General features: G+C 52.4%; 58 protein-coding genes and 1 riboswitch (2 of these 59 cut by a window edge). Of the genes, 39 read left to right on the forward strand and 19 right to left on the reverse strand.

Features of this window, described 5'->3' with window-relative positions:
- The 7 genes from DL346_RS07980 to DL346_RS08010 all read left to right on the forward strand — a co-directional run.
- Nucleotides 1-828 carry the 3' portion of an AraC family transcriptional regulator gene (locus tag DL346_RS07980; RefSeq protein ID WP_112881475.1) on the forward strand. It extends 54 nt beyond the left edge of the window, so 828 of the gene's 882 nt are visible here — the last part of the coding sequence; its start codon lies beyond the left edge, outside the window; its stop codon occupies nt 826-828.
- A gap of 25 nt (nt 829-853) precedes the next feature.
- The gene (locus DL346_RS07985; RefSeq protein ID WP_165822408.1) at nt 854-2,281 is read left to right on the forward strand and encodes a sulfatase family protein; all 1,428 of its coding nucleotides are present in this window, start codon (nt 854-856) and stop codon (nt 2,279-2,281) included.
- Nucleotides 2,282-2,389: 108 nt separating this feature from the next.
- Nucleotides 2,390-3,400 (forward strand): HoxN/HupN/NixA family nickel/cobalt transporter, encoded by a 1,011-nt coding sequence (locus tag DL346_RS07990; protein WP_112881477.1) that lies wholly within the window; start codon nt 2,390-2,392, stop codon nt 3,398-3,400.
- A gap of 48 nt (nt 3,401-3,448) precedes the next feature.
- Nucleotides 3,449-3,721, forward strand: coding sequence for a YqkE family protein (locus DL346_RS07995; protein WP_112881478.1), 273 nt, complete (start codon nt 3,449-3,451; stop codon nt 3,719-3,721).
- A 438-nt stretch (nt 3,722-4,159) separates the two neighbouring features.
- Complete coding sequence (gene abc-f / locus DL346_RS08000; protein WP_112881844.1) at nt 4,160-5,923, forward strand: ribosomal protection-like ABC-F family protein; 1,764 nt, start codon at nt 4,160-4,162, stop codon at nt 5,921-5,923.
- Between the two features lie 174 nt (nt 5,924-6,097).
- Nucleotides 6,098-6,817 carry an alpha/beta hydrolase family protein gene (locus tag DL346_RS08005; protein WP_133257495.1) on the forward strand — a complete coding sequence of 240 codons (720 nt, stop codon included), beginning with the start codon at nt 6,098-6,100 and terminating at the stop codon, nt 6,815-6,817.
- Between the two features lie 45 nt (nt 6,818-6,862).
- Nucleotides 6,863-7,312, forward strand: a complete 450-nt coding sequence (locus DL346_RS08010) for a GNAT family N-acetyltransferase (protein ID WP_206098499.1) — start codon at nt 6,863-6,865, stop codon at nt 7,310-7,312.
- 59 nt (nt 7,313-7,371) lie between these two features.
- Here DL346_RS08010 and DL346_RS08015 read toward each other — a convergent pair whose 3' ends face one another.
- Nucleotides 7,372-8,184 (reverse strand): 3'-5' exonuclease, encoded by an 813-nt coding sequence (locus DL346_RS08015; RefSeq protein ID WP_112881481.1) that lies wholly within the window; start codon nt 8,182-8,184, stop codon nt 7,372-7,374.
- 173 nt (nt 8,185-8,357) lie between these two features.
- On the opposite strand from DL346_RS08015, the gene DL346_RS08020 reads away from it, so the two are divergent.
- Both DL346_RS08020 and DL346_RS08025 read left to right on the forward strand, forming a co-directional pair.
- A complete protein-coding gene (locus tag DL346_RS08020; RefSeq protein ID WP_112881482.1) occupies nt 8,358-9,266 on the forward strand; it encodes a permease in 909 nt (302 codons plus the stop codon).
- Complete coding sequence (locus DL346_RS08025) at nt 9,263-10,189, forward strand: TIGR03943 family putative permease subunit (RefSeq protein WP_112881483.1); 927 nt, start codon at nt 9,263-9,265, stop codon at nt 10,187-10,189. The genes DL346_RS08020 and DL346_RS08025 overlap by 4 nt, the downstream gene beginning before the upstream one ends.
- A 59-nt stretch (nt 10,190-10,248) precedes the next feature.
- On the opposite strand, the gene DL346_RS08030 is transcribed toward DL346_RS08025, so the two are convergent.
- The 3 genes from DL346_RS08030 to DL346_RS08040 all read right to left on the reverse strand — a co-directional run bounded on the left by DL346_RS08030 (nt 10,249) and on the right by DL346_RS08040 (nt 12,135).
- The gene (locus DL346_RS08030) at nt 10,249-10,749 is read right to left on the reverse strand and encodes a C40 family peptidase (protein WP_112881484.1); all 501 of its coding nucleotides are present in this window, start codon (nt 10,747-10,749) and stop codon (nt 10,249-10,251) included.
- A gap of 240 nt (nt 10,750-10,989) precedes the next feature.
- Complete coding sequence (locus DL346_RS08035) at nt 10,990-11,445, reverse strand: cupin domain-containing protein (RefSeq protein WP_112881845.1); 456 nt, start codon at nt 11,443-11,445, stop codon at nt 10,990-10,992.
- Between the two features lie 138 nt (nt 11,446-11,583).
- Nucleotides 11,584-12,135 carry a superoxide dismutase family protein gene (locus DL346_RS08040; RefSeq protein WP_112881485.1) on the reverse strand — a complete coding sequence of 184 codons (552 nt, stop codon included), beginning with the start codon at nt 12,133-12,135 and terminating at the stop codon, nt 11,584-11,586.
- 197 nt (nt 12,136-12,332) lie between these two features.
- On the opposite strand from DL346_RS08040, the gene DL346_RS08045 reads away from it, so the two are divergent.
- The 5 genes from DL346_RS08045 to DL346_RS08065 all read left to right on the forward strand — a co-directional run bounded on the left by DL346_RS08045 (nt 12,333) and on the right by DL346_RS08065 (nt 17,252).
- Nucleotides 12,333-13,328: a Gfo/Idh/MocA family protein gene (locus DL346_RS08045; RefSeq protein ID WP_112881486.1), complete on the forward strand. Its 996-nt coding sequence runs from the start codon at nt 12,333-12,335 to the stop codon at nt 13,326-13,328.
- On the forward strand, nt 13,325-14,194 hold the full coding sequence (locus DL346_RS08050) for a sugar phosphate isomerase/epimerase family protein (protein WP_112881487.1): 870 nt from the start codon (nt 13,325-13,327) through the stop codon (nt 14,192-14,194). The genes DL346_RS08045 and DL346_RS08050 overlap by 4 nt, the downstream gene beginning before the upstream one ends.
- Nucleotides 14,195-14,295: 101 nt before the next feature.
- Complete coding sequence (locus DL346_RS08055) at nt 14,296-14,706, forward strand: DUF2203 domain-containing protein (protein WP_112881488.1); 411 nt, start codon at nt 14,296-14,298, stop codon at nt 14,704-14,706.
- Between the two features lie 191 nt (nt 14,707-14,897).
- Entirely contained in the window at nt 14,898-16,046 is a 1,149-nt protein-coding gene (locus tag DL346_RS08060; RefSeq protein WP_112881489.1) for a glucosaminidase domain-containing protein, read from the forward strand.
- A 70-nt stretch (nt 16,047-16,116) separates the two neighbouring features.
- A riboswitch (purine riboswitch) is annotated at nt 16,117-16,216 on the forward strand.
- Nucleotides 16,217-16,301: 85 nt separating this feature from the next.
- A complete protein-coding gene (locus tag DL346_RS08065; protein WP_112881490.1) occupies nt 16,302-17,252 on the forward strand; it encodes an EamA family transporter in 951 nt (316 codons plus the stop codon).
- Nucleotides 17,253-17,310: 58 nt separating this feature from the next.
- On the opposite strand, the gene DL346_RS08070 is transcribed toward DL346_RS08065, so the two are convergent.
- Nucleotides 17,311-17,514, reverse strand: a complete 204-nt coding sequence (locus tag DL346_RS08070) for a hypothetical protein (RefSeq protein ID WP_112881491.1) — start codon at nt 17,512-17,514, stop codon at nt 17,311-17,313.
- Nucleotides 17,515-17,714: 200 nt separating this feature from the next.
- Between DL346_RS08070 and DL346_RS08075 the strand changes: the two genes are divergently transcribed.
- On the forward strand, nt 17,715-18,419 hold the full coding sequence (locus tag DL346_RS08075) for an N-acetylmuramoyl-L-alanine amidase family protein (protein WP_112881492.1): 705 nt from the start codon (nt 17,715-17,717) through the stop codon (nt 18,417-18,419).
- A gap of 52 nt (nt 18,420-18,471) precedes the next feature.
- Here DL346_RS08075 and DL346_RS08080 read toward each other — a convergent pair whose 3' ends face one another.
- From DL346_RS08080 to DL346_RS08100, 5 genes are read right to left on the reverse strand one after another with little or no spacing between them, the layout of a single operon-like run.
- Nucleotides 18,472-18,876, reverse strand: a complete 405-nt coding sequence (locus DL346_RS08080) for a DUF350 domain-containing protein (RefSeq protein WP_112881493.1) — start codon at nt 18,874-18,876, stop codon at nt 18,472-18,474.
- A gap of 21 nt (nt 18,877-18,897) precedes the next feature.
- A complete protein-coding gene (locus DL346_RS08085; protein WP_240633063.1) occupies nt 18,898-20,202 on the reverse strand; it encodes a glutathionylspermidine synthase family protein in 1,305 nt (434 codons plus the stop codon).
- Between the two features lie 3 nt (nt 20,203-20,205).
- The gene (locus tag DL346_RS08090; protein ID WP_240633064.1) at nt 20,206-20,517 is read right to left on the reverse strand and encodes a hypothetical protein; all 312 of its coding nucleotides are present in this window, start codon (nt 20,515-20,517) and stop codon (nt 20,206-20,208) included.
- Nucleotides 20,518-20,994: a hypothetical protein gene (locus tag DL346_RS08095; protein WP_112881495.1), complete on the reverse strand. Its 477-nt coding sequence runs from the start codon at nt 20,992-20,994 to the stop codon at nt 20,518-20,520.
- Between the two features lie 6 nt (nt 20,995-21,000).
- Nucleotides 21,001-22,020 (reverse strand): potassium channel family protein, encoded by a 1,020-nt coding sequence (locus tag DL346_RS08100; RefSeq protein ID WP_112881496.1) that lies wholly within the window; start codon nt 22,018-22,020, stop codon nt 21,001-21,003.
- Between the two features lie 353 nt (nt 22,021-22,373).
- On the opposite strand from DL346_RS08100, the gene pyrH reads away from it, so the two are divergent.
- Nucleotides 22,374-23,111 (forward strand): UMP kinase, encoded by a 738-nt coding sequence (gene pyrH, locus DL346_RS08105; RefSeq protein ID WP_112881497.1) that lies wholly within the window; start codon nt 22,374-22,376, stop codon nt 23,109-23,111.
- Nucleotides 23,112-23,208: 97 nt separating this feature from the next.
- On the opposite strand, the gene DL346_RS29725 is transcribed toward pyrH, so the two are convergent.
- From DL346_RS29725 to DL346_RS08120, 4 genes are all read right to left on the reverse strand, one after another.
- A complete protein-coding gene (locus DL346_RS29725; protein WP_276311522.1) occupies nt 23,209-23,337 on the reverse strand; it encodes a hypothetical protein in 129 nt (42 codons plus the stop codon).
- Nucleotides 23,338-23,412: 75 nt separating this feature from the next.
- Nucleotides 23,413-24,876, reverse strand: a complete 1,464-nt coding sequence (locus DL346_RS08110) for a DHA2 family efflux MFS transporter permease subunit (RefSeq protein ID WP_112881498.1) — start codon at nt 24,874-24,876, stop codon at nt 23,413-23,415.
- 118 nt (nt 24,877-24,994) lie between these two features.
- Nucleotides 24,995-25,600, reverse strand: coding sequence for a thymidine kinase (locus DL346_RS08115; protein WP_112881499.1), 606 nt, complete (start codon nt 25,598-25,600; stop codon nt 24,995-24,997).
- Between the two features lie 154 nt (nt 25,601-25,754).
- Nucleotides 25,755-26,042: a hypothetical protein gene (locus DL346_RS08120; RefSeq protein ID WP_112881500.1), complete on the reverse strand. Its 288-nt coding sequence runs from the start codon at nt 26,040-26,042 to the stop codon at nt 25,755-25,757.
- Nucleotides 26,043-26,221: 179 nt separating this feature from the next.
- Between DL346_RS08120 and DL346_RS08125 the strand changes: the two genes are divergently transcribed.
- The 5 genes from DL346_RS08125 (at nt 26,222) to DL346_RS08145 (ending at nt 32,914) form a co-directional block, all read left to right on the forward strand.
- Nucleotides 26,222-27,316: a threonine aldolase family protein gene (locus tag DL346_RS08125; RefSeq protein ID WP_112881501.1), complete on the forward strand. Its 1,095-nt coding sequence runs from the start codon at nt 26,222-26,224 to the stop codon at nt 27,314-27,316.
- 145 nt (nt 27,317-27,461) lie between these two features.
- A complete protein-coding gene (locus DL346_RS08130; protein ID WP_112881502.1) occupies nt 27,462-29,048 on the forward strand; it encodes a spore germination protein in 1,587 nt (528 codons plus the stop codon).
- Nucleotides 29,045-30,157, forward strand: coding sequence for a GerAB/ArcD/ProY family transporter (locus DL346_RS08135; protein ID WP_112881503.1), 1,113 nt, complete (start codon nt 29,045-29,047; stop codon nt 30,155-30,157). The genes DL346_RS08130 and DL346_RS08135 overlap by 4 nt, the downstream gene beginning before the upstream one ends.
- Nucleotides 30,154-31,287, forward strand: a complete 1,134-nt coding sequence (locus DL346_RS08140; RefSeq protein ID WP_112881504.1) for a Ger(x)C family spore germination protein — start codon at nt 30,154-30,156, stop codon at nt 31,285-31,287. The genes DL346_RS08135 and DL346_RS08140 overlap by 4 nt, the downstream gene beginning before the upstream one ends.
- A 70-nt stretch (nt 31,288-31,357) precedes the next feature.
- Entirely contained in the window at nt 31,358-32,914 is a 1,557-nt protein-coding gene (locus DL346_RS08145; protein WP_112881505.1) for an ABC-F family ATP-binding cassette domain-containing protein, read from the forward strand.
- A 23-nt stretch (nt 32,915-32,937) separates the two neighbouring features.
- Here DL346_RS08145 and DL346_RS08150 read toward each other — a convergent pair whose 3' ends face one another.
- Nucleotides 32,938-34,803: an ABC transporter substrate-binding protein gene (locus tag DL346_RS08150; protein ID WP_112881506.1), complete on the reverse strand. Its 1,866-nt coding sequence runs from the start codon at nt 34,801-34,803 to the stop codon at nt 32,938-32,940.
- Between the two features lie 134 nt (nt 34,804-34,937).
- Between DL346_RS08150 and DL346_RS08155 the strand changes: the two genes are divergently transcribed.
- From DL346_RS08155 to DL346_RS08175, 5 genes are all read left to right on the forward strand, one after another.
- Complete coding sequence (locus tag DL346_RS08155) at nt 34,938-36,461, forward strand: DUF4153 domain-containing protein (RefSeq protein ID WP_112881507.1); 1,524 nt, start codon at nt 34,938-34,940, stop codon at nt 36,459-36,461.
- Nucleotides 36,462-36,710: 249 nt separating this feature from the next.
- Complete coding sequence (locus DL346_RS08160; RefSeq protein WP_112881508.1) at nt 36,711-37,757, forward strand: multicopper oxidase domain-containing protein; 1,047 nt, start codon at nt 36,711-36,713, stop codon at nt 37,755-37,757.
- A gap of 17 nt (nt 37,758-37,774) precedes the next feature.
- Nucleotides 37,775-38,977: a ZIP family metal transporter gene (locus DL346_RS08165; protein ID WP_112881509.1), complete on the forward strand. Its 1,203-nt coding sequence runs from the start codon at nt 37,775-37,777 to the stop codon at nt 38,975-38,977.
- Between the two features lie 441 nt (nt 38,978-39,418).
- The gene (locus DL346_RS08170; RefSeq protein ID WP_112881510.1) at nt 39,419-41,164 is read left to right on the forward strand and encodes a proline--tRNA ligase; all 1,746 of its coding nucleotides are present in this window, start codon (nt 39,419-39,421) and stop codon (nt 41,162-41,164) included.
- Between the two features lie 30 nt (nt 41,165-41,194).
- Nucleotides 41,195-41,647, forward strand: a complete 453-nt coding sequence (locus tag DL346_RS08175) for a GyrI-like domain-containing protein (RefSeq protein ID WP_112881511.1) — start codon at nt 41,195-41,197, stop codon at nt 41,645-41,647.
- A gap of 60 nt (nt 41,648-41,707) precedes the next feature.
- Here DL346_RS08175 and xerS read toward each other — a convergent pair whose 3' ends face one another.
- Nucleotides 41,708-42,790 (reverse strand): tyrosine recombinase XerS, encoded by a 1,083-nt coding sequence (gene xerS / locus DL346_RS08180; protein WP_112881512.1) that lies wholly within the window; start codon nt 42,788-42,790, stop codon nt 41,708-41,710.
- A gap of 157 nt (nt 42,791-42,947) precedes the next feature.
- On the opposite strand from xerS, the gene DL346_RS08185 reads away from it, so the two are divergent.
- The 4 genes from DL346_RS08185 to DL346_RS08200 all read left to right on the forward strand — a co-directional run bounded on the left by DL346_RS08185 (nt 42,948) and on the right by DL346_RS08200 (nt 46,998).
- Nucleotides 42,948-44,435 carry a stalk domain-containing protein gene (locus tag DL346_RS08185; RefSeq protein ID WP_112881513.1) on the forward strand — a complete coding sequence of 496 codons (1,488 nt, stop codon included), beginning with the start codon at nt 42,948-42,950 and terminating at the stop codon, nt 44,433-44,435.
- 233 nt (nt 44,436-44,668) lie between these two features.
- Nucleotides 44,669-45,232: a TetR/AcrR family transcriptional regulator gene (locus DL346_RS08190; RefSeq protein ID WP_112881847.1), complete on the forward strand. Its 564-nt coding sequence runs from the start codon at nt 44,669-44,671 to the stop codon at nt 45,230-45,232.
- Nucleotides 45,233-45,302: 70 nt separating this feature from the next.
- Nucleotides 45,303-46,481, forward strand: coding sequence for an MFS transporter (locus DL346_RS08195; protein ID WP_112881514.1), 1,179 nt, complete (start codon nt 45,303-45,305; stop codon nt 46,479-46,481).
- A gap of 43 nt (nt 46,482-46,524) precedes the next feature.
- Complete coding sequence (locus DL346_RS08200; protein ID WP_165822409.1) at nt 46,525-46,998, forward strand: DinB family protein; 474 nt, start codon at nt 46,525-46,527, stop codon at nt 46,996-46,998.
- Nucleotides 46,999-47,101: 103 nt separating this feature from the next.
- Here DL346_RS08200 and DL346_RS08205 read toward each other — a convergent pair whose 3' ends face one another.
- On the reverse strand, nt 47,102-47,521 hold the full coding sequence (locus DL346_RS08205) for a hypothetical protein (protein WP_112881516.1): 420 nt from the start codon (nt 47,519-47,521) through the stop codon (nt 47,102-47,104).
- Between the two features lie 117 nt (nt 47,522-47,638).
- Here DL346_RS08205 and DL346_RS08210 point away from each other — a divergent pair, with 117 nt between their 5' ends.
- The 6 genes from DL346_RS08210 to DL346_RS08235 all read left to right on the forward strand — a co-directional run bounded on the left by DL346_RS08210 (nt 47,639) and on the right by DL346_RS08235 (nt 52,715).
- The gene (locus tag DL346_RS08210; protein WP_112881517.1) at nt 47,639-48,001 is read left to right on the forward strand and encodes a GntR family transcriptional regulator; all 363 of its coding nucleotides are present in this window, start codon (nt 47,639-47,641) and stop codon (nt 47,999-48,001) included.
- Nucleotides 48,002-48,006: 5 nt separating this feature from the next.
- Nucleotides 48,007-48,900 carry an ABC transporter ATP-binding protein gene (locus DL346_RS08215; protein ID WP_112881518.1) on the forward strand — a complete coding sequence of 298 codons (894 nt, stop codon included), beginning with the start codon at nt 48,007-48,009 and terminating at the stop codon, nt 48,898-48,900.
- Nucleotides 48,897-49,586 carry a hypothetical protein gene (locus DL346_RS08220; protein WP_112881519.1) on the forward strand — a complete coding sequence of 230 codons (690 nt, stop codon included), beginning with the start codon at nt 48,897-48,899 and terminating at the stop codon, nt 49,584-49,586. The genes DL346_RS08215 and DL346_RS08220 overlap by 4 nt, the downstream gene beginning before the upstream one ends.
- Before the next feature lie 126 nt (nt 49,587-49,712).
- A complete protein-coding gene (locus tag DL346_RS08225) occupies nt 49,713-50,369 on the forward strand; it encodes a cell wall hydrolase (RefSeq protein WP_112881520.1) in 657 nt (218 codons plus the stop codon).
- A gap of 234 nt (nt 50,370-50,603) precedes the next feature.
- Entirely contained in the window at nt 50,604-52,019 is a 1,416-nt protein-coding gene (locus DL346_RS08230) for an immunoglobulin-like domain-containing protein (protein WP_112881521.1), read from the forward strand.
- Between the two features lie 132 nt (nt 52,020-52,151).
- A complete protein-coding gene (locus DL346_RS08235) occupies nt 52,152-52,715 on the forward strand; it encodes an NUDIX domain-containing protein (RefSeq protein WP_112881522.1) in 564 nt (187 codons plus the stop codon).
- Between the two features lie 81 nt (nt 52,716-52,796).
- Here the strand turns inward: DL346_RS08235 and DL346_RS08240 are convergent, their stop codons facing one another.
- Nucleotides 52,797-53,282 carry a C40 family peptidase gene (locus DL346_RS08240; protein ID WP_112881523.1) on the reverse strand — a complete coding sequence of 162 codons (486 nt, stop codon included), beginning with the start codon at nt 53,280-53,282 and terminating at the stop codon, nt 52,797-52,799.
- Nucleotides 53,283-53,542: 260 nt separating this feature from the next.
- Here DL346_RS08240 and msrA point away from each other — a divergent pair, with 260 nt between their 5' ends.
- On the forward strand, nt 53,543-54,499 hold the full coding sequence (gene msrA, locus DL346_RS08245; protein ID WP_112881524.1) for a peptide-methionine (S)-S-oxide reductase MsrA: 957 nt from the start codon (nt 53,543-53,545) through the stop codon (nt 54,497-54,499).
- A gap of 287 nt (nt 54,500-54,786) precedes the next feature.
- On the opposite strand, the gene DL346_RS08250 is transcribed toward msrA, so the two are convergent.
- On the reverse strand, nt 54,787-55,383 hold the full coding sequence (locus DL346_RS08250) for a YjgB family protein (protein ID WP_112881525.1): 597 nt from the start codon (nt 55,381-55,383) through the stop codon (nt 54,787-54,789).
- Nucleotides 55,384-55,951: 568 nt separating this feature from the next.
- Here DL346_RS08250 and DL346_RS29730 point away from each other — a divergent pair.
- Both DL346_RS29730 and DL346_RS29865 read left to right on the forward strand, forming a co-directional pair.
- On the forward strand, nt 55,952-56,356 hold the full coding sequence (locus DL346_RS29730) for a Ger(x)C family spore germination C-terminal domain-containing protein (RefSeq protein ID WP_165822410.1): 405 nt from the start codon (nt 55,952-55,954) through the stop codon (nt 56,354-56,356).
- A gap of 97 nt (nt 56,357-56,453) precedes the next feature.
- Nucleotides 56,454-56,590 carry the 5' portion of a Ger(x)C family spore germination C-terminal domain-containing protein gene (locus tag DL346_RS29865; protein ID WP_420849538.1) on the forward strand. Its footprint extends 85 nt past the window's final position, so only the first 137 of its 222 coding nucleotides appear in the window; it begins with the start codon at nt 56,454-56,456; the stop codon falls past the right edge of the window.

Genomic DNA, 56,590 nt, shown 5'->3' on the forward strand with positions numbered 1-56,590 from the left:
ATTACACGAACGGTTCAAGGCTCCATTAGGGAGCACGGCCATGAATTCGTTGAACTCGTCTACGTTGTTCGCGGGAAAGGGATGCATGTCTTCGAAGGCACCCATTATGAAGTGCATGCCGGCGATGTCTTCATCATCAATCCCGGTGAAACGCATGCCTATGAAGTGGAGAAGGACGAGCAGATGGAAATCATCAACTGCTTGTTCATGCCGTCCTTCATTCCGGATGCGCTCTTGGCCGAGCTCGAAATTACCGGCTCCATGGATTATTTCTATGTGCATCCGTTCTTGAAGCAAGAGGTGCGGTTCAATCATCGGCTGAATCTGCACGGCCAAGACGCAGCGCATGTCCTGCTGCTGCTCGAGAATATGATCCGCGAGATGAACGGGCGCTCCATCGGCCATACAACGCTCATTCGCTTGCAGCTGATCGAGCTGCTCGTGCTGCTCTCGCGGTATTACACGCTGATGCATCAGCAGCGCGTCCACCCTTCGCCGCGCCAAATGGAACGCGAAATGACCGTGAAGCGGATCTATGGCTATCTGGAGCGCAATTATGAGAAGCAGATTACCCTGCAATCGCTATCGTCCTTGTTCAATGTCAGCATCCGGCAGCTGAACCGGCTCATGCAGGAGGAATATAACCGAAGCGTATTCGAAGCGCTTCACGAGGTGCGGATCGAGCGGGCCAAGCATTTGCTGCTGGATACGGACGAAAAGGTGATCGTCATCGCGACGATGGTCGGCTATGAGGACCAGTCCTTCTTTAACCGTCTGTTTCTGCGGCATGTCGGCTGTTCACCGAGCCAATACCGCGCGAGCGGCTAACCCGGAGAGGAGACAACAATCGCCTATGGCACAGAGCCCTCCTAATATTTTGCTGATTACAGCCGACCAATTGCGTTACGATTGCGTCGGCTACAGCCGCATCTATCCAGTGCAAACGCCGAATCTGGATAAGCTCGCGGCACGGAGCACCGTGTTTCACCATGCGTACTCCCATATTCCCGTATGCAGTCCGGCTCGGCAGTCGATGCTGCATGGCAGAAGGGCCGAAACGATCGGCGCTTTGTGGAACTACAATGCGTTTCTGCCAGTCGGCTGCCTGCAGCCCGATCAATATTCCTGGAGCGCTGAACTGGCGGAGAACGGATACGCATCGGCTTTCCTCGGCAAATGGGGCGTCAATCCGGATTTCGATCCGACCGCCTTCGGCTACGGCTCCTATGTGAGCGAGTCGGACTACAGCGCGTTCCGGAAAAGCAGCTACCCTGACGTGGCCTATTCGAACGGCTACTTCGGCGAAAATAATCCGATTCCGCTGGAGGACGCGGAGACGCAATGGTTTGCGGCCCGGGCGATCGAGGCGATGGAAAGGCTTCAGGGAGGGGGGAGCCCGTGGCACATGGCGCTTCATTTCTCTGAGCCGCATTTGCCTTGCCGCCCGGCAGGTCCGTTCGCGGATATGTATGATCCGAACGATATTCCGGAGTGGCTGGGCTTTCCGGAGACGTTTGACGGCAAGCCCTACATTCAACGACAGCAGCTTCTAAGCTGGGGCGTTGAGGACTTCGCGTGGGCAGATTGGGCGCCTATCGTGGCAAGGTATTATGGAGCAATCAGTCAGCTTGACGACGCAATCGGCCGGGTGCTGACCGCTTTGGATCGAATAGGAGCGTTTGATAACACGATCGTCATTTTTACGGCGGATCATGGCGATATGTGCGGGTCGCACCGAATGATGGATAAGCACTACATCCTTTATGACGATGTTGTTCGCGTGCCGCTCATGATAACGTGGCCGGGCGGTCAGATTGAAGCTGGCGCGGCTCGCAAAGAGTTCGTCTATAATTTGCTGGATTTAGCCCCGACGTTGTTTGAGCTGACCGGAATCGAGTCGAAAGCGCGCGCGAGTTTCCAAGGCCGGTCGCTTGTCCCGTTATTGATTGCGCAGAATGCGGAGCCTTCTTCTCAGCAATGGCGCGAAGCGGTCTTCGCCTCCTACAATGGCCAGCAATTCGGATTGTATACGCAGCGCATGGTTCGTACGCAAGAATGGAAGTATATCTGGAATTTAACCGATATTGACGAGCTGTATGAGCTTCATGCCGATCCGGGCGAGCTGACGAATGTCATAGGCGAGAAGAAACACGCAGAGACGGTTGCTGCGCTAAGAAAGCTACTGTTTGACCAACTATCGGCGGATGAAGATCCGGTCATTGCGAATGAATGGACGCGCAGACAATTGTTAACCGGAGCGAAAGCTTTGCATCGTGTATAGAATCGAAGTAGGACCGGTCTGGCGATCGGTCTTTTTTATAGCTTTTTCCCGTAAGATCCGCTTATAATGTTAAATAATATGACATGGAATGCAGGGGAGGAGGGGGCGATGAATACCCTTTGGAAATCTCGAAAATCTTGGGCGGGCTACGTCTTTGCCGTTATCGGCTTGCATCTGGCAGGTCTTTTCGGCCTCATGATAGCGGTTCGTGCGGATGCCGGCTTTTGGAGTCTTGGGCTGCTGGCCTATTCGCTCGGGATGAGGCACGCGTTCGATGCCGATCATATCGCGGCCATCGACAATACGGTTCGGAAGCTGGTGCAGCAGAAGCGCAATCCGCTCGGCGTAGGCTTCTATTTCTCGCTCGGACATTCCTCGGTCGTTTTCTTGATGGTGCTAGCGATCGCATTCTCGGTCAAATGGATTCAGGCTGAGATGCCGATGATGCAGCATACGGGCAAACTGATCGGCACGTCCGTGTCCGGCCTCTTTCTCTTGCTGATCGGCATCATCAATCTTGTCATTCTGATTCAATTGTTTCAACTCTTTCGCGCCATGCGCGCAGGCAGTCATAATCATGACGAGCTGGAACGGCTCATGGAGGCCAGAGGCTTCTTCTCGCGTTTGTTCAAGCCGCTGTTCCGTCTCATTAATCGCAGCTGGCATGTGTATCCGCTAGGCTTTCTGTTCGGACTCGGCTTCGACACCGCCACGGAAGTGGGACTCATGGCGATCTCCGCCGGGGCCGCGCAAAGCTCCGTCTCCATGCTGGGTATCCTCGCGCTGCCGCTGCTGTTCGCTGCGGGGATGAGCCTGCTTGACACGGCTGACGGCATGTTTATGACGGAAGCTTATCGATGGGCCTTCCATACGCCTCTTCGCAAAATGTTTTACAACGTTACCGTAACCAGCGTCTCCGTCGTCTCGGCTCTTCTGATCGGCATCGTCGAGCTGCTGCAGATCCTGACCGAGCGGCTGAACCTTCAAGGGCCGTTTCTGCAATGGGTCAGCGCTCTGGACCTCGGCGACCTCGGCTATTTTCTGGTCGCGCTCTTCGTTGTCGCCTGGGTTGTCTCCGTTACCGTCTGGAAGACAATGAAACTGGAGCAGCGGCACTAGTAACCGTTAAGCGTTGCTTGCTATAATGATGGCAGGCAGGTGATACAGATGGCAAAGAAGAACAAATTCAAGCCTTCTCAGGCGGGGCAGAAGCAGGCGGGCGAGGAGAAACCGGCGACGCTCAAGGATTTGCTTCGTCCGGACGTGCTGGATAAGCTGAAGGGCGCCGCGCAAGAGCTGAAAGACGCGGAGGAGAAGCGCAAGGCGGAACTGCGAAAGCAGGAAGAAGAAGCGCGAGCGGCCGAGAAGAAACGGCTTGAAAATGATTTTGAATACTTGCTGAATAACAGCAAGATGGATTGGCGGGCCAACAAGAGCTGACCGCCGAAGCATCAAACATGGCCGGCGGGCATTCGCCGGTCTTTGTTAGGATTGCGCGGCGTTTTCGTCCTTTTTTCTTAGGGAGGGGTGCATTTCCAGAAAAGGCATGCTATAATGGGGTAACTTTAACGGTGGGAGGTATCCAATTAGACATCATGTGGACCTAATTTTCTTTCGATCATGATTTTCGAATATGACGATAAGAAATGAGATGCTCAGCCTGTGCGCGGAGCGGATTAGGTTACGTGTGTCTATAGGAGACGACTCCTTTGCGTTGATGCATGCCGATGAATGGATTTCGGCATTCGTATCAAGGTGTATTCACGCTATCCGTATGTCCGTATTTCCAAGCCGCAGGCGATGTCTGCGGTTTTTTTGTTGTCTTCGACAATCATCGCCCTTGTCAGTTGTTCAACTAAACTAAAAGTGGTGATTGGTATGACATTATTAACATTACGAGGCATCAAGAAAAGCTTCGGCGATATGCTGGTGCTTGAGAACGTGGACGCCGATTTCGCAATGCGCGAACGGATCGGCCTGGTCGGCATGAACGGGGCCGGCAAAACGACGTTGGCGAACTTAATTTTCGGGTCGATTCAGCCCGATGAAGGCAAGCTGACGTTTCACAAAAATCAGCTGCGCATCGGTTACCTGCTGCAATCGACCTCCTATACGGTCCACGCGTTCAGCACGATGATGGAGCAGGAGCCGGACTCCCGCGAAACCGCTCAGTTTCTGGAGGCCGCGAGCCATCTAGGCTTGCACAAGGTAATGGAGTGGGATGGCGAGCGGCTTGCCGGGCTCAGCGGCGGGGAGAAAACGAAGCTGGCGATTGCGCATATATGGTCTTCCAAGCCGGATATTTTGCTGCTGGACGAACCGACGAATCATTTGGACTTCGAAGGCGTCGACTGGCTCGTGCAGGAGCTAAAGCGGTACAACGGAACGACGATCATGATTTCCCATGACCGCTATTTCCTCGATCAAACGGTTGACCGCATCATCGAGCTGGAGAACGGCAAATCTGCGCCATACCCAGGTAACTATACGTTCTACCGGGATGAGAAGGCACGCCGCTACCAGAGCCAGCTGCACCAATACGAAGAGCAGCAGAAATACGAGCAGAAGATCGAGGCGGAGATTAACCGGCTGAAGAATTGGTCGGATAAGGCGCACCGAGAAGCCGGCAAGGTCGGCAAAATGGCCGAGATGCGCGGTACGAAGGAATTTTACCGCAGCAAAGCCAAGAACATGGATAAGCAGATCAAATCGCGTCTGCACCGGCTCGAGAAAATCGACCTCGAAGGCGTGAAGAAGCCGAAGGAGGAAGCCAAGGTCTATTTCGGCTGGGACCAGCCGGATAAGCGGGGCCGCCGGCTCGTGGAAGCGCAGCGGATCGGAAAGGCATATGGCGAGAGATCGCTCTTCAATGACAGCTCCTTCTATTTGCAGCGCGGCGAGAAGATCGGGCTGCTCGGCCCGAACGGAAGCGGCAAGACAACCTTGATTCAGATGCTCCTTGGCCAAAGGGCCGTCGATTCCGGCCGGTTATGGATCAGTCCGACAGCGAATGTCGCTTATCTGACACAGGATGTCACGGATCTGGATCAGCAGCGCACCGTACTTGAGCTGCTGCAGGACAGTTACGAAATTCGAAGCGATGTGGGTAAAGCGCGCACGATGCTGGCGAATATGGGTTTCGATGCCGCCATGCTGCAGAAGCCGATCCATCAATTAAGCCTTGGCGAGCGAACTAGGATCAAGCTTTCGCAGCTCATGATGAAAGAACAGGATTTGCTCATTTTGGATGAACCGACGAACCATCTCGATTTAGCCAGCCGCGAGCAGCTGGAGGAAACGTTGTCCGAGTATAACGGCACCTTGATTATCGTCTCCCATGACCGGTACCTGATCGACAAGATTTGCGATAAGCTGCTTGTCATTGAAGGTGGAGCCATTCGCCGGGTTGAATCCGGTTATAAAGAATATCGCGAGCGTCCGAGAGCGGCGACTGGCTCGGACGCTGCGCCGGCAGACAAGAGCAAGCAGCAGCTGGAAGAAGAGATGCTGGTGATCTCGAACCGAATCGTGACCCTGCTTAGTGAAATCAGCCTGCTGAAACCGACGGACAGCCAGTATGCGGTGTTGGATGAAGAGTATAAGCGGCTGCTTGCGCAAAAGAAACAGCTAAGCATTCGCTGAATCTTTACAGAATCTTTACTGAATCTGAAACGGAGGGAAAGGGTCCCGAATATAATAAGGTAACGTTTGCAGCAGTGAATGAGAGCGTATGGCAACGTATTCACCGCCGCATACTAACTGCAGAGGCCGCATGGCATGTCCCTGCGGCGTAAACAACAGGGCGGTGACAACAGCATGCAGGCAGATGTTACCTTAGATTGGGATGTTTATCTATTGGCGGGTGTCGGTTCGACCCGAGCGATTTTTACCGAATGCGTCAAGGAGCTGCAGCGGCGGTATAAAGAAGCCGGTCGCTCATCAAGCATTCGCGAATTGTTTCCGTACGGCGACCATACCCAAAACTTCTTCCATCAGCTGCTGCGGGTGCGCAAGGATCTCTACCGGTTCCGCCGGGCCGTACAGTCGGGCGCACGCGCCGTAGCCGGGCAGGTGCGCGAGTTCTCAGCTGGCAAGCCCGTGTTGTTTATCGGCCACAGCGGCGGAGGCGTTGCGGCGTACCAGGCTGCGGTTATGCTTCATAAAGAAGGCATCATTCCGGATTGGCGGGTCATTCAAGTCGGATCGCCCAAAATGCCGATTGAAACGGAATATATGAGCAAGGTGCATTATGTCGTAGCCGTCAACGATAAGGGCGATTGCGCCGACTTCATTACCAGAATCGGCAGCTGGGGCGGCATCAGCCGAAACCGGTATGGCATTTGGTACTGGAATCGTGTAAAATATGCTCCTAGGCATATTATTCCAATTCCGCTTATGGGCGGGCATCAGCATTATTTTCGCAAAGAAGCGCCCTACATTCATCCGGAGCGCGGCTCGAACCTTATTGTGATGATTGATACGATCTGGGAACGAGTGGCGCGCGAGTTGTGCCTTGCGGCTTCGACCATGATGTAAGCCTTCGTTTGCAGTAAAGAGGGGCATACCGCTATGACGCACGCAATTCGGACTTACCTAGCAACGATCCAGGACCTTGAGGAATTATCTGTACTTTTCGATCAGTACCGGCAGTTTTATGATCAACCCTCCGATTTGGATGGCGCTAAGCGCTTTCTGAAGGAAAGGTTCATTCACCGGCAATCGGTCATTTTCGCCGCAGTTACCTGCGACGAGGATAAGCGAATGATCGGCTTCACGCAGCTATACCCGACCTTCTCCTCGATATCCATGCAGCGTTCATGGATTCTCAACGATCTATACGTTGCGGAGGCCTATCGGAGCGCCGGCGCAGGTCAGCTGCTGCTCGATGCCGCGAAGCAATACGGAGAGCTGACGGAATCGAAAGGAATAGAGCTCTCGACCGCGCAGGATAATCGGGTTGCCCAGCGGTTGTACGAACGGAATGGGTACGAGAAGGACGAAACGTACTTGCACTATTTTCGCAAATTATAAGTCATTTTGGATCGGCTAAAAAAGCTTGGTGCGCGTAGGCACCAAGCTTTTTTTATTATTTATGGATTCGTAGGCTCGTTTCCGTTCTCTGCCGGCGGCTTCGGGTTACGTACCCTGCGAGGCGCTTTGGCCAATTCTACTTCGAAATAAGCTTCGAGCTCGGCGGCTTTACGCGGATCCTCAAGTGAAACCTTTCCGGTAAGCACATGCTCCACGATCATCGCCCAAGTCGGCGTTACCTTCTGTGCCGCGATAATTCGGATCGCATTCTTGACGAGCTTGCGTTCCTTCGCATTGGAAAAAACGTCTTTGTACTTCTGAATGCGTTCGAAATCCATCTGCTCGAATACCGCTCTAAAGATAGCGGCAGTCATGCGGGCATCCTCCAGGGCGCGGTGGGCGTTGTTGTCTTCGCCGCCGAGCCCGAGCTCGTTCAATGCGGTCTCGACGCTCACGTCATTAGGAACGCCCTTATAACGGATATATCCCTTCAGCAAATCGAAATAGTTGACGGCAAGCCAGTATGCATCATCCATGTTGTGCATGCGGGTATCGAATACGATCCGCTTCAAATCCTCGCCGCCCCAAGTGATCATGAGGTACTTGTCATTCGGGCCAAGGAAGCTCATAAAGTCGCGGATCACGGCCGGGAAGCCTTCCGCGGCATCGATGCCTTCCTGAGGAATGCCTGTTTTCTGCTTGATAAACTCGTTCAGCTTGGCGAAATAAACCGGCTTAACGAGGGAGGAGAACTCGTCAATCGGCTCCAACGCGGCGTTTAGCCTAACCGCTCCGATTTCGATGACTTCCATGGGGAGGTCGCTTGCAAATTTACGTCCGTTAAACTCGATGTCTAAAATAATGTAGTCCAATGATGAAACCTCCGCTGCAAAGTTGTCGTCCTTCATTGTAACAGAATTAGGCCTTGCTGTCTTGAAGGGCCGTTAAGCTTGCGAAGCCAGTGAAAGTAGCTATTTCGGCCATGTTGCTCCATAATAAATTCATAAATTTATGAGGATACGTAAAGACATACAGGAGGTGCCCCATGGTTACTTTTCTTCAATTGAATACGATTTTTCTCAGCATGATCATGGAAGCGATTCCGTTTATTTTACTCGGGGTCATGATTTCCGGCCTTATTCAAACCTTTCTGTCGGAGCGGTGGATTGCACGCATGCTGCCCCAAAACCGCTATGTATCCTCGCTGCTGGGCTGCGGCGTCGGTCTGTTCTTTCCGGCATGCGAATGCGGCATTGTGCCGATTACGAAGCGGCTGCTGCGAAAGGGAGTTCCGCTCCATGCGGGCATTGCCTTTATGCTGACAGGTCCGATCATCAATCCGATTGTGCTGTTCTCCACCTATATTGCGTTCGGGAACGATTGGAGAATGGTGCTTGTCCGCGCCGGGATGGCTATCGTTGTCGCCTATGCGACGGCCATCGCCGTATCGTTCCTTTATCCGAAGCTGCCACTCCGGCAGGCGGAGCTTGCGAGCGCTGAAATCGCGGCGGCTTCGGATCTCTCCGTCCCGGCACAGGCTTCGCTTAAGCGCCGGTTGTATGACGTAATGCTGCACGCGATTGACGAGTTCTTCTCGGTGGGCAAATATTTGGTGCTTGGCGCCTTCATTGCAGCTTCGATGCAGACATTCATCCCGACTTCCGCGCTAATGAATCTCGGTCATACACCTGTAACGGCTTCGCTCGTTATGATCGGACTCGCTTTTATCATGTCGCTTTGCTCGGAGGCCGACGCTTTCATAGCTTCCTCGTTTCGGGGGACGTTCTCGATCGGCTCGCTGTCAGCGTTTCTCGTCTTCGGTCCGATGATCGACATCAAAAACACGCTGATGCTCCTGGCCGTCTTCCGCGGCAAATTCGTCATCGTCTTGATAACGCTGGTTGCAGGTATCACGCTTGTATCTTCGCTCATCGTGGGGAGGCTACTTGGATGATTCGTCTCTATATTTTGGCGGGCTTCGCGTGTCTGTTTATTATGATGCACCTCGGCGGCAATTTGAATAAATACATTAACGTTAAATATGCGTATCTATCCGAGAGCGCAATCGTACTGCTCATCGTGTTGTTCATCTTTGAGTTTGTGCGGCTGTATGTAAAAGAGAGGGAAGAGAGCAGGCGCAAATCGCATTTGCTTCCTCGGGATGCGAAGCATATGGAGCATCCGCATGATCGATGCGAACATGGCCATCATGGGGACCATGATCACGATGACCATGGCCATTTCGGCCATTCTCACGAGCAGCCTGTCCGCTGGAAAAGGGTCGTCTCGTACGGCATTTTGATTTTTCCGCTGCTTACCGGTTTCTTCTTGCCCGTGCAAACGCTCGATTCGAGCTTTGTGAAAGCGAAAGGCTTCTCATTTCCCGGTTTCGGCGCATCGGCTGATAATCCCGGGAATCATCAGTTTTTAAAGCCGGACTCCAGCATTTTCTACGGCAAGCAAGGCTACGCGAAGGTTTCGGAGCAGGAGCTGCGGGAATTTCTGCCGCTGAAGGAAGTGAAACTGACGGATGCCAATTATTTGAAAGGGCTGGAGGCGATCTACAATTTCCCGGATGCGTTCGCCACGAGGAAGCTGAGCTTTGAAGGGTTCGTCTATCGGGGCGAACAGACGGAAGACAACCAGTTCTTCGTCTTCCGCTTCGGGTTTATCCACTGCGTCGCGGACTCCGGCGTCTTCGGGATGCTGGCCGATTTTCCGAAAGGGACGGCATTTCGCGACGATCAATGGGTTCGCGTAACGGGAACGCTGGCTTGGTCATTCTATCAGCCGTTCAAACAAACGATTCCAATGCTGAAGGTGACGGAGTGGACAATCATTCCGAAGCCGAAGGATCCATACGTCTACCGTGCCTAGAAGCTTGCCCCCGAAACGAAAAACGTGCAGAGCACCGAAGTGCCCTGCACGATTGATGATTAGATAACGTCGCGAGCGGTTACGTACGTACGGTCCCAAACGCTGCCCTTAAAGTTCGAGATCGTCACGCCGATGCCGACGCGGTACGTGTGCAATAATTTGCCGTTACCGATGTAGATGCTGACATGATTGATTTTGCCATCGCGATTCGTATCGGAGAAAACGAGATCGCCCCGCTTCAGGTTCGACTTCAGAACCTTTCTGCCCATGCGAGCTTGATCCCTTGAGCCCCGAGGCAATTTGACGCCGTATTTCTTATATACGTACTGAACGAACGAAGAGCAGTCAAAAGAGCTTGTAATGCCGCTTCTAGCGCCGAATCGGTAAGGAGTGCCCAAATATTGCTTGCCTTTACTGATGATTCGAGCCGCAGTCTCTGCATCGGTCGCCGCATGTGTCGTCTTAGGTGCAAGAAGCATGCTTCCGGCAAAAGCAACGGATAGGCTTAGTACGACTCCAAGCAATTTCTTACCTACGCGTTTATTTGTTGTGTTATTCATGACTTCCTCCTGTATGATGAGTTTATGGTGTAATTACTGGTCGGCGTGATCACCTTGGAACACTATAGCACAGTAAAAAATGCCACAACTTACCAATGTGGAGGGAAGCCCTTCAAAACTAACGGATTCGCGCTGATTGTTAGAATCCGATGAGAAAAGCTTCATAAAAGCTCCGTTGACAATAAGAAAAGGCCAATCAGGATTTGCCTGATTGGCCTAAAAACGGTATTAAGTGAAATTTTAAGTGCGGTTAATCAATTTAAAATCATCATAATGAAAGCCAGGCGCTACAACGCAGGATACGAAAACGGGTTTATCGCCGATTGGCTTCGCCATCTGCCAAACGTTTGCCGGCACTAGCGCTTGCGGACGCTGTCCCTTCGCGATATCCGGTCCGATTATAATCTCCTCGGTTGTCTCCGGTCTATCGCCCGTGCCTCCAAGGCGAAGCAGAAGCGGGCTGCCGGAATGCCATAGCCACAGCTCATCGGATAGTACGGTGTGCCAGTCCGACGTTTCATCCGGGTGAAGGACAAAGTAAATGGAAGTAGCCGCTGCCCGGGCTCCGGAATAGCGTTCGCCCAGAACGGCTTGCGGAATTTCAAATGAAGCCTTCCATAGCTCTTTGTACCAGCCGCCCTCGGGATGAGGCTTGAGGTCAAGCGCCTTCACGAGAGGCGATAATTCTGTTGTCAGCATGTGTTTACGAATTCTCCTTTAATCAATCTCGATTTGTTCGATATCTCCAGCTCCATGTACCAATTTAGCCCAAACAGGCGAGGTTGTAAATGGCCATGGCATCCCAATGAACCAGCGGATGCCATGGCTTCAATGCTATTGTCCGATAACGCCGCAAGCAATACGATCGCCGGAGTTGCCGGCCGGGTCGGTGACGTAATCGTCCGCCTGCGCGTGGATGACGAGCGCGGTCCCGCCGGATTTGAGAAGCGAATTCGGCTGGTTCGGAGCGAGCGTCACGATGCGAGACTCGATGTCCACTTTAACCGTGCCGTCCGCAGCAACCGTAATATTCGGCAAATCGCCGACGTGGAAGCCTTTCGGATTGTTAAATCCATGCTGCTTCGTCTGTGGATTCAGATGCGCGCCTGACGATTTGAAATCAGGCACCTCGCATTTGCCGGTCTCGTGGAAATGGATGCCATGAACGCCGGGCGGCAAGTTTTTGGCCTCCACATGAAGCACGACGGCATCGCCCTTCTGCGTGAGCGTAGCGAATCCTACATCAGCGCCGGAAGTATTCATAAGCTTCACCTGTACGGGCTTAGCTTCAGGCATAGGATGCGCGCCGGCTGTTCCGCCGATCGCAGCTGCCAGAAACGCGAAGCATAGCGCTGTCCGGCCGGTGCGTAGAACGAATTTTCTCATGCTGTAAGTTAATCCTCCTGTACTTGAATTTCATTTTCCTGCTTATCATTGCCTAGTTTTACGCCGGACAAACAATACGTATTTTTTTACATAGCTTGTCGTATATTTGGATTGGTGGATCCCTTTATTTATGGTAGGTTATTGGTTGACTGGCTTTATTGACCAAAATGGATGACATGGGAGGCTAACAAAAGAAGATGAGCAAAGTTCGCGTAGGCTTTATTGGTACGGGTGGAATCGCCAATTGGCACGCCCGCCAGCTGCTTGAGTTGGAAGACGCCCAGATCGCAGCGGTCGCTGATCCGAACGCGGCCGGCAGAGATAAGTTTATCGCCCATCACCAGCTTGCCGATATTCCGGCATATTCGGATTACAATGAAATGCTGAACGAGGCCGAACTGGATGCGGTTATCATTTGTTCGCCGCATACGCTGCATTTCGAGCAAGCAAGCGCCGTTCTTCGCAAGGGACTTCATGTAATGATCGAGAAACCGATGACTTGTTCGTCCGCTGAGGCGGAAGCGTTGATCAAGCTTGCCAATGAAGCGGGCAAAGTCATGCAAGTATCGTATCAGCGCCATTTTCAGCCTGAGTTCCTCTATATTCGCGATGCCATCGCAAGAGGGGAAATCGGCAAGATTACGTCCGTCACGGCCTCCCTCTATCAAGAATGGAGACAAGGTACCCCAGGCTCCTGGCGGGCGAATCCTAAGCTATCCGGCGGCGGCTTCCTCATGGATTCCGGCAGCCACATCATCGACGTGCTTCTCTGGGCAACGGGCCTAACGCCGGTTGATGTAAAAACGCAAATGCATATGCACGGTGCGCCGGTCGAGATCGATACGTTCACGTCCATCCGATTCGCTGAAGGGGCTGTTGCCGGCCTTAATCTGGTGGGCTATGCCCCTTGCTGGCATGAGACGTTTGCGTTTTGCGGTGAAAATGGCGGTATCTTCTATGAGAACGGCCGGATTACGCTCCGCCGCTTGAAGCAGGAACCGATCGTGCCGGAGCTGCCAAGCCAGACGACAAACCAAGATAAGAGCTTCATCGATGCGATTTTGGGGCGGCATGAAGTGCTTGTGCCGGGTGAATTCGCGCTCAAGGTTGTGAAGCTTTCCGAAATGATTTATGAAGCCGCGGGCTACTCACCGATGGATTATGCGAAAGAAGAAGAGGTGAAGCGTGCATGACGTTTCAAATAGGCATGCGGATTCCGCCGATCATCGGCAGAGCCGGCATCCAGCGAACCGCGGCATGGGCTGCGGAAGTGGGGCTCGATGTACTGGACGTACCGGATTTAACGCCTGAAATCAAACAAGCATGCCGGGATGCCGGTCTAGGCATCGGCTCGGTCGATGTGCGGCATACTGCAAAGCTCCTTAGCCGGAATGATGCCGTTCGGGCAGAGGCGGCTGCTGCAATGAAGTCCCAACTGGACGCGATCGCGGAGCTAGGCGGCAAAGTGTTGTTTATGTGTCTCGTACCGGAGGACATAACGCTCCCGCGCAAAGAAGGCTTCGCCATCTGGAAAGATTCGTTTCCCGAGATCGTTCGTCATGCGGAGCAGCGCGGCCTTTATATCGCCATCGAAGGCTGGCCGGGGCCGGCTCCGCATTATCCGACGCTCGGCTGCACGCCGGAGATGTGGCGCGCGATGTTCGAAGCGATCCCTTCGAAGCACTTTGGCCTCAATTACGATCCGTCGCACCTCGTACGGCTCGGTATCGACTATCTGCGCGCCTTGGATGAGTTCGGTGAACGCATCAACCATTGCCACGGCAAGGATACGGAGCTGCTGCCGGAGGAGCTCTATGAATCCGGCACGCTGGCAGCTACATTCGGTCCAAAATACGGTTTCTCGGAGGGCTCGTGGCGGTATACAATTCCCGGCCATGGCGCAGTCGAATGGGGCAAGGTTGCAGTTCGGTTGGAGCGGATCGGGTATCAAGGCGCTATCGGCATTGAGCTGGAGGATCATCGGTTTTGGGGCACGCTTGAAAGGGAACAGCAAGGGATTGTGAAGGCAGCGCAGCACTTGCGGACTTATTTCAATTAATAAGAGGGCGGGGACCGGTGTCCGTTTGCGGACGGACACCAGGTTCCCGTTTTTATTTTCACGCGAATTCTAGTACACTTGTAGCAAGGAGTGATACGAACTTGCAACCGAACTTATTTACGTTAAGCGAAGCGAACGCCATACTGCCGCAGCTGCAGGAAGACCTGCTGAAGCTGCAGCTGCTCACGCAGCAATTCGAAGAGAAATTCGAGGAGCTGCAAATGCTGAAGGGAAAGCATCAAATGAGCGGCGGAGCGGATGTCGGCCATGATCCGTACTTTGAACTGGAGAGCCAGCTCGAGTTCATGCGGATAGAAATCGACATGCAAATCGGTAATTTTGACAGAAAAGGCGTCCTGCTCAAGATGATTAATCCCGGATTGATCGATTTTCCCTCGATTTTTAATGGTGAGGAAATTCTAATCTGTTGGAAGCAAGGCGAAGAGCGCGCTACCCACTATCATGGCTGGAATGACGGTTTTATGGGACGCAAAGCGTTTCCGGAAGCGTGAAAAAAGATTAAAAAACACTCATAAAGGAGCCTGTATGACACAGGCTTCTTTTTTGTTCGCCAAATGAGTCATGTCCCTCGACAAAAGTACATATTTTTCTTGCAGAAGGTTTGACACGCTTTTCAGAAGTTAGCATTTACAATCTAACCTATATCGGAAAGGCTCTTAAATTCATTGGAAGAGGTGTATCAATGACTAGATCCATTGGGTGGAATGTAGTAGCATATATGCTCTTCGCGGCGCTAGTAACGTCGCTCATCCTAACGTTTACGATTTCGAACGCCTTGTGGGATTCCCGCACATCCGGATTGTCGTTCCTTTCATCCGAGGCAAGCAAAACCGTTTCTGCGTTGACGATTACCGAAGCAAACCGAGGCCCGTTGTTCCAGCCGGCAACAGTTATCCCGAAAACGCCTTCGATTAAACAAGAAGATCCGACGATTACAATCCCCGTTCCTGCCGTCGTTCCGAAGGCAGCCTCCACTCCTACATATACGAATAAAAATACATATACATATAAAGTAACCTCGTTCTTCCTCAATGTTCGCTCCAAGCCGGATGCGAGCTCCGAAATCGTAGATTTAGTAAAGCAGGGAGCGCTGCTTCAGGTCAAAGCGGTGACCCCGGAAGGATGGCTGGCTCTTAAAGGCGGCGGTTACGTCCATGGCGGCTATGCCGAACTGATATCTGCGAGCGCTGACTCCAAGCCATCTGATGAAGCAGCACCTGTCCAAATTGCCGCATCCGCCGCCAGCCAAGTGAAGGACGCGAAGTCGGAGGTAGCTGCAGCTTCCGTATCCATCGTACCCGTTCGCAAAGCCGTACCGGCGAAAATAAACGATTATTTGACTAGAAAGCCAAAGGCGGGCGCTCAGACCGCCATAAATCCGTCTAAACCGGTAAGACCTACCACTAAAGTTAGCTCGGACTCCGGGCTAACCGCCAAGCATATCGAAAAGATTCTGGCCGGGACGAAGCTTTCAGGCCATGGGCTTGAAAATGCCATTCTTGCCGTTGAAGATAAATACGGAATTAACGCTTTCTTTACGATCGCCGTCATGAAGCTTGAAAGCGGTAACGGGAAGAGCAAGTTGGCGATAAATAAAAACAATCTATTCGGCTTAAACGCCGTTACGGGCAAAAGTGCTTACAGAAAGGCATTTACCTTCGCCACCAAGGGGGATAGCGTCCGAAAATTCGGACAACTACTTTCGGACAATTACGTTGAACGCGGCTTGACGACCATCGAGAAGGTGGCAAAGAAATATTGTCCGGCGAACGGGCGCTGGCCAGGACTTGTCCGTAGTATCATGAAAAGCGATTACAATAAGCTGGTATAGTCAGAGTGGCGCAAAACACCTGTTGACAATCGCAAGCCGGTCGTGTAACATTTCGAAGAGTGATTACGGAATAATTAAATAATTTTTGATTCGTATAACCTCACGACGACAGGGTGAGGGTTTCTACGGGAAGCCTTAACTTCCTAACTACGAATGCGAAATGATCGATTGGCGATTATTTCGTATTCGCGGTTAGGAAGTTTTTTGCGTTATCCAAGTAAAAAATGAGTCATGTTCGAAAGGGGCATCATAGATATGAAATACATGCTTTCTGTTTTTCTGGGAGCGGTCAGCTACGGCATTTTGTCGACGATCGTCGTCCATGCTTACGGCGACGGATATTGCCTGGGCGAAGTAGTCGGCACGCAGTTGCTGACCGGTTTTATTTTGTCTTGGCTGCTTGTCCTGGGTTTGCAGCTACGAAATAAACGCGCGGCTGCGAAGGCGAAAGCGGCAGGCGAGATCGTAAAGACTGCGCCGAAGCTCACTTGGAAGCAGCGCTTCATGCTGATGGCTGCAGGGATTCCGACGGCGATGACAGGCTTGTTGTACTATCAGTCGCTGAAATTTATTCCGAACTCGCTTGCCATCATCCTGCTGTTTCAATTTACATGGATGGGCGTTCTCATCCATGCCGTTAGTACGCGCACGCGTCCAAACGGGATTATGCTGCTGACGCTGTCGGTGCTACTCGGCGGTACTGTGCTTGCCGCTGGCATTTTGGAGCAAGGCATTGCGGAGTTTAACGTAACCGGCGTCTTGCTGGGCTTGCTTGCAGCGATCAGCTACTCGCTGTTTGTTCTATTCAGCGGCAAAGCCGTATCTTCCGCCCATCCGGCGTACCGGAGCGTATGGATGATAACAGGCGGGCTGATCTTCGTCTTCATTTTATTCCCGCCGGTGTATTTGTTTAATGGCGTGATTTGGAGCAGCCTGCTGCTGTTCGGCTTCCTGCTAGGTTTGTTCGGCGCCTTTATCCCGCCGGTCCTGTTCGCGGCGGGCGTTCCGCATATCGGCGAAGGCATGGCGGGCATCCTCGGAGCATCCGAACTTCCGGTAGCGGTCATGCTGTCCGCGGTCGTGCTTCATGAGCATGTGAGCATGCTGCAATGGGCGGGAGTCGCCTTGGTTCTGCTCGGCGTCACGCTGCCGGAGCTGCTCAAAGGCATGCTGAACGATTCCAAGAAGCTGACTGCAACTTCATAAATAAGACGAAGCCCGATTCCGGTAAGGAACGGGCTTCGTGTCGTACAGTCGCGATTAACTACTCAAGGTCCTCGTTTTCGGCTTCGTTTGCTGCAGCATTAGCAGCTCTTTGGTTCACTGCCGCGTTGTTTTGAAACGCCTCTGCCGCTTGCTCAGCGGAGAATTCCGTGTCGGCAGCACCTGCTACCGGCAGTTTGTTCTGCTCGGTCGATTGAACATCAGCTTTGGATACTTGGTTCTGTTGGTTCTGTTGGTTAGCCATGTATATGCCTCCTTCATAGATTTTGAACGACAACAAACTATATACTGCCCCTCAACCAGACTTTTATGCATGAAGAATTTGGAAATTAAACTTTTTACCGGTTTTAGCCGTTATTAAGATTAGCTTCATCTAATATTCATTTTCGGCATTTAGGGTAATAAGAAGTAGCATGCTGTCATACGAGGAGGAAATGCAACGTTATGAATCGGAAGCGGAGGAAGCGCAGCCATCTGTCCGGTACGGCTGTCATCGCGCTCATTGTTTTTGCTGCCGCTTCCTTTATCCTGCAGGCGCAGGATCGGGCGGCCAGCTCCGGAGAAGACAAGCCGCCAGTCGAAACCGCGGCTGCCGTAAAAAGCAACCCGCTGCTAGCAGGCAAGACCATTGTGCTGGATGCGGGACATGGCGGGGAGGATGCCGGCTCCATCGGGCAAAAGGGGACGTTCGAGAAGGAAGTTACGCTTGATACGGTTCATCATATTCGCGATGAGCTAAAGGAGAGAACAGGAGCGGATGTAGTCCTAACGAGGCAAGAGGATGAATTCGTACCATTGGAACAGCGGGCCGCTATGGCCGGAGAGAACAACGCGGATCTATTTATTAGCATCCACTACGATGCGTTTGAATCCAAGGACGTCGCCGGAATGACGACCTATTATTATCATAATTCGGATCTTACGCTCGCAGAGGTCATGCATGACGCGCTTCTTGGCGGCGTCGATGTGAAGGACAGGGGAGTAAAGGAAGGCAATTATCAGGTACTCCGAGAGAATGTCAAGCCTGCGCTGCTGCTGGAGCTCGGGTATATTTCAAACAAAGCCGAGGAAGAACGGATGAATTCAGAGGCGTTCCAGACGGCGGTTTCCCACGCGATCGTAAATGGAATTATCGATTATTTATCGTAGTCCAGCCGACAAAAAGCCCCCGAATCTACTAACGATTCAGGGGCTTTACATGTTACATCAAGAAAGTGCCGATGACGATGGATGAGCCAAGAATGATGGCTCGCAGCAGCTGAGCGACGGCTTTGTTGCCTTTGGCTATTTCATCGCAAACATTCAGCTTAGGCGTCAGGAAGTCGAACAGGACATACACGATGCAGAGCAGCACGATCCCGACTCCGGACCAGATCAGCATCGCCCACCAGTCATGGGAGCTGTAAGAGACCATCGCGACAATAATGCCAAGCCCGAGCAGCTTGCTGCCCATATACATGCCGGCCGCCTCATTGCCTTTTCTGATTTCCTCCCAATCGTTGAATCGAGTCAGTCTGCTGAACACGAAAGAACCGATGACTAGAGCGGCGAGCAAGATGATAATGCCAATACCTACATTCAACAAATCATTTCCAAAATGATTCACACCAAGATCCTCCTTTAAGAATTATGAAATAGCTGCGGGACAATAATACGCCATATCTCCGGTAATTTTGCCGCCAATGCGGGGCAGCAGTCCGGCGTGGCGTCCTCCAATTACATAAGCGCCTGCTAGCAGGCAGCCCTCATAGGGCCCATCCTCTGTATCAACGGTGAGCGTTTGCAGAGGGAATAATTGCTGATACACCTTCGGCTGGCGGTCATAATAGTCTTGGACCTCTTGAAGCTCCGCTTCGTCATGTCCCCATTCCGCCTCTATGAAACGTCCTTCGCCGTCGTACAGGGAAGTGCCTTTGCCTTCGCGGCCCCAGTATCCCTTGGCAACGAACGGTAGGCCCGCTTGGGTGAAAGGAGCCGAATCATAATAGGTCGGAAGCAGATAACGTTCGATATTCTCGAAGTCCTCCCGATCGAAAAGCATGCGTCCGACGAAGTCTTCGATCTGATCCCGACGCTCATAGAGCGACCATATAAGCGCCATGAATCCTTTGCTCTGGGTGATGATGCTTTGAGCGGGATTAATCAGGCCCAGTCTTCCGTCGACGACGAGCTGAAGCAGCTCTTCGCCGATCGGTTCGGTGCCCTGTTCATCCGTGTCATGCACCAAATATTCCAGCGGATAAAGCCGATAAAGCAAGGCAATGCGCTGGCCGTTCGCAAAAAGCCCGTCTCCGGGCACGATTTCAAGCTCTTCCAGCGGCACGTACATCGTGTCGCAGCCGAGCTCTTGCACCGCTTGCATCAAATATTCCGTATTGGTACGGTCTTCGAGATGCCAGCCGTAGCTGGAGAAAGCAATCGGTCCATCCAAGCCTTGCTCGGAATAATAACCGATCAATTGGCCGAAAGCGGCTTGAATGGCACTGCGCATCCCGGAAGATGCAGACGAGAAGTCGGTATAGTCGCCAATCAGCTTGGCTGCAAGGTAAGCCGTTTCCGGTATGCCTGTCGGCGTATCGGTGTTGTTCTCGATGCATTTCAAGCCGCTCTCGTTCAGAATCCAATCCTGTCTCGATACCCCATGGTAGGGGACCTCGATTCTGGCGGCCGGGAGAAGGGCAGGATGAATCCCGAGCCGATGCACCAGGAAACTATCGGGCAGATCGCGCTGGACAAAACTCAGCGTTTTCCAGTAGATGCGGTCAACCGCTTCTGAAGCCTCTCTAAATGCAGCTGCTTCTTCCGGCTCGAACAACGTCAGCGCCGGGAGACAATACTGCTTCCCGTTCATGCGGTGATAGGGGATGCTGCGTGCGATATCACCCTTGAACACGTCGTCATGCGCAGCATCGAGCTGCATTATCCTTACCACGGCTTAGCCTCCGCTGCTGTGGCTGCCGCTGCTGCCAAAGCCTTTGTAGGAGCCGGAACTGCTGCTGCCGGATGAGCTGTAGGTTTTCTTCGAAGATCCGCTGCCGGAGTAGTAAACGCCGCTGGAGCCGCCATCATCATCGCAGTCTTCGTAATACGGATCGCAGCCATAATTAGTCGTATTGCAGCCGCTTAGCGCAACCGGCACCGCGAGCAGCAGGGCGAACTTGAGCAATTTTGCCTGACGGCCGGACGGGTGCGATGCCATACCGGCAACGTTTGCGCGAGGTGCAGCGGAATCGTGATCCTCTTTCATCTAAACGTGAACCTCCTTCAGGTAAAATAGAACTTTGTTGCGGTCGTCATCAAGCACGGTATAGAGCGATTCATAAGTGCGTTCTTGCTTTACAAGATAATGATCCAGCAGCAGCCGGGCAATCGCGAGCGCGTCCGGCGTATGCATCAACGGCTCTCCGAGCTCGAACCGGCTGCCGTTCCAATAGAGAAATTCCGTTTCCAGAAAGACGGACCGGTCACAACGCTCCAGCAGCGCGGGCTTGATTTCGGAACCGTACCGATCCAGACAGCTGCTTTGAAACGGCGCCGCATAGATGAGATGATTGCCGCCGGCTTCCGATTCGTGCGAGCTGTGGTGCAGCAGCAAATTTTGAATCACCGTTGCGTTGACGAGCTTGCGTACGAACAATTCATCGGTTCCGATCGTGTATTGCTTGAGCGTCCGCTGAACGCGCTGACCGGCTTCATCCCAGTCCTGATAGTAAATCGTGTGCATGAGCGGTTATGCTCCTTTCGTTATTTGCTTGTAAGTTGCGATATCGCAGACCATGTAGAGCTTGGCGTCCGCAGGTATCGGCTCTTGCAGCTTCGTATTTATGGACATGTCGCCCCGATCCGAAATGAGCGTAGCGCCTTGCTTCAAGAGAGAAAGAAAGGCGTCCTCATACGTTCGCCATTGCGGAGAGACGGGAACCGGGAACACATCCGCGCCATGCTGGCGGCTAAGCAACTGGGAGAAGATTTCCACGCTTCCGTCATTGAGCGCCGAACGGACGGCAAGCCGCGCGACAGCGTCATGAGACAGCACGAATTCATTCACGTTCGCATGCTTGAAGTTTTGAATATGCTTCTCGAGCATAATCTCAACGGTGGTATGCACCTGCGGCGCGATGCTCTCGATGCTGGAGACGATCAGCAGCGATTTGCCGTCCACGAGCGAAGGCTCGTCGATCCGATTGTCTGCGAAGATGACGGCAGCTTGGGCGCTTGCGATGCCCGCCTTCTCCAGAATGTCGCCGGAACTCGGATCGCCGCTTACGAAATGAACCTGATCATGCTCGTACGGATGCTGATCGGCCTCGTCGATGATGACGATTTGCGCTGCAGGAGAGATGGTCAGCAGCTCTTCGATGGCATATCGGGCTTTCTTGCTCCAATTGATAAAAACGAAATGCTGCTTGCCATAATACTTCAATTTCCCAGCCCTCCTTTGGCGATGAAATTGTCCGACCGAATCGATAATTTTGCCGATAATCAAACTGAGCAATCCGATCCCGAATATGTAAATGAGGATCGTAAGCAGCTTTCCGGCGAACGTATGGGCGAAGAAGTCGCCATATCCGACCGTTGCCATCGTGGTCATGACCCAATAGAGGGCGTTGAACCAGTTTCCGAACGTATCGGGCTCAAGCATATAAGCTAGCGTGGACGTGATGAGCAGGAACGAGATGAAAAAGAAGAATATGGCTGAGTTTTTGAGCCTCAGCAGTTTTAATGAAAGGGAATGCAGAAATAACGGCATTCGTGGCCGTACCTCCTTCCTGGCTCCTGCGTCCAAGCGTGATCGTAAAGCAATGAAGCACTCTACAATCCTACACTATTTCAGTTCATACGAGAACCGTAACCATTGGTGTCAATTTATTGAAATTCGTACAAATCAAGGGCCTAAATATTCATTGATCGGCAGCGCTGTCTTCGTATATAATCTTCGCAAAAGGAATGATTGGAAGGAGCGGGTGCGCGTGAAGAACAAGCTACAGCAGACCTTGATGGGAGGCTTCGTCATCCGTTTCCAACCGTATATGAAGGTCCTAAACACTAAAGCGTAATTGCTGCTTTAGTGTTTTATTTTTTTACAAGGAGGCGGGTAGGGACTTGAGCAACTACAAGCGGGTGCTGATCAAGTTAAGCGGCGGTGCGGTAGCAGGCGAAAGCGAGTTCGGGTTTGATCCGGAGCGTCTCGATCATATTGCCAATGAGATTTTAAACGTGGTGAACAAGGGAGTGGAGGTGTCGCTTGTGATCGGCGGGGGCAATATTTTCCGGGGCAATATGGCGGACAGCTGGGGCATCGAACGGGCTGAAGCCGATAATATCGGCACGCTGGCGACCGTGGTGAACAGCTTGATGCTAAGAGGGGTTCTAAAATCCAAGTGCAGCCGTGAAGTGAGGGTCATGACCGCGATTCCGCTGGCCTCGGTTGCGGAGCCGTATATTCGGCTTCGGGCCATTCACCACTTGGAAAAAGGGTATATCGTTATCTTCGCGGGGGGCAATGGGCAGCCGTTCGTTACAACCGATTATCCGTCGGTACAGCGGGCAATCGAAGTGAACTGCGATGCGCTGCTCGTTGCGAAGCAGGGCGTAGACGGGATTTACGAAACCGACCCTAAGAAGAACAAGCATGCGAAAAAGTACAGCTCGCTTCATTATAACGATGTCATCAAACACGACCTGAGAGTCATGGATCAATCGGCATTCCTGCTAGCGCGGGATTATAACCTGCCGATCCATGTGTTTGATTTCGATAAGCCGGGATCGATGACGGACGTCTGTGAAGGAAAGCATGCAGGTACGTATATTAGCGGTCAATCGGCCATGAGCTTCGACTAGCGTTAAACAAGAAATCGCCGGCCCTCCTAGAGGACCGGCGATTTTTTTTCAAGAAACTCGCGCGCCGATTATCGGCCGACGACCGCGTTTCTTCTTATCAGCAGCGATTGCCTTGCTGCCCGGACTTGTCATCGCTTTGTTCCGAAAGCCTCTCGCCGTATTGATCCAAACGACCCGGATGCGATGCCGGACCTTTGTTCTTCGGTTTGCTGTTCCGACCCGTCATGATGCTGCTCACCTCCATCTTCCATAAGATGAGCGGAGGGAGAGGAAATCATGCACAAGTCCAGAGGCGCATGCGTTAGCCCATTTCCGGGGCATGCGCAGGCGATTTGACGCTGCTTGCTTGAGGCCGCTTTAGCGTTACGGCCAGCAGCAGGCCGAAGATCGCGAGCCCGACCAGCGCCAGGTACGCGTCATGAAACGCATGCGTAGTAGCTTCCGGCATCACCTGCTCGCCTTCAGCGGCGTGATGCGTCGTGCGGCTGACGATTAATGTCGTTAATCCCGCAACCGCGAAAGATGTCACAACCTGCTGCGCGGCGCTTGTTAGCGAGGTGACCCTGCTGACCAGATTGGCCGGGGCGGACTGGATAAGATGCGTGTTCAGCGCCAGGAAGGACAGCCCCATGCCCATGCCGAGCATCGCCCGCGGAATCAAGAACGTCCACGCGCTGTCGGTCGGATCGATACGCGAAATGAGGTACGCGCCGACGGCGACGATGGTGAGTCCGATCAGGACAAGCGGTCTTGCGCCGATCTTGTCGTACAGCCTTCCCCCGATAGGCATGAATAAGCCGGCCATCAGCGCTTGCGGCAAGGTCCACATGCCGGCGTGGAATGCGCTCATGCCCATCAGCATCTGCATGAAATAAGGAACCGTGAAGATGATGCCGAACATGACGAATTGAAGCACCCACTGCACGATAATGCCTTTGGTGAACAGAGGCGAACGAAATACGCGCAGCTCCAGGAGAGGCTCCTTTTTGCGGGTCAGCTCCACAATAACGAACAGAATCAAAGCGAGCGTACCGACGGCGAGACCGATGATCGTTTTGTCGGAGGTCCAGCTGGTCGAGCCCTCGCTTAGCCCGTACGAGAGACCGGCGAACGCAAGCGGCCCGAGCAAGATGCCCAGCAGATCGAGCGAAGCGAACGCTTTCTTCGGCAGCTTCGGCAGAAGCGCCATGCACAGGCCGACGCCGACCAAGCCGATCGGCACGTTGATGAGGAAGATCCATTCCCACTTGACGTAATCGACCAAATAGCCGGCCACGATGGGCCCGAGCGCCGGAGCGAGCAGAATCGGCAATCCCATCAGCCCCATGATGGAGCCTGCTTTCTCAGGCGGGCTAAGCTGGTAGGTCATCGCAAACGCGATCGGGGTAACCATGCCGCCGCCCAGGCCTTGCAGAACGCGGAAGGTGATGAGCTGCACGGCGGTCGTTGCCATGGCGCACAGGACGGAGCCGATCGTGAACAGGATGAGCGATACGATGAAAATCCGCTTCGCGCCGAACCGGTCGGTCACCCAGCCGGCAAGCGGAATGACGGCGGCTTGCGCAAGCGCATAGCCGGTGATCGTCCACTGCACGGCGCTGAGGGAGCTGTTGAAATCCTTCACAAGCGCAGGTATTGCGACATTGACGGCCGTGCTGTCGAGAATAACCATGAAGATGCCGACAACGATGGCCAGCAGCGGCCCTGCCAGCTGCCGCATGGATGTAAACGGAATAACGGGTGAATCGGATTGATTTGAAGTCATGACAGCCCCCCCTATGTCGTTCAATATACCTTTCTTTACCACTGTACTTACCGTCGCGAGCGATGTCAAAAAGGAGTCAAAAACAACAAAAGAGAGGCTCAAATCGCCTCTCTTCGTTCTATTCCGATGCTTCCTCGAGCCCCCGGAACGCTTGATTGTAGCAGCGCCGGCATACCGGCTTATAATCCTCGTTGCCGCCGATCTGGATTTGCTCGCCCGCGTTGACCGGCTTTCCGTTACGGAAGCGGATCACCATCGTCGCTTTGCGGTCGCAGTACCAGCAAATCGTTTTGATCTCTTCGATTTTGTCCGCTTGGACGAGCAGGTTGTAGCTGCCTTCGAACAGCTGGTTCTGAAAGTCGTTCTTGAGGCCGAACGCCATAACCGGGATGTTCAGCTCGTCGACGACCTGCGTCAGCTCCAGGATGTGATGCTTCTTCAGAAATTGGGCTTCATCGATAAGTACGCAGTAAATTTGTTTAGGACCGGATGTTGACACATGGGATTTGACGCTTTCATACAGGTTCGTTTGATCGTCGACCGGAATTGCGGGCCGCTCGAAGCCGACACGGGAGCCGACCAGCTCGGCGCCGTCCCGTGCGCTGACCGAAGGGGAATAGATGAGAACGCGTTTGCCTTGCTCCTCGTAGTTATGGGCGACTTTGATGATTTCAAACGATTTGCCGCTGTTCATCGTGCCGTATTTGTAATAGAGCTGTGCCATATAATCTCTCCTAAACGATTTCGTCCTTTACTTATTTAACATATTTAAATGATTGTGACAAGCAACTTTTCAAAACAAAATAGGCTGCCGATCGAAGCGGCAGCCTGTATTTTAGGCGGTCATTGAAAGCTGTATCCACGGCCCGTGGACGCAATTACATTTTTCCTTTCAAGTCCATGAGGTACTTGACTACAGCTGCCACTGCACCGATGTAATACGCGGTCAAAATGATCCATCCCGTATTATCGAGGGATTGCATGTTGGCGAACATGAAAAGCGGAAGAACGATGAGCACCATGTCTTTCAAATAACCCATTACAAAATCGGTGGAGAACGAGCCGGACTTCAACATTTTGAAGAAATCAAACAAGAAGTTCAGACCCATAAATCCAAGAACGGCCCACATCGAGTAGAGCATCATGTCTGCGAGTGCAAATGTCATGTAGAATCACCTCCCCGTAGGAAGATAAATTATTGCATACGATATCATATGAAGCATGGACCTCAGTCGTACTGGGGAAACGTCCAATTATATGGCAAGCCATAGGCGAAAAGCTTGATACGGCGGCTGGGAAACGAGTACAATATGGCCGATAGCATGAGAAGGAGATGGTGAATGTCATGGCGCAAGCTAATCCGATCTTGGAAGCCTTTAACCAAACCCCCTATCCGGTGACCGGAAGCGGCAAATTCTCCGTTCGGCTGCTTCTGGAAGCATTCGAAGGAATCGACGGGGATACGGATAGCGATATATATGGAAACGGCAAGCTGATCGAAGATTTTCAAGCGAAAATGGCTGCTTTCTTGGGTAAAGAAAGGGCGGTGTTTTTTCCAAGCGGCACGATGGCGCAGCAGATCGCGCTTCGGATCTGGAGCGATGAGCTGGGGAAGAAGAAGGTGGCGTACCATCCGCTGTGCCATCTGGAGATCCATGAGAAGGACGGGCTGAAGGAGCTGCATCACCTCGAGCCGGTTTTGCTTGCGGACAAGGACAGACTGATCACGCTAAGCGATGTGGGAAATATGAAGGAGGATGTTGCTTGCTTGCTGCTTGAGCTGCCGCAGAGGGAGATTGGCGGGCAGCTTCCGGCGTTTGAGGAGCTGGAGGCCGTTGCCGAACTTTGCCGCAAGCGGGGGATCAAGTTGCATCTGGACGGAGCGCGGTTATTCGAAGTTTTGCCTTATTACGGGAAGACGGCAGCAGAGGTATGCGCGCTGTTCGACAGCGTTTATGTATCGTTCTACAAGGGAATCGGCGGCATTGCAGGCGCGATTCTTGCCGGCGGCGAGGCATTTACGGAAACGTCGAAAATATGGAAGAGACGGCATGGCGGCGATCTGATCAGCCTATATCCATACATTGTGAGCAGCGATTATTATTTCGAGCGGCGCAAAGGGGAGATGGCGAAATACTATGCGGCCGCCATGGAGCTTGCGGAACTGTATAATAGGTGTACCGGATTGAAGACCAAGCCGGAAGTGCCCGTATTGAACATGTTCCACGTCCATGCGGATGTATCGAAGGAAACGCTGGTTCCGCTTTTTCTCGACCTATATAAGGAGACCGGAATCGGATTGACCCGGAATATTAATGCTATTAATGAAACATCCTGCTATTTTGAAGTCAGTCTCGGCGAACGGTACGAGGCGATACCGAAGCCGCTGCTGCAGGACGCATTTCGGTTGCTGAACGAGAAACTTAATCACATAAAATAATGCTCGCGTAATAGACACATCACTAGCTATTCAGGCTGCCCTTACTTTAGGGCAGCCTGTTCGGCTTGGGCTAATCTGGAATAATTCGCATGGGCATTTGGCAAAATGAAGTACGAATACCTACGTTCTGGAAACGAGGTGCCCCATGGAATTATTGCTTCGAATAATCAAATATTTCAATCGCCGGAGCCTCCAGACTTCCAGCCCATCAAGCGGTAACCGGGCACCGGCGAGAGGCCATGTTCACAGCCAGTTGAAAGCCAATATCGAGGCGATCCGCGCGATCTTCAGCAAGGCGCCCGATATGGTGATGCGAAGCTTCTTCTACCGGCCAACGGAGAGTCATGCCGTTCTGGTTTATTTCGACGGGCTTGCGGATAAAAACTCGATTAACAACAACGTTCTCTATCAGCTCATGTTCGAATCGGAAGATATCGGCGTCGCCAAAGGAGGAAGGCTCGGTAAAAGAACGCTCCCTTTGCTGCCCGTGACGCTCGGCCATATTACGACGATCTCGAGCTTTGATCAATTCGAGCTTGCGATCTTGCATGGCAAAAGCGTGCTATTCATCGACGGCGTTGAACAGGCGTATGCGTTCAACACACAAGGCTGGCCGCAGCGGGCGATCTCCGATTCGCAAATCGAAGCTTCACTAAAGGGCGCGCATCAAGGCTTTATCGAAACATCGGAAATGAACGTGGCTCTTATCCGCCGTTATATTAGCAGCAGAGAGCTGAAGATCAAAGAACTGTCCGTCGGTAGCCGTGTCGCTAGCAAGTTATCCATTCTGTATCTTGAGGATGTGACGGAACCGGAATTGCTGGCGGAAATGGAAAGGCGATTAACGTCGTTAAATGTCGACTGCATTTTGAATACCGGCGAGCTCGCGGAGCTGATCGAGGATAATCCGTTCTCGCTGCTGCCGCAGTTCATTACGACCGAACGTCCGGATACCGCTGCTTCGCAAATTTTGCAGGGGAGGCTGTGCGTGATCGTCGACCGCTCCTCAAGCGTTCTGATCGCCCCGGCAGGCATCGCGGCATTCTTCCAGGGCATCGACGATTACAGCACGCGCTGGCCTGTAGCAACCTTCATGCGGCTGCTGCGCTTTTTCGCTTGTTTTCTCGCCGCTTTTCTGCCCGGCATCTATATCGCCTGCATTTCCTTTAATCATGAGGTCATTCCGCTCGACCTTATATTGTCGATCGGCCAGTTCAGGGCCGCCGTTCCATTCCCGCCATTAATAGAGGCGCTAATCATGGAGATAACGTTGGAAATGCTCAGAGAGGCCGGCATTCGGCTACCCGCGCCGGTTGGACAAACCGTCGGCATCGTCGGCGGTATCGTCATCGGGCAAGCCGCCGTGCAGGCCGGCATCGTCAGCAATCTGATGGTTGTCGTCGTTTCGTCAACCGCCGTTGCCTCCTTTATTTTGCCGAACTACGATATGGCCTCGGCGATCCGGCTTATTCGTTTTCCTGTCATGCTTATCGCATCGATGTTCGGCATTGTCGGCATTATCGTCGCATTTATGGTGCTGATCGCGCATCTTATCTCCTTAACCTCGCTTTCTGAGCCGTTTAGCGTGCCAATCGCGCCGATTCGAATAAGCGACTGGAAGGATGTCTTCGTGCGTCTCCCGCTTTGGAAAATGACGACGCGGCCGCGAAGCGTGCGTTCCTTGCAGAAAAAACGAATGGGCAGCAATCGGTCGGATGGTGAGAACAAATGACGGGATCGGTCCTCAAACCGGCGAAAGAAAATCAAGTGACGCTGCTGCAATATATCTTGATCATTCATAGCATGCAGCTCGGCATCGGCGTCATTTCGCTGCCCAGAGATCTTGCGGATACGGGCGGGACGGACGGTTGGATCGCGCTGTTTATCGGCTACGCCGGTTCCCTCGTCGCCAGCCTTCTTATCGTTCAAATTATGAAGAAGCATCCGGAAGGCACGATCATCGACTTGATCTCGCGTTTTTTTGGCAGATGGTCCGGTTACCTCATGACAGCCGTCTTCGGCGTGTATTTCTCGCTTTACGCCTATCTGCTGCTGGATCGGATGATTCTGCTCATTCACAGCTGGATTATGCAGCAATCCCGGCCTTTTGTGCTCATGCTGCTCTTTGTCATCCCGGCCTATATGATCGTGAAAGGCGGTTGGCGCGCATTGGGGCGATATGCGGAGATAATCTTACTCTGTTCGCTGTGGATGCCGTTCATGCTTCTCACGCTGTTCGATCAAGCTCACTGGCTGCATTTGCTGCCCGTGCTGAAGGAAGGATGGATGCCTGTCTTTTCAACGGTTCCGGCAACAGTGCTGTCTTTTCTAGGTTTCGAGGCGGCTTTCTTCCTCTATCCCCATCTCGGCAACAAGAAGAAGGCGTCGCTCGGCATTTTCGTGGCGAATACGTTAACGCTGATTGTATACCTCTATGTGACGATCCTGTGCTTTGTCGTGTTCAGCCCGGATGAAATTACGTATTACAACGATATCATGCTGACGCTGGCGAAAATCATTGAATACCGGTTCGTGGAGCGATTCGATATCGTGATGCTGACCTTCTACCTGCTCGTCATATCGAAAACGTGGATCCCCGCGTTGCACATGACCGTTTATTGCTCGCATCGGCTCGTGCCGATCGGCAAGGCTGCCACCCACTTGCTTCTCTTGCTGATCGGCATGCTGGCGGTGACCTATATTTGGAATCCGGGCTGGTTGACAAGCGATAAGTGGATCGCCCTATTTTCAAAATTCGGCCTCTTGATGGCGTTTATTTTCCCGGTCGCCTTATGGTGCTTGCTGTCCGTCATGTCCTGGTTCCCTAGGTGGCAGAAATGAGGAAGAAACAGTTTTGCTGCATGACGGTTGCCGTCTGTCTGCTTTCGCTGCTGCTCTCGGGCTGCAAGGACCGGCTCGACTTGGAAAATATAACGCTCGTGCTGATGGTGGGCATCGATTTGGACGAGGACAATAATTTGGTCCTATATTCGTCATCACCCGTATTCAGCAAAGAAGCGAAGTCGAAGAACGAGACTTCAAAGGTGACCGCAACTACCATTCGCGAAGCAAGAGGCGAATTAGAAGCGCGGGTGTCGGCGCTAATCAGCATTGGCAAGCTGCAGAACGTGCTGATCGGCAAGCGCGTTCTTCGGCATAAAGGCTGGGTGCAGCTGCTCGATGTGCTGTACCGCGATTCGAAAGCCAAAACGAATGCCAGACTCATTGCGGTGGATGGTCCGGTTGAGCCGGTGATGTATTTCGCGCCGGACGATAAGCGAAGGCTCTCGCTCCATATCGCGAAGCTGGTCGATACGGCGCATGAACGGAATTTGGTCGAGAAGTCGACGCTGTTTGAATTTCACCGCCTGCTCTTTGACAAATCGATCACCCCCTATATGACAGAGCTCCGTCTGTCAAACTCCGAAATCGTGCTTCCCGGTACGGCACTGCTGGATAACGAAGGCATCTACCGAACGTCGATCAACCTCGAGGAGAACGAGCTGCTTCAAATTATCCAAGACGAGAAGCTGGCGGATTTATCCCTGACGCTCGTTCTGCCTGATGTGAAGCATGAGAAATCCGTCTTTGAGACTAGGGCGATCAGCTTTTATGTGACGGACGTGAAGCGCAAGGTTAGTGTGGGCTACGCCGGCGGCAAGTTCATTTTCGATATTGACTTGGACCTTCCGATTCATTTGACGGAACGGTTGTTTGCGTACAATGTAGATAAAAATGCGACCAGGCTCGAAGCCATGATTGACAAGCAGCTGGAGCAGCAGATGGGGAAGCTGATCGCAAAATTGCAAAAAGCGAAGGTGGACCCGACCGGACTCGGACTCTTCGCGCGCGCCTATCAGTACGCGGCCTATAAGAAGGTAAGCGACGGTTGGGAAAAGGATGCTTTCGCCAAAGCAGACGTGAGGATCCGTGTGGACACCGAGATCAAGGATTACGGAGAAATGCGTTAATATGATTGAGTTGTCGGAAACGTGACGCTATAATATAACGAGTAAAAGACTAACAGAAAAGGTGTCATAGATGAGCATATTAAACGTAGAACGACTGAGCCACGGCTTCGGTGACCGGGCGATCTTCAACGATGTATCCTTTCGTCTGCTAAAAGGCGAGCATATCGGACTGATCGGCGCGAACGGCGAAGGAAAGTCCACCTTCATGAATATCATTACGGGCAAGCTGCAGCCCGATGACGGCAAGGTGGAATGGTCGAAGCGGATGCGCGTCGGTTACTTGGACCAGCATGCGGTGCTAAGCCAAGGCATGACGATTCGCGACGCGCTGAAAGGCGCGTTCCAATATTTGTTCGACATGGAACAGGAAATGAACGACATGTACGGCCGAATGGGCGACGTTACTCCGGAGGAGCTCGAGCAGCTGCTCGAGGACGTGGGGACTATCCAGGATACGCTCACGAACCAGGATTTCTACATGATCGACGCCAAGATCGAAGAGACGGCGCGCGGCCTTGGCTTGACCGATATCGGGCTGGATAAAGACGTCAATGACTTGAGCGGCGGGCAGCGTACGAAGGTTCTGCTTGCGAAACTGCTCCTCGAGAAACCGGATATTCTGCTGCTTGACGAGCCGACGAACTATTTGGACGAGCAGCATATCGAATGGCTGAAGCGCTATCTGCAGGAGTACGAGAACGCGTTCATTCTGATCTCTCACGATATTCCGTTCCTGAACAGCGTAATTAACCTGATCTACCATATGGAAAATCAAGAGCTGAATCGCTATGTCGGCGACTACAACCACTTCCAGCAGGTCCACGAGATGAAGAAGCAGCAGCTCGAATCCGCATTCAAACGCCAACAGCAGGAAATCGCGGATTTGAAAGATTTCGTTGCGCGGAATAAGGCTAGCGTTGCAACCCGCAACATGGCGATGTCGAGGCAGAAGAAGCTCGACAAGATGGAAGTGATCGAGCTTGCGAAGGAGAAGCCGAAGCCGCAATTCAACTTTAAGGACGCGAGAGCTTCGGGCAGGCTGATCTTCGAAACGAATCAGCTCGTTATCGGCTACGATGCGCCTTTGTCCAGACCCCTTGATCTGCGGATGGAGCGCGGTCAGAAGATCGCGCTCGTCGGCGCGAACGGCATCGGGAAGACGACGCTGCTGCGCAGCATTCTTGGCGAGATCAAGCCGATTTCCGGATCGGTGCAGCTAGGCGATACGCTTGCGATCGGCTACTTCGAGCAGGAAGCGAAGGACGCGAATTACAATACGTGCATCGAAGAAATTTGGAATGAATTTCCTTCATTTAATCAGTTCGAAGTGCGCGCGGCTCTGGCGAAATGCGGCTTGACCACGAAGCATATCGAGAGCAAAGTCGCGGTACTAAGCGGCGGCGAGAAAGCGAAGGTACGGCTATGCAAGCTGATCAACCGCGAGACGAACGTGCTCGTGCTCGACGAGCCGACGAACCACTTGGACGTCGATGCGAAGGATGAGCTGAAGCGTGCGCTGAAGGCGTACAAAGGCAGCATTCTGATGATCTCGCACGAACCGGAATTTTACCGTGATGTCGTGACGGAAGTTTGGAATTGCGAATCATGGACGACGAAGGTGTTTTAATGTAGAAGAACTGCCCTGTACGGTCAATTGGGACCGTGCGGGGCAGTTTTTTTGTTGCCGGATGCATGGGTAAACCACAAATCGCGGAACCTCACCCAGCCCAGCGACTCTAGCGAAATGCCGCGAATGGAAGGGTGGAACGCGGTTTTTAGATGCTTGCGGTAAAGGAAGAGCAGCCTGTGCGAGGCGGTCAGCTCGCGTTCGATCGCTAGAAACCGATCAGCCCTGCGCTCGGCGTTCTGTTCGGATAGAAGCTCGGAAAGCTGGCGATCTATTGACGCTCGTATGCTCGGTGCCATGTGGTGCTGCATGCTTTTGAACAAATCGATGAGCCGCAGCTCGCGATGCTCGTCCAGCATGACGGCGAAGAGGAGCAGGTCGGCATGAAGCCGATCTTCGCCTTGAAATTGTTCGGCCGGAATCAGCTTGACCGTGATCGGAATACCCGCCGGCTCGCAAACCTGTTTCACGATTAGCGCGTCTTGCTCATATTGCGGAATCGTAGCCAGGACGATCGGTTCGCCTCTGTAACCGGCACGGGCCAAACGCTCTTGAACGTCCGATGGAGCAGGGCGGATTGCAGGTGATGCTTGCGCGGCGGTTGTGCCGGTTGATCGGGCTGGCCAAAAGCTTTCGGCTCTATCGATGACGTCGCCGGATAAACGCTCGATGATTTCTGACCGATCGAGGGCGAAGTCGAACGCTTCACGAACGTCTGCGCTGGCAAGCGGTCCCTGACGCAGCTCATTGACCGTCAAAAATTTGCAGGTCATGCCGGACTGGCGAATTTGCTGCCATTGCTCTGCCGCCGGATCCGAGAGCCGCACGTTGTGCATGACTTGAAAGGGGGGAAGCTCGCCTTCATCGTCATTTGGCTGACGGTCCGCCTGCGACCATACTTCTACGCGGTCAAGAAAGCCCCGGCCTTGAAAATAGTTCTGGAACGCTTCCAGCACGATGACGCCGTTCGATCGGTCCGCGAGCCGGAACGGTCCGGTGCCGATAGGCTGAAGGCCAATGACGGGATACGGGCTGTCGTCTTCAGTATGATTGTTCCGCTTCGGAGCCGGAACGATCGACGCCCGGTTGGTCGAGAGGAAGGCAAGAAAGGCTTCATTTCGCCGGCTGAGCACAAACCGCACCGTACGATCGTCGCAAGCTTCAATCTGCGCGATGTCCATATAGACCCAATTGTACAAGCCTTTGGGCGCGAGTGCCTGCAGTCGTTTGAAGGTGTAGGTCACATCCGCTGCCGCCATTTCGCGTCCATGGTGAAAGAGGACGCCCTTGCGCAGATAGAACGTCCACGTCGTGCGAGAATCATCAACGTCCCAAGCAAAAGCCAGATGCGGTTGAATGGCATCGCCGGATGCGCTCATGCGGACAAGACCGTCGAACAGCTGGTTCACCAGATGCGATTCACCGGAGTAGTGAATCGCCGCCGGATCGAGCGTATGGATGCGCTGCGGCAGCGGAAACCGGAGAAGATCGAGCCGCTGCTCGCCCTGCACCTCGGAATGGAACCCGAACCGTTCCGCCAGCCATTCTTGAAACTGTACCCGCAGCCCCCGCGGGCTTTCTTGCTCCATCGCTTGCAAATATGAAATGGCCATTTGCAAGTCCTGCTTTTGCGCGATTTCCTGCGCCTCCTGCAGCGCGATGTCTTCCCGTTTCGCGAGAAACGCCAGCACGGAGCGGTTGCCGCGCCCCCTCTTCGCCGTCCAGCTCAGCCAGCCTTCTCGCTGCATGCGCTGCAACAGCAGAACCATGTTCCGGTGCGTGCAGTCAAGCGCTTCCGCAAGCTCCTGCGTAGTCACCTCGAACGGCTCTTGCTCCTGCAGCTGAGGAAAGGCGCTGCGCAAGGCCAAATAATGCTGCCTCATCTTCATCTTGGCATGTCTCCCGGTCTAAAATATGAAATTTCGCTGAGGAAACTTACACTTTTTGTTCTTATTTTATAGGCTACAATAAAAAGGAGAAAAGCACAATCGCTGCCAGAGCAGCTTATTAACGGGAGTGAGTCATGTTGAGAGATCCGGCGCCGTGGCAAAGAAAATACGAAACGATGGCGGTGTGTTCGCTTGGGTACGGACTATTCAGTCAATATTTGTTCGTTGGGAATGCGCTCGGCCTATCCGTCCTTCTCTTTGTAGGCGCGTTCTATGGCTTGTTCTTCTATGCCGTACAGGGAAGAATCGGCGGTTTCGACCAATGGAGAGGCCAATCCAAGTCGGGGTGGCTGCTCATTCTGCCTATCGCCTTATTGGCGTTAAGCTACGTTCTCTTTCATAATGAGCTGTTTCGGAGCTTAAACATCGTTGTGCTGCCCGCGCTAATCGCGGCACAAACCGTACTGCTGTCCCGGAGCAGCGCAAAGCCGTGGTATCGGACCGCGTTCTATCAGGATGTGCTGTACCTCGCTCTCATCAAGCCCGTCTCCTATTTTGCTGTTCCGTTTGGGCTCCTCGCGAACCGGATTTCTCCGAAGGCGGGCAGTGAAGAGGGGCAGATGCAAAACAGCAAGCTGCGGAGAATCGCGCTCGGCCTTCTGCTGGCAGTGCCGCCGCTTGTCGTGGTCATCTTGCTGCTCGCATCTGCGGACCAAATCTTCATGGATCTGGTGAACCGGCTGCCTGAACTGTTCGGCGGGCTGTCCATCGGCTCCTTGCTAAGAAGGGTAATCGTAGCCGGCATTATTGCGCTTTATTCGTTTGGCTACCTATGGACTTTGCTCTTCCGTAAATCCGGGGACGGCTGGAAAGAGGCTTCAACGGCGGTGAACGGGTCTATGCCGGGTATTGCGCTCGATCCTTTGACTGCCGTTACGCTGCTGATCAGCTTTAACGTTGTCTACATCGTTTTTGCCGCCATTCAATTCTCGTATCTGTTCGGAGCGGCTCATGGGCTATTGCCGGCAGAGGCTGCTTACGCGGAGTATGCAAGGCAAGGCTTTGCTCAGCTCGTTGTCGTGGCCTTGATCAATTTAGCGCTTCTTCTGGGCGGACTGCATGGCATTCGCAAAGAGGGGAAAGGCGCCGAGACCGCAAGAAAGCTGTCGCTTTCCCTGCTGGTCGGCTGTACGATCGTGATGCTGGTGTCGGCATACAGCAGATTGTCTCTTTATGAATCCGCCTATGGGTACACGCAGACGCGAATTTTGGTACACGGCTTCATGATTTTCTTAGGCCTCATTCTGATTGTTTCGTTCGTCCGGATATGGCGGGAGCATTTCTCGCTGGCGAAAGCTTATATCGGGCTGGCGGTAGCGGCTTATGTGGTCATGAATTACGTCAATGTGGATGCCATTATCGCGGAGCAGAACATTGCTCGTTACCACGCGACAGGCAAAATCGATTTGAACTACTTGGGATCGCGATCGTCGGACGCCTTTCCGGCTATTGCAGAACTCTCGGTGGAGGCGCCTGAATTGCAACCTAGTAGCGATGAATTGCTGCGCAGCATGCGCCTTGCGGCGCAGAATAGAGGCGGCTGGCCTTCATGGAATTTGTCGGTTTCTCGCGTAACAAACTGGACGGAAGAGAAGTAATTCATGCAATTAAATAGTTAATTCATGCAGTTAAATATATGCAGGCCCGCGATTTTCGCGGGCTTTTTTTTGTCGAACAAGCTGATAAAATTTTGGTTTACAAATTCCACGCAACCGCATATATTTAAGTTAATCTAAGTTTTGCACACGGGAAACATTTTGTCCCTTGTCCATAATCATATTTTTTTGTCTATTAATTTGCACTAGCAAAAAAAACTTTCCTTAACGCAAAAATGGAGGTGGGCATAGATGCCGATTAATTTTAACCGCCGCGTGTCAAGACGGGATGTGCTCAAATGGGGAGCTGCCGGGTTCATAGGCGCTATGAGCGGAAGCTTGTTTGGCCAAGGGTCCTTGCTTGGCAAACCGGTAAAGGCAATGTCGAAGCATGACGTTCATTCGGCATTGGGCCATCAGAAGCATCAGATGATGGCGCACGGCTACGATCCGGGGAAGGAGCAAACAGACGGACTGAAGGCCGCTATCGAAGCGCTGACAGCATTCGACTACGGGAAAGCAAGCACGCGAGCGGATGGCCGCACCGTTCGGGAATATAACCTAATTGCGTCCGATACCACTGTCGAAATCGCCAAAGGAATCAAATTTCCGGGCTGGACCTTCAATGGGACGATTCCGGGCCCGACGATCCGCTGCACGGAAGGGGATATCATCCGCGTGAAGTTTTGGAACGGGTCGACGCACCCGCATTCCATCCATTTTCACGGCATTCATCCCCCTAAGATGGACGGCGTCCAGCCGGTGCCTTCCGGCACGGAATTCATCTATGAGTTCGAAGCGAAGCCGGCCGGCATGCATGTTTACCACTGCCACATTCCGCCGCTTGCGAAGCATATTCATAAAGGGCTGTACGGCAATTTTATCGTCGATCCGAAGAAACCGAGAAAGCCGGCCCGTGAACTCAACATGGTGATGAACGGCTTTGACCTCGATCTTGACGGGGAGAATGAAATTTATACCGTCAACGGGTATGCGTTCGCTTATCAGGCATGGCCGATTCCGGTGAAGGTCGGTGAGCTTGTCCGAGTATACCTCAGCAATCTAACGGAGTTTGATTTGATTAATTCGTTCCACCTTCATGCGAACTTCTTCAAGTACTATGAAGTGGGCGCGGATCCCGATGCAAGGCCGGTATTCACCGATACGGTCATGCAGTGCCAGGGGCAGCGCGGCATTCTGGAGATGGTCTTTCCCGAGCCGGGACAATATATGTTCCATGCGCATCAAAGCGAATTCGCGGAGCTCGGCTGGATGGGCTTCTTCGAAGCGAAGGCTTAGGAGGGGGAGGGATCGAGATGGAGACGAATACGGTCAAAACCGCTAACACGAACCGCAGGCTGCCAAGGCTGGCGTGGCTGTGGGGGATTCTCCCGCTTGTGCTGCTCGGCTTCATGATTTACTTTATTACGACGCTTGGCACAGGCATCAAGGATGAGCCAGTCGCTCCGATTGAAGTGCTGGAGGTTCAGAAAATCACGCTCAACGACGAAGGCTTTACGGTTAACGTGCTGAACACGGGACCGGAGGAAGTGACCATTGCGCAGGTGCTCGTCAATGATGCGTTCTGGAATGCCGAGTTTAGCAACGGAGATACGTTAAGCCGTTTCGGTGAAACGGAAATTACCATCCCGTATGGCTGGGTCGAAGGAGATCCGTATGAAATCAAGCTGATTACGGGGAACGGTCTTATCTTCACGGGAGAAGTGGCGGTCGCTGCGAAGACGCCGGTGCCGGATGCCGCAAGAGTCGGACAATACGCGCTGATCGGTTTCTATGTCGGCGTCATACCTGTCGGACTGGGGCTGCTTTGGTTTCCGTTTCTGCGCAGATTTTCGCAAGGAGGCATACAGGCTGTACTTGCGCTTACCGTCGGGCTGCTATTCTTCCTTGTGGTCGATACGCTGCAGGAAGGGCTAGAATTGGGGGCGGAAGCGCCCGGCATTTTCCATGGCACCGGTCTTGTTTGGTTCGGCGCGTTTCTTAGCTTCTTGTTTCTGCTCGCGATCGACCAATCCAGCGAGAAACGAAACGCGTCAAACGGCCGAATCGTGGCGTACAAGATTGCCGGCGGCATCGGGCTGCACAACCTGGGCGAGGGTCTGGCCATCGGAGCGGCGTTCGCTGCGGGCGAAGCGGCGCTCGGCACGTTTCTCGTCATCGGCTTTACGCTGCACAACATAACCGAAGGAATCGGGATAGCGGCGCCGCTGCTGAACGAGCGCCCGACGTGGCGAACGTTTCTTGGCTTGGCCGTCGTTGGCGGAGCGCCGGCGATCATCGGCACCTGGACCGGCGGATTCGTGTTCAACGAAACCTTCGCCGCGCTGTTCTTCGGCATTGGCGCAGGGGCGATTATGCAGGTTATCTATGTCATCGGCAAAATGATCGTCCGGGAAGCAGGCAAAGCCGGCAAGCCGGCAGTCTCGTGGCTGAACCTCGGCGGCTTGGCGCTCGGGATCTTGCTGATGTACGTGACGGCTTTGTTTGTGAGTGTGTAGGTGACGGTTGCGGTTAGTGACATAATTATGATTATGTAAACTAAAGCCTTATAGCTAAAAAAACGCAACCCGATAAGGGCTGCGTTTTTTTGGCCGTTGCATTTTCCCGTTGACTTGCAGCCGAACTTGTTGTAACTTAATGTTCACATTCAATTGTTGAACGACCGTCATCAAGGACATGCATTCTTGAGAAGCTGTGCGCAGAGAGGGAGACCATCGGCTGAGAGCCTCCCCGCAGCTGCAGGAATCGCCCCGCCTTGTAGTCGCTGCAAGGAACCGTCAGTACTCCGTATTTGCAGCCGGGCACGCCCCGTTATCAGGAAATGAGAGCCGTAATCGACGGCTGAATTTTGGGTGGTACCACGAGCGCGCACTCGTCCCTTAACCAGGGATGGGTGCGTGTTTTTTATTTTCCTCTCGGACAAAGAAAGGGCGATCCCCATGAGACAAAAATCAGCTTTTCTCCCAACGATGAGGGAGGTGCCTGCAGATGCGGAAGCAATCAGCCACAAGTGGCTTGTTAAAGGCGGCTTTATCCGCCAGCTCTCGGCAGGCGTGTATTCATTCCTGCCGCTCGGCCGCCGCGTGCTTCGCAAGGTGGAAGCGATCGTGAGGGAAGAAATGGAGCGCACAGGCGCGCAGGAGGTGCTGCTGCCTGCTCTGCAGCCTGCGGATTTGTGGCAGCAATCGGGCCGATACGAGATCTACGGCCCAGAGCTTGTTCGTCTGCACGACCGCAACGGCAGGGAGTTTGCTCTTGGACCGACACACGAGGAGGTTATCACGCAGCTTGTCGGCCAAGAGATTTCAACATACCGGAAGCTGCCGGTAACGTTATTTCAGCTGCAGACCAAATTCCGCGACGAACGCCGTCCCCGTTCAGGGCTGCTGCGCTGCCGGGAGTTTGTGATGAAGGACGCGTATTCGTTCGACAGCGATTGGGAAGGGCTGGATAAGACCTATCAAGCCATGTATGAGGCTTATCACCGGATTTTCGAGCGCTGCGGGCTGGCGTTTCGGGCTGTTCACGCGGATGCCGGCGCGATCGGCGGCGAAGGCGGAACGCATGAATTTATGGCCGTTGCCGAGTCCGGCGAGGATGATGTGGTGACTTGCGACTCGTGCGGATATGCAGCGAACATGGAGAAAGCGCAAAGCTTGTCCGCCGCGCAGTTTGAAGCGATGAATCGGGGCGCCGAGCGCGATGCCGGCACGGATTCGAGGCAAACGGCGATGGAGAAATTCCATACGCCGAGGATGAAGTCCATCGATGACTTGGTTGCAGGACTTGGCATTGCCCGCGAAGAACTGATCAAGACGCTCATTTACGCAGCGGACGGGAAGCCGGTCGCCGTGCTCGTGCGGGGCGATCACAGCATCAACGAAACGAAAGTGATGAACGCACTAGGCGCGATCTCCTTAACGCTTGCCGACGCTGACACGGTCCGGGCCGTCACCGGCGCGGGTACCGGGTTTGCCGGTCCGGCGGGCTTGACGATCCCGCTGCTCGTCGACGTGGAAGTGAGCCGGATGCGGTCAGGGGTGGCCGGTGCCAACGAAACGGACTATCATGTCCGAAACGTCGTGCCTGGCCGGGACTTCCCGCTTGCGCGCACAGGGGATTTTCGCAATATCGAGGTTGGCGATTGCTGCCCAAGCTGCGAGAACGGCAAGCTCCAAACGACGAGAGGCATCGAAATCGGCCATGTCTTCAAGCTAGGGACTAAGTACAGCGAGAAGCTGGGAGCGCAATTCGTTGGCGCCGACGGCGAAACGAAGCCGATTATCATGGGCTGTTACGGCATCGGCGTTTCGCGGCTGCTGTCGGCGATTATCGAGCAGCATCATGATGAGAACGGAATGATCTGGCCGTCTTCGGTCGCTCCATTCGACGTGCATGTGATTCCGGTTTCGCTGCATGACGCTCAGCAGGTGGAGGCTGCGGAACGGCTGTATGCATGTTTAACGGACGCAGGATTCGATGTGCTGCTCGATGACCGGGACGAACGGCCGGGCGTGAAGCTGAAGGACAGCGATCTGATCGGCATTCCGGTTCGCATCGTCGTCGGGAAAGGGATCGCGGACGGCGAGATTGAATGGAAGGAACGGAGCGAAGGAGCCGCGCAGCGAAAGGCGGTTTCGGATGTGCTTCATGGTGTTACGGCCGTTCTGCGCGACAGAAGCTAACTATGTGCGATATCTAGGAGGGTGGAAGTCATGATGGCAATGATACGGTTTATTGAGGAACCGAAGTCGTTCGTCTTGTACGGGCATTCGAAGATCCATGTGGAGGGTACCCCGTACAGCGAAGATGTCAAAGCGTTGATGGGAAATCTATGGGGTGACATCCAAACGCACGGCTTGGCGCATCGCGGCATCAATCATATGGTGTACGAAGCGGGAGGGCGAGTCTTTGCAGGCGTAGAGCTGGAGCCGTCATCCGCTGAATCCGGAAAGCATGGGATGGAAAGGCTTCAAGTGACGCTTAGCCATTATCTATATGGCAAGCATATCGGCCCATATGACCGGCTTTGCGAAACGTATGATGCAATGCGCGCTCAACTAGCCGCACATGGGAAAACGGATACGCCGCCGCTTGTAGAAGTATACGGCCACTGGTCGGATGATCCCGCGAAGCTCGAAACCGAGATCTTCATGTCCTGCGAATAACGCTCGATTACGCGATAAAAAGCCCCATACCGTCATCAGCGGCATGGGGCTTCTTGCGACTTAAGCTTCTTTTGGACGATCGATCGCTTCCGCCATCGTTTTGTCCGTTAGATGCGCATAGATTTGCGTCGTTTCCGGCGACGCGTGACCGAGCTGCTCCTGCGTCTTGTACAAGTCGTTGCGAAGGTAGTAGTCCGTTGCGAAAGAATGGCGGAGCTTGTGTACGGACAGATAAGGCTTGCCGAACCGTTTCGCATACTTGATCACCATCTCCTGGATCGCCCGTTTCGTCATGCGGGCGCCCTCCTTCTTGCCGTTCGCAATCGCAAGAAAGAGCGCTTTCTCCCGCTTCGGCGCCTTGTATTGCGAATCCCGCTGCGACATGTATTGCTGCAAATCGCGCAGCGCTTCTTGGCGGAAAAAGACCGGCGTCTTGAAGGTATCGTCGTTCTTCCCCTTGCGGTATACGTAGAGCAGGCGCTTCTTCAAATCGATGTCATCGACATTCATATTGTAGACTTCCGACACACGAAGACCGGAATTCAAAATGAGGCTGACAATCGACGTATCGCGCGTACGGTTGTTCGTGTAGGCGTACAGCGCCTGTTTGTTGTTCGCGATCTCCGCGCCGTAATCTTCGTTGATGTAACGGATAAACTCATCGATCTCCTGCTCTTGCAGCAGCTTGCCTTCGAGCCTCGCTGCGGTATCCTTCGGCTTCGAGGTGCGCTTGATGGATACCTTGGCCATCACATTCCGCTTCAGGAGCGGATAGAACTGTTCATCCTCGGCAATTTGGCTCAAATAGTGGAACAAGGAGCGCAGAGATGAGAGCTTGCGGGAAATGGTCGTACGGCTATTCGATTGCTCCGGCCGCGTGGCCAGAAACATTTTAAAATGATCGATGCTGTCCATATGAAGCTTCTCCAGTTCTTCGAGCTTCACGTCACGGACCGTCGGCCCGGCAGCAAGCCCCTCCGCCAGCAGCCAGGACAGGAACGCATCGTAATCCCGAATATACTCAAGAAGCGAGGACGGGGAGAGGTCAGGCAGTTTATAATTAATGAATTTCTCGATGTACCAAGGCATGGTCGGCGTCCGCCGGTCGAGCTCTTGCCGGTCTTTGATTTTGATTATATTCATCAGTTGCCACCTCCATCTTTTCTCATTTTAATGCAGCGGCTTGGCAAAGTAAACCACTGCACGGAACAAGCGTTCCCGTTCGTTGGAATGCCGTAACTTTATCGGGCTATTGTGCGTCTAAGCTTATATAGAAGCGTAGTGGAAGGAGAATTCGAATATGCACATGAAACAAACATGCCGGTCTTCGGCCCGAATGTTAACCGTCGGAACGCTGCTCATGGCGCTTCTTGCGGGAGCAAGCATGCCAGGCAGGGCCGTTGCGGCAGAAGCGGGAAAGACGGCAGGGCAAAAGCCCGTCAGTCGATTTACGCAAGTGGAAGCGGGAACGTTTTACTCGCTGGCCTTGCGAAATGACGGTTCGGTATGGACATGGGGCCGAAATTTATGGTCCGAGCTTGGCATCCAAGAACATATGACCGTGACATCGATCGCCGCACCGGTGAGGCTGGCGGGGCTAGACGAGATCGTCTCCATCGCGACGAACGGCGGCGGGTATCAGCTAGCGGCGAAGGCGGATGGTTCGGTATGGGAGTGGGGCAGATCGCTGCAATCGGTCAAGCAAGGAATTAGACCGAGACAGGTTGCAGGCATAAATGGGGTGGCTGCCGTGGAAGCAGGCGCAACTTCCGGGTTTGCTGTCAAGCGGGACGGCACCTTATGGGCTTGGCCTAGAGAGGGGAGCGCCGCCGCCGCGAATGCGTCGAATGGACCTGCGCGGGCTGCAGGGATTTCAGGTGTTGTACAGCTGACGTCATATGGCGACCTCGCAGCGGCGGTGACGAAAGAGGGCGCTGTGTGGCTCTGGCACGCATCGGCATCGGAGGCTGCCTTCCAGCCATTGAAGCCTATTCGCGTAACGGGGCTGCCGAAAATCAAACAAGTCGCGCTGCTTTGGGATACGGCTTATGGCATCGATGAAAACGGCCGTACGTGGTCTTGGTCTTGGACGTACGGCGGAGTTAAGGGCAGCTATTCAGTTAATGCCATTAAACAGATCGGCCAGCCGAAGAAGATTCAAGCTGTTATGAAAATGAAGGAAGTCAAAGCTGGCGACGGCTATGCCCTCTTCGTTACGAGCAGCGGTGAAGTGTGGACCAACAGCCAGACGCAGCCCGGCAAGCTCGTGAAACGATCCGGACTCCCCGCCGCGAGTTCAGCTGCCGCCGGAGGTTATCATGGACTTGCGCTGGATGCAAGCGGACGGATCTGGGGCTGGGGAGCGGACAAATGGTACGAAATCGGCACGCCGCCTACATCGCCTGACGGCATGATTTATAAGCCGGTACAAGTGGAGCGCGAGATCAATCTGACGGCAAACGGGAAGCGATTGGAATCGATTTTTCCAGCGGTCCAGAGGGGCAGATCGATTCTTGTTCCGCTAAGGGATACTGCTGCCGTTGTCGGTGCGGTCTTCAAGACCGTAAATAATTACGAAGGCCAGTTCATGATCATCGAATACAAAGGAAATACGGCCGAGCTGGGGTGGAATAAAGCGAAGCTGGTCGTAGATGGCAAAGCCATGGAGATCGATTATCCGACCGGAGCATGGAGCGGCGTCACGATGGTGCCCTGCTCCTTGCTCAAGCAGCTTGGGGTTAGCATCAGTTGGGATGGCGCAAGCCGCACGGTGTCGATTTCCGGGTAATGAGGAAAGAGTAAGCAAGCCCCCGATCATTCTGTGATCGGGGGCTTGTTCGTCATAGATCAAGAAGTATTTCCAGCTTTTCTGGAGCCGATACCGATTGACAGCTTACTTACTAGTAAGTTAATATGCAGGAGCGGGACAAAACAAAGCAAAGTAATGCAATTGCATTCACATACAAACTGAGAAGGGGAGACAAATTTGACTTCTACCTACTAGTAAGTTATATTTCGATCATGGAAAAAGAAAATCGCAAAACGCAAATAGTAGATCTGGCACTTCAGTTGATTCGCGAAAAAGGTTATGTAGCCATCAGCTACGATGATTTATCCAAGCAGTTAGGCGTAACGAAGGCAAGCATCCATTATCATTTTGAGAAAAAGGAGGATTTAGGCGTAGCCGTTACCGAGCGGATCGGTCAAAATTTAGAGAGCTTCTTATCGTCGATTACAAAATCCGCGATGACGGTGGAAGAGAAGCTTAAGCAGTACACCGTTCGTCAAATTGCATTTTGCGGTGAAGGGATCTGTCCGATATCATCGTTACAATCCGATTTTTTATCCTTGCCTGATCTTATGAAACAGAAGGTAAAGGAGCTTAGTCAGTTTGAATTGAAGATTTTAATAACCATTCTGACTGAGGGGCACAATAAAGATGTTGATCAAGCTGCCGAAGAAGTTGAAGCACTGGCGTATACAGTTCTTTCTTGCATAAAAGGTGCATTGCAATATAAACGAACTTTGGGGAAGGATGTATTGCCCCAGATTTTGAATCAGTTAAACCGTCTTGTTCAGTTGTAAGAGACGGTTTGTCTTCAAAAAATACTTACCTACTAGTAGGTATATAGATAGGAGAGAGGAAAATTAAATCATGAAAAGCATGCTGTGGGTTGTTCTTATGATGTCCTGCGGAGCTACATTTATTTCCTCGCTATTCCCGTTATACGGTGAACATTATAAGCTGAGCAGTCTGGAAATCACCATCCTGTTTGCCGTTTATGCCGTGGTCCTGCTGCCGACGTTGCTTATCGTCGGTGCCCGAGGGAGCGCTTGGGGCTTGAAAAAGGTGCTTCGCTTCAGTATCTGGACCTCCATGGCATCGACTCTGCTCTTTCTATGGAACGATAATGTCTGGATGATCTATGCTGCCAGGGTTCTGGAAGGCATCGCATACGGAGCTTTCACGGGTACGGCCAGCGCGTTTTTAATAAAACAAACCTCCAAAGAAAAAATAAGCACGGCCATTAAGCTGTCAGGCGTTACGATTAACGTTGGCTTTGGCTTAGGTCCAGCCATCTCAGGCTTGATCATCCAATATTTGCGAATCGAGCCGCTTCGGCTGCCTTACTGGTTCCTGCTTGCCATGTTAGCCAGTTCTTTATTGGTTCTGGAGATGTTGCCGAAGCACGAAGACGCTGCGGCGCAAAAACCGGCCAAAACGAAACTATCGCTCGGTATACCTGCCGATATTCGCTCTCATTTTTGGTCGATCATCGGACTGCCGATCTTTACGGTGTTCACTTTAGGCGGAATTGTATTCTCGCTTATCCCTTCCTTCGTGAAGAACGTCATCCACACCAGCAATCTCTCGGTTTCCGGTTTGTTGATCTTGGTCCTTTTAGGCGGCGGAGCCTTGATGCAGTTCTTTCCTTGGCCTCGAGATCCCGTAGTACGGATGCGTATGGGCATCCTGTGTCTTGCCGTTGGATCTTGGGTTATCGTTCTATCTGGTCAATACGCGAGCTTGGTTATGCTCTGGGCCGGCATATTCGTTCAAGCAATAGGCGCAGGATGGACGTTTCAAGTTTCATTGCGGTTTGCCAGCCAGCTGCCAAAGCCGGATGAACGACCGCGAGTTATCTCGGCCTTTTATTTATGCGCGTATGCCGGGTTTATCGTACCTCCAGTAGGCGTCGGCGTGCTGACTCAATTTTTTAATTTGAACATGTCGTTGATTCTTCTAAACCTTTTCGCTGTGCTGCTCGTGATCTATGTGCTTGTTTATTCGGTCCGTTTTCACCGATATTACGCTAAAGCAACCGTACAATAATCATCGTTATAAACGAACAAACGATAAAGGAGATTGGGCAAAAATGAGAAAAGACTTCGTATTCCACCTCTATAATGTCGAGCATGATCACTTTATGAACTTGATGGCAAAATGTCCGGAGGGGCAGCGCATGGCGATCCCAGAAGGCTTCAACACCAGTTTGTATTGGCATTTAGGACATGTGCTTCTCATTACCGAATTTCATGTGTTTGGTCTTTCACAACAAACCTTGACACTTCCCGAAACCTACAAAGACCTGTTTTTCTATGGAACGAAAGCAACGGAGTGGAAGAATGAGCAGCTGGCACAGCTGCCTGCATGGGACACGATGATCGCTCAATTGAAAGAACAGCGCGAGTATATTTACAACACGTTGAAAGACAGACTGGAAGAGCCTGTACCGGAAAACTTCAAGAAAGCCGAAAATTACGGCGAGCTGATCCTTACGACTGCGGCGCATTTATCCAATCATAATGGAGTAGTAGCCGCGATGCTGCAAGTGCTTCAGCAGAAATAAAGGAACCGGTTTGGTCAGATTACGAAGGCGCACATGACAGCAATCAATGATTTATCATCAAGCATCATGAAAAAAGCCGCATATAGCGGCTTTTTTCATTGCTCTATTTTCCTCGTAATACCATCTCCCACAGCCTGCGAAGCAGCTTCTGCACCACGCAATGAATGAGACCGCCGATCCCGATCAGCATACCGAGCTCCGCGGCATAAGTCGTCGAAGTGAACACCAAAAATACGATGAAGAACACAAAGGCGGGCACGACGAAGTAGGATGCTAACGCCGCAATTGTCCGTTCGAAGCCCCGGTAAGGATAATAGCGTGCGATCATGCCGTCGATTCCGACCGAGAGGGGGATAAGAAACACGATATAGATCGTGAGCATAATGACCATGCCGCCAGCCAGTTGACGCTCATAGGAGTAAAAGGCATCACTGGCGGCCATCTCGGGGTGGTAGTCCAAGTAAGTTGCAACGGCAGCGATCGTGATGGCGGATAGAATGGCTGCAATGAATTTGAGAAACAACGGCAATTCTCCTTTCACCTGGGTCATTCGCGGAAATGTTTTGGAACCCATTGACGGGAAACCGCATTACCTATATAGTTAGTTACATGAGTAACTAACCAGTGTGGTGGTGAAGCGATGGGAATCATGATGGATGACAGCCGTCCCATATTCGTCCAAATTGCCGAACGAATCGAGGATGACATCATAGCAGGCGGATTGCCGGAGGAAACGCAGGTTCCTTCGACGAATCAATTCGCCGCCTTCTATGGCATTAACCCGGCAACGGCAGCCAAAGGCGTGAACTTGCTTGTCGATGAAGAAATTCTGTACAAGAAACGGGGGATTGGCATGTTTGTTGCAACCGGGGCCAAAGAAAGGCTGATGGAGAAGCGGAAAGAGCAGTTCTACGAGCAATACGTCGTTACGATGATCCAGGAAGCCGAGAAGCTTGGCATTTCAATCGATCTATTAACGGATATGATCCGTAAGAAAGGGTGACCCCTATGACGGCTATTGTTGAAGCGAAGCGTTTGACCAAAGTTTACGGCCAGCACACCGCAGTCGATCAGGTCAGCTTCCAGATTGAAGAGAACAAGATTTACGGCCTGCTTGGTCGAAACGGAGCCGGCAAAACGACGGTCATGCACATGATTACCGCGCAGTTGTTCCAAACGAGCGGCGAGCTTCGCGTATTCGGGGCGGAACCGTTCGAGAACAATGAGGTGCTGCGGCAAATTTGTTTCATTAAAGAAAGCCAGAAATATCCGGACAGCTTCGGGGTTAACGATGTGCTGGAGACGGCTGCCTTATTTTTCCCCAATTGGGATCGGGCTTATGCGAATGAGCTCGTGCAAGCGTTCAAGCTGCCGGTAAAGCGAAGAATCAAGAAGCTATCGCGCGGAATGCTGTCTGCCGTCGGCATCATCGTCGGCTTGGCGAGCAGGGCGCCGCTTACGATTTTCGATGAACCGTATTTGGGTCTTGATGCGGTGGCGCGCTCGATCTTCTATGACAAGTTAATGGAGGATTACGCCGAACATCCGCGGACGGTCATTCTTTCGACGCATTTAATCGATGAAGTGAGCCGGCTGCTTGAGCATATTCTCGTCATCGATGAAGGGAAGCTGCTGCTTAACGAAGAGGCGGATGCGCTGCGCGGCCGAGCTTATACGGTAACGGGATCAGCCGCGCGAATCGATTCGTTCATTGCCGGCAAAAAAGTCATCAACAGCGAAATGCTCGGCAACTTCCGGTCCGCAACAATCTATGGCAGCTTGCTCGCAAGCGACCAGAAGTCGGCTGAAGCGGCTGGACTGGATATCGCGCCGGTTACGATTCAGCAGTTAATTGTCTATCTGACGAGCGGTTCGGCCCGCAAGGAGGCGACGGTAAGATGAATAGGGTGCAGGGCGTTGTTAAAATGTATGCCAGAGACAAGTGGGGATGGTTCTATCTCCCATGGATCATCTTGTTATCCAGCTTTCTGGTGAATTTAATCATCGCGGCTTTTCTTCCGATGGATGAGAAGATTGTCACCGGCGGACTGATGTCGATTTTTATTTATATGATGGTAGCAGGCATTCTCTCGATGTTTCAAACCTTTCCTTTCGCCCTAGGCATGAGTGTTAGAAGACATGATTTCTTCATGGGCACCATGCTCATGATTACGCTGATCAGCATCGGCATATCCGTTATCTTGTGCTTGCTGTCCTTTATTGAAGGAGACGTTATCGATGGCTGGGGCGTCAGACTATACTTCTTCCATTTGCCGTATATCAGTGACGGCGGCATCTTGTCGCAGCTCGTCATCTACTTCTCCGTCATGCTAAACCTGTATATGATCGGCTTTCTATGGGCGAGCCTCCACCGCAGGTTTGGCAAAAGCGGGGTGTATGTGCTTGCGATCGCCGGGCTCATTATTATTACGCTGCTGCTTTATATGGCCAATTATTTCGAATGGTGGCCTTCCATCCGGGATTTCTTCATCGGCTTCACGGCGCTTGATATTGCACTTTGGCTGCTTCCGATTACAGTCTGTTTATCGGTTGGCTCCTATTTGCTGCTGAGAAGGGCAACTGTTTAAGCTGGGACGAATTGTAAAGATGAGATATTTTTTAGTTCATTAGAATTTCCCCTTAATCCGCATAAGAGGCTGTGTACATGCTACAATCAGCCTCATACCATACGTGATGGAGGGGTTTTTTACACCATGTTCAAACAGAAAAGGTTGGCGGCGGCGCTTGCATTCTGCGTGCTCTTTTCCGGCGCTTCGCTCTATGGTACGGAGACACATGCAGCAGCCGCTTTAATTCTTAAGGCAGGCAGTAAGGGGAACGACGTAGCGGATCTTCAATTCCGTCTGCAAACGCTCGGTTATTTCAAAGCTAATATTACATCGACATATGGCATGGCAACGCGAAACGCCGTCGCGAACTTTCAACGCGCGAACGGCCTTAAAGCTGACGGCATAGCCGGACCGATGACTTGGGGGAAGCTGAAGAAGCTGTCCGTCAATAAGCCGGAGATGGCGAAGCTGGCACGCATCATATATTCAGAAGCTCGCGGTGAACTATACAAAGGGCAGGTAGCGGTAGGCGCCGTCGTCATGAACCGGCTGAAGTCGCCGCTCTTCCCGAAGACGCTGACCGGCGTCATCATGCAGCCGTATGCGTTTACAGCCGTTGCTGACGGCCAATATTGGCTGCTGCCGGACAACACGGCACGCCTGGCTGCCAAGGACGCCGTCCGCGGCTGGGACCCGACGAAAGAGGCGCTTTATTATTATAATCCCGTTACTGCCAAATCGAAATGGATTCGTACTCGCAAAGTAACAACGAAAATTGGCCGCCATGTTTTCGCGGTCTAAAGGTGAATAAGAAAATCCGCTCCCGGGCGGATTTTTTTTTGTGCTTGAAGCATGCAACTTATTTGAAGGAGTCATCGTTTGAAAAGTAGATGAAAACGCGAAACGGATGGAACGGTTACAATTAACGGCACTAAATACAAAATGTTCCTATTCACCCCCGTAAAAATGCTCATAGCGACGAAATGTATCAGTAGTGAGCGTTTTCACTAAATTATGGTGTAGGGAGAGAGGTTCATGAAGAAGTGGACAGTCTTAATGCTTGTCCTTTCCATGTTTCTGCTTGGCAGCAGCACCGCACTCGCCAGTGGAAAGAGCAGCTATCGAGGGAACGATGACCACCGGCAGCAGCTCCTGTACTGCAAAGACGTCGTGTCCAGGCTGAACCAAGTATTAGCGAAGGTGAAGAATGAACGCACTCGCACGATTTTGAAGAGAATGATTGCAGAATTTAAAGCCGAATGCGAAGTAATCGGGGGCAGCACGTATCAACAGGATTTGGCGAAAGTAAATGCCGACAAAGCGGCTCTTGCGATCAAATTCCTTGGCAATGACCATGCGGGCTCCGTTACGCTCCCTGTCATCCTTGCCACCCAGGGTACGAAAGGCTCCACCATTACATGGACTTCCAGCAATCCTTCCATCATTTCGAACAACGGCTTAGTGATCAACCGCCCAAGAAATAATGATGCAGCCGTCGATTTAACGGCTGTCATCCGCTACAGAAATGCCGTAGTAAGCAAAACCTTCCGCGTCATCGTAAAATCGACCATACCGGCAATGTCGGATTCCGATCGCGTAGCGAAGGATACAGCAGCGCTTCAGATCGTGTTTAACGGCACCGATAATGCAGGCAGCGTTACACAGGCGCTTAAAGAACTGCCTTCTAAAGGGGTAAACGGCTCTTCCATTACATGGACCTCCATGCTGCCTAATGTAATCTCGAGCGACGGCAAGAAGGTCAACCGTCCTGCTTACGGCTCCGGCAATTCGACCGTCGTACTGACCGCTTTCATCAAGTCCGGAAACATCTCGGATGTTAAAATCTTTATTCTGACGGTTAAAGAGCAGCTTCCTGACGCTCAGAAGGTTGCTGCTGACAAAGCAGCCTTGGAAATCGACTTCGGCGGTTCTGACACAGCCGCTCGCGTGACGCGCGCATTGGACGGATTGCCGGCTGTTGGCGCGAACGGCTCGACAATCAAGTGGCTGTCCAGCAATCCTAACGTGCTTTCTTCCGATGGCAAAACCATTCGCCGTCCAGCTGCCGGCAGTGGCGATACGTACGTAGCGATGACAGCGATCATCTCCAGCGGTCCGGTCTCCGACGTTAAAGTGTTCGTACTCACCGTGAAGCCGGATTTTACGAGCTCGGAGAAAGTCGCCGCCGATAAAGCGGAGCTGGCTATCGCGTTTAAAGACAACGACAATGCGGCTTCCGTCACGAGGTCGATCGGTTTGCCGACGAAAGGGTTCTATGGCAGCACGATTATTTGGTATTCCAGCAATACGTCCCTGATTTTGGATAACGGCATCCTCATCAACCGTCCTGCCCGCGGCCAAGGCGATAAGACGGTCACATTGACCGCGTTTATCAGCAACAACGGGATCGGCGACGTGAAGACGTTCTCGGTCGTCGTGAAGCAGCAGTAATCGGTTAACTCCGATCGTGTCGTCCTCTTCCGAATCTATTGAACTTTACGTCTGTCGGCGCTATGATTAACGAAGTTATAATTTAGCTCTACTTGCGGCAGTTCAATTCGGACAATTCGGGAGAATGAATGAATGGGAATCAATTATTGTTTATCCTGCGGGGCTCCGCTCGAAGTAAGGGACATTGACGGCACGCCGCGAAAAGCCTGCATGGCAGAAGGATGCAATTTCGTGCATTGGGGCAATTACAGCGTCGGCGTCGGCGCTCTAGTAGTCCGTAATGAGAAGGTACTGCTTGTTCGCCGGGCGCAGGAACCGGGCAAAGGCTATTGGACGAATCCGGGCGGCTATATCGAGCAGCACGAGCTGATTCACGAGACGATCCGCCGCGAGGTGCTGGAGGAAGCCGGCGTAGTGGCGGAGGTGCGGAATATCGTTGCCGTTCGCGACTATCCTAGGAATATTCACAACGTCTACATTGCTTTCGCGATGGATTACGTTGCCGGCGAACCGGTGCCGGACGGCGTTGAGGTCGATGCGGCCGGGTTTTACAGCCTGCAGGAGATGGAGTCGATGAACGTAGCCGGATTTACGAAGTGGCTGGTCGATGTCGCGCTTCACGGCCAGGGTGAAGGATTGAAGGAAGACAAAGAACCGATCGTTCAGTTTGACGGTTACGGATTATTCCGAATCTAGCAGGGTAGAAGAAAAGAGCCTGTTCATCAGAGAAGCTGGAGAACATCCGCTGCTTCGCTGATAACAGGCTCTTTGTTTGCGCTAGCTGAGTACGCGTCTTGCCGTTACATAAGTATTTTTCCAGTAGCCGCTCGACATATCGGAAATGGCGACTCCTTTGCTGGAGCTGTGCAAAATCTTGTTATTGCCGGCATAGATGCCCACATGGCTGATGCTGATGCCATTCGTTTTGAAGAAGACGAGATCGCCCATGCTGAGGTAGCCTTTCGCAATCTTCTGTCCCTTCGAAGCTTGGCTTATTGAAGTCCGCGGCAAATTGATATTGAAGTTATCGTATACATATTGAGTGAAAGATGAGCAATCAAAGGCATTCGTCATGTAAGGAACTGCGCCATATAGATAAGGTGTACCTATGTATTTCTCTCCGAAGGAGATAAGCTTCATCGATTTCGCCGTCGCGGCATTCGCCTGCGATGATGTGCCAAGCGCAAGTGCCGTAAATCCGACTGCAGTGCAAAGGCTCACATTTAGGATGCTCTTGAGTAAACGTTTTTGTATCGCTTTCATAGATTTTCCCTCCAGCTCTTCTTCAAGGTGCCGTTTGTTCTTTGTTATACTATAGCACACTCAAAAAGCCCGGTTTTTGCCCCATTAGGAGACAAATCCGAGAGTTTCATAGGGGTGCCCCCCTTTATGAGAATTGCGTGAGAAATTTCTCATGAATAAGGTAAAAATAATGAGAATCGTGTCGTTTGGAAAGAATTGTTCGTTCTGATATGATAAAACCAGCGCGAATTCGACAAATAGAAAGGGGAAAATGAGATCAGATGACGGAACAATTGGAAAAGGCCACCTTTGCCGGCGGCTGTTTCTGGTGCATGGTAACGCCTTTCGATGAGCAGCCTGGCATCATAAGCGTCATATCCGGCTATATGGGCGGGCATACCGTAAATCCGACTTATGAAGAAGTGTGCTCGGAAACGACCGGCCACGCGGAAGTTGTGCAAATTACGTTCGATCCCGCGATTTACCCATATGAGAAGCTTCTTAATGTCTATTGGCAGCAAATCGATCCGACGGATGCCGGGGGACAGTTCCACGATCGCGGCAGCTCCTATCGCAGCGCAATCTTCTACCATAGTGAGGAACAGCGGGCCGCCGCAGAACGCTCCAAGCAAGAACTGGCGCAAAGCGGGCGGTTCGATAAGCCGATCGTGACGGAAATCGTCCCGGCGGAACCGTTCTATCCCGCAGAGGACTATCATCAAGGTTACCACCACAAAAATCCGCTCCGCTATCGGATGTACCGCAAAGGCTCCGGCCGCGATGCCTTCATAGACCGGCATTGGAACACCCCGCAGGACCGCGAAGCGAGAAAATCGGTTCTGACGTCGATGCAGTACGAGGTGACGCAGAACAACGGTACCGAACCGCCTTTTGCCAACGAGTATTGGAACTTCAACGGCGAAGGCATCTATGTGGACATCGTTTCCGGCGAGCCGCTGTTCAGCTCGAAGGATAAGTTCGATTCCCACTGCGGCTGGCCGAGCTTTACGAAACCGATCGTGAACGCGAACGTGAAAGAGAAGCAGGATCTTAGTCACGGCATGATCCGCACGGAGGTGCGCAGCAGGGAAGGGGATTCCCATCTTGGCCATGTGTTTGACGACGGTCCGGGTCCGACAAGGCTCCGTTATTGCATCAATTCCGCTTCGCTTCGCTTTATCCCGAAGGATGAGATGGAGAAAGAGGGATATGGGCACCTTTTGAAAGATTTTCAGTAAGAACAGCAGGCACGTCCCTGTCGGTTGACAAGAACTTGATCCGATTCCCGATTCCTGACAAGAACATTGTCCGATTCCCGACAAGCTCGGCTGGCCTGTAAACCTATTGAGCTTGCAAGCAGGATGGCTACCCATACTTCACGAATACAATAGGTGTGCGACGGATTTTTATGAAGTGCGCAAAATGACGTTATCTGAAGGGCTAGCAGTTGTAGTAGAGTATACAAAAAGAAACCGTCCAAGCTTGGCAGGTGCCGAGCTTGGACGGTTTTTTGCGTTGCCTCGCGTTACTTATTCGCTTTACCCGCATAGACATTGATGTGGTCAATATGCGCAATTTTGCCTTTGGCAACTTTGCTTGGGCCAACGAATTTCAGTTCATATGATTTGGATGGATGGTAAACATAAATTTTGTCCGTGCCGTAGAAGCGGACTTCTTTAGGCTTGCCAAGCGTTTTAATGACGGACGCGAAGGTCAGCGATTTAATGCCCCCCGTCCGATCGACGGACGTCCCATAATTGCGCAAATCGTAAATGACGCCGGATTTATTGACGCCAAAGCCGAATGCGCCTTGTCCCATGCCGAAATTGTAAAATTCGTAATGGTTTCCTTTCAGGTCACCGCCTACATCCGGTTCGCCCCATTTGTAATGAACGGCGGAGATCGGCGTTTTGCCCGCGATGGCGTTTAAGCCCGGGATTTTTCCTACGCTCGCAAGCTTGTAGATGCTCTTAATATAGCTCGCGTTCGTGCTAGCGCTAGCGCTGGCTGCTGCCGCGTGGACATTGGAATGAGAGATTGCCGTCATGGAGCTTACCGCGATCAATCCGGTCAAGGCCAGCTTTGCGGCTAATTTATACGTTTGTTTCGATTTGTTCAACATAATAGAATTTCACCTCTTATTTTTTTGAGACAAGTGACGGTTGACTTAAGACCTCATATTACCCAGTCCAACCTCGAAAGGAATGACAGAACGGTAACGAATCAGTTACAAGAAAGTAACGAAATATTTGACCTGCAGAAATGACAAAGAAGATTTCCAACGGTTTAATGAGCTTTGCCGGCACGCTTTTATGCTGCAGTGACAAAATCTTTTTTCATTCTTCATTACCTCCGATATTTTTTGGTGCTTCAAAGCTACAAACCAACTATAATCGAGCCGTGTTATGAACTAATCTCCAGGTTGTAATGGAGTTGTAAAATAAACATAGTTGAAATACGAACTAGCAGTTGTAGTAACGAAATATTCGACCTGCGGAAATGACGGATATGCGAGAAATATAATGGGATGTTTCTGGACAATCCTTATCCTCTATATATGATAAGATTCTGATTATCGGCGAGAAGATGGCCAAAGAAGAAGGGATCCGCGATGCCGTCGACGTCAAGATGCGCTTTCCGGAAGCTCGCATGCGATTAAAATGTTTGTCAGTCAAGGAAGCGCTAAGAACGTGCTGGAGCATCAGCCGCCATTGGAACACAGCACCGCTAGTGCGCTGCGGGAAATGACCGATCTTCATTCCATCTTAGATGTACCGATCAAATCGTTAGCCCAAATGCTAGCCGGAAAATCCGGTGCTGCTGCATTACCCTTAGTCGTGATTCTTCCTCCGGGACAACCAACTGGCCCTAACCAGAGGTCACCTTATGTGAAAGGGTCGGCCGTTTTCAAGAAAGGTCGAATGATCGGGAGAATCGACGAAGACGTCACCAAATCGGTTCTCTTGCTCAGAAACGAAATGCGAATGAATACCGTAACGTTCACTCCAAAGGAAGGGCACGGATTAGTATCGCTGGCTTTGAAAAGCAAAACGAAATTGCTGCCTCGGATCAAAGATGGCCAAAATCAAGATTGATGCCAGGCTCACCCAAAGCACAAACGCGATATCATATAAAAATCCGCAAATGGCAGATCGATTGGAAAACGAGTTAAGCGAATACATCTAAAATCAAATCAAACACGCGTTATTACTCGTTCAAAAGAACATGCACGCAGACATCTTTGATTTCGCTGAGACCTTTTACAGGAAATATCCTAAGGAATGGGAGAATATAAACTGGGAGGAGAAATTTCCGGAAATCCAAGTTCA

Source organism: Paenibacillus montanisoli (genome assembly GCF_003268025.1).
GTDB classification, from domain to species: Bacteria; Bacillota; Bacilli; order Paenibacillales; family Paenibacillaceae; genus Paenibacillus_Z; species Paenibacillus_Z montanisoli.

What these genes read in the sequence shown, in the direction of transcription:
- DL346_RS07985 (WP_165822408.1), top strand. Translation starts at nt 854, where the DNA reads ATGGCACAGAGCCCTCCTAATATTTTGCTGATTACAGCCGACCAATTG.
- DL346_RS07990 (WP_112881477.1), top strand. Translation starts at nt 2,390, where the DNA reads ATGAATACCCTTTGGAAATCTCGAAAATCTTGGGCGGGCTACGTCTTT.
- DL346_RS07995 (WP_112881478.1), top strand. Translation starts at nt 3,449, where the DNA reads ATGGCAAAGAAGAACAAATTCAAGCCTTCTCAGGCGGGGCAGAAGCAG.
- abc-f (WP_112881844.1), top strand. Translation starts at nt 4,160, where the DNA reads ATGACATTATTAACATTACGAGGCATCAAGAAAAGCTTCGGCGATATG.
- DL346_RS08005 (WP_133257495.1), top strand. Translation starts at nt 6,098, where the DNA reads ATGCAGGCAGATGTTACCTTAGATTGGGATGTTTATCTATTGGCGGGT.
- DL346_RS08020 (WP_112881482.1), top strand. Translation starts at nt 8,358, where the DNA reads ATGGTTACTTTTCTTCAATTGAATACGATTTTTCTCAGCATGATCATG.
- DL346_RS08025 (WP_112881483.1), top strand. Translation starts at nt 9,263, where the DNA reads ATGATTCGTCTCTATATTTTGGCGGGCTTCGCGTGTCTGTTTATTATG.
- DL346_RS08030 (WP_112881484.1), bottom strand. Translation starts at nt 10,749, where the DNA reads ATGAATAACACAACAAATAAACGCGTAGGTAAGAAATTGCTTGGAGTC.
- DL346_RS08040 (WP_112881485.1), bottom strand. Translation starts at nt 12,135, where the DNA reads ATGAGAAAATTCGTTCTACGCACCGGCCGGACAGCGCTATGCTTCGCG.
- DL346_RS08045 (WP_112881486.1), top strand. Translation starts at nt 12,333, where the DNA reads ATGAGCAAAGTTCGCGTAGGCTTTATTGGTACGGGTGGAATCGCCAAT.
- DL346_RS08050 (WP_112881487.1), top strand. Translation starts at nt 13,325, where the DNA reads ATGACGTTTCAAATAGGCATGCGGATTCCGCCGATCATCGGCAGAGCC.
- DL346_RS08060 (WP_112881489.1), top strand. Translation starts at nt 14,898, where the DNA reads ATGACTAGATCCATTGGGTGGAATGTAGTAGCATATATGCTCTTCGCG.
- DL346_RS08065 (WP_112881490.1), top strand. Translation starts at nt 16,302, where the DNA reads ATGAAATACATGCTTTCTGTTTTTCTGGGAGCGGTCAGCTACGGCATT.
- DL346_RS08070 (WP_112881491.1), bottom strand. Translation starts at nt 17,514, where the DNA reads ATGGCTAACCAACAGAACCAACAGAACCAAGTATCCAAAGCTGATGTT.
- DL346_RS08075 (WP_112881492.1), top strand. Translation starts at nt 17,715, where the DNA reads ATGAATCGGAAGCGGAGGAAGCGCAGCCATCTGTCCGGTACGGCTGTC.
- DL346_RS08090 (WP_240633064.1), bottom strand. Translation starts at nt 20,517, where the DNA reads ATGAAAGAGGATCACGATTCCGCTGCACCTCGCGCAAACGTTGCCGGT.
- DL346_RS08095 (WP_112881495.1), bottom strand. Translation starts at nt 20,994, where the DNA reads ATGCACACGATTTACTATCAGGACTGGGATGAAGCCGGTCAGCGCGTT.
- DL346_RS08100 (WP_112881496.1), bottom strand. Translation starts at nt 22,020, where the DNA reads ATGCCGTTATTTCTGCATTCCCTTTCATTAAAACTGCTGAGGCTCAAA.
- DL346_RS29725 (WP_276311522.1), bottom strand. Translation starts at nt 23,337, where the DNA reads ATGACGGGTCGGAACAGCAAACCGAAGAACAAAGGTCCGGCATCGCAT.
- DL346_RS08110 (WP_112881498.1), bottom strand. Translation starts at nt 24,876, where the DNA reads ATGACTTCAAATCAATCCGATTCACCCGTTATTCCGTTTACATCCATG.
- DL346_RS08115 (WP_112881499.1), bottom strand. Translation starts at nt 25,600, where the DNA reads ATGGCACAGCTCTATTACAAATACGGCACGATGAACAGCGGCAAATCG.
- DL346_RS08120 (WP_112881500.1), bottom strand. Translation starts at nt 26,042, where the DNA reads ATGACATTTGCACTCGCAGACATGATGCTCTACTCGATGTGGGCCGTT.
- DL346_RS08125 (WP_112881501.1), top strand. Translation starts at nt 26,222, where the DNA reads ATGGCGCAAGCTAATCCGATCTTGGAAGCCTTTAACCAAACCCCCTAT.
- DL346_RS08130 (WP_112881502.1), top strand. Translation starts at nt 27,462, where the DNA reads ATGGAATTATTGCTTCGAATAATCAAATATTTCAATCGCCGGAGCCTC.
- DL346_RS08135 (WP_112881503.1), top strand. Translation starts at nt 29,045, where the DNA reads ATGACGGGATCGGTCCTCAAACCGGCGAAAGAAAATCAAGTGACGCTG.
- DL346_RS08140 (WP_112881504.1), top strand. Translation starts at nt 30,154, where the DNA reads ATGAGGAAGAAACAGTTTTGCTGCATGACGGTTGCCGTCTGTCTGCTT.
- DL346_RS08145 (WP_112881505.1), top strand. Translation starts at nt 31,358, where the DNA reads ATGAGCATATTAAACGTAGAACGACTGAGCCACGGCTTCGGTGACCGG.
- DL346_RS08150 (WP_112881506.1), bottom strand. Translation starts at nt 34,803, where the DNA reads ATGAAGATGAGGCAGCATTATTTGGCCTTGCGCAGCGCCTTTCCTCAG.
- DL346_RS08155 (WP_112881507.1), top strand. Translation starts at nt 34,938, where the DNA reads ATGTTGAGAGATCCGGCGCCGTGGCAAAGAAAATACGAAACGATGGCG.
- DL346_RS08160 (WP_112881508.1), top strand. Translation starts at nt 36,711, where the DNA reads ATGCCGATTAATTTTAACCGCCGCGTGTCAAGACGGGATGTGCTCAAA.
- DL346_RS08165 (WP_112881509.1), top strand. Translation starts at nt 37,775, where the DNA reads ATGGAGACGAATACGGTCAAAACCGCTAACACGAACCGCAGGCTGCCA.
- DL346_RS08170 (WP_112881510.1), top strand. Translation starts at nt 39,419, where the DNA reads ATGAGACAAAAATCAGCTTTTCTCCCAACGATGAGGGAGGTGCCTGCA.
- DL346_RS08175 (WP_112881511.1), top strand. Translation starts at nt 41,195, where the DNA reads ATGATGGCAATGATACGGTTTATTGAGGAACCGAAGTCGTTCGTCTTG.
- xerS (WP_112881512.1), bottom strand. Translation starts at nt 42,790, where the DNA reads ATGAATATAATCAAAATCAAAGACCGGCAAGAGCTCGACCGGCGGACG.
- DL346_RS08185 (WP_112881513.1), top strand. Translation starts at nt 42,948, where the DNA reads ATGCACATGAAACAAACATGCCGGTCTTCGGCCCGAATGTTAACCGTC.
- DL346_RS08190 (WP_112881847.1), top strand. Translation starts at nt 44,669, where the DNA reads ATGGAAAAAGAAAATCGCAAAACGCAAATAGTAGATCTGGCACTTCAG.
- DL346_RS08195 (WP_112881514.1), top strand. Translation starts at nt 45,303, where the DNA reads ATGAAAAGCATGCTGTGGGTTGTTCTTATGATGTCCTGCGGAGCTACA.
- DL346_RS08200 (WP_165822409.1), top strand. Translation starts at nt 46,525, where the DNA reads ATGAGAAAAGACTTCGTATTCCACCTCTATAATGTCGAGCATGATCAC.
- DL346_RS08210 (WP_112881517.1), top strand. Translation starts at nt 47,639, where the DNA reads ATGGGAATCATGATGGATGACAGCCGTCCCATATTCGTCCAAATTGCC.
- DL346_RS08215 (WP_112881518.1), top strand. Translation starts at nt 48,007, where the DNA reads ATGACGGCTATTGTTGAAGCGAAGCGTTTGACCAAAGTTTACGGCCAG.
- DL346_RS08220 (WP_112881519.1), top strand. Translation starts at nt 48,897, where the DNA reads ATGAATAGGGTGCAGGGCGTTGTTAAAATGTATGCCAGAGACAAGTGG.
- DL346_RS08225 (WP_112881520.1), top strand. Translation starts at nt 49,713, where the DNA reads ATGTTCAAACAGAAAAGGTTGGCGGCGGCGCTTGCATTCTGCGTGCTC.
- DL346_RS08230 (WP_112881521.1), top strand. Translation starts at nt 50,604, where the DNA reads ATGAAGAAGTGGACAGTCTTAATGCTTGTCCTTTCCATGTTTCTGCTT.
- DL346_RS08235 (WP_112881522.1), top strand. Translation starts at nt 52,152, where the DNA reads ATGGGAATCAATTATTGTTTATCCTGCGGGGCTCCGCTCGAAGTAAGG.
- DL346_RS08240 (WP_112881523.1), bottom strand. Translation starts at nt 53,282, where the DNA reads ATGAAAGCGATACAAAAACGTTTACTCAAGAGCATCCTAAATGTGAGC.
- msrA (WP_112881524.1), top strand. Translation starts at nt 53,543, where the DNA reads ATGACGGAACAATTGGAAAAGGCCACCTTTGCCGGCGGCTGTTTCTGG.
- DL346_RS08250 (WP_112881525.1), bottom strand. Translation starts at nt 55,383, where the DNA reads ATGTTGAACAAATCGAAACAAACGTATAAATTAGCCGCAAAGCTGGCC.